General features: G+C 37.1%; 59 protein-coding genes and 1 riboswitch (2 of these 60 only partly in view). Of the genes, 15 read left to right on the top strand and 44 right to left on the bottom strand.

Annotation, left to right across the window (positions count from 1 at the left end; all coding sequences use genetic code 11):
* The 3 genes from C7J88_RS09085 to C7J88_RS09075 form a co-directional block, all read right to left on the bottom strand.
* Positions 1-2216: the 5' portion of a bifunctional glycosyltransferase/CDP-glycerol:glycerophosphate glycerophosphotransferase gene (locus tag C7J88_RS09085; RefSeq protein WP_106904269.1), read on the bottom strand. It extends 541 nt beyond the left edge of the window; the window shows 2216 of its 2757 coding nt (coding positions 1-2216); it begins with the start codon at positions 2214-2216; the stop codon falls past the left edge of the window.
* Positions 2217-2347: 131 nt separating this feature from the next.
* The gene (gene recQ / locus C7J88_RS09080; RefSeq protein WP_095115537.1) at positions 2348-4120 is read right to left on the bottom strand and encodes a DNA helicase RecQ; all 1773 of its coding nucleotides are present in this window, start codon (positions 4118-4120) and stop codon (positions 2348-2350) included.
* A gap of 11 nt (positions 4121-4131) precedes the next feature.
* Positions 4132-6009 (bottom strand): ABC-F family ATP-binding cassette domain-containing protein, encoded by a 1878-nt coding sequence (locus tag C7J88_RS09075; RefSeq protein ID WP_095115535.1) that lies wholly within the window; start codon positions 6007-6009, stop codon positions 4132-4134.
* A gap of 113 nt (positions 6010-6122) precedes the next feature.
* On the opposite strand from C7J88_RS09075, the gene C7J88_RS09070 reads away from it, so the two are divergent.
* On the top strand, positions 6123-6938 hold the full coding sequence (locus C7J88_RS09070) for a ZIP family metal transporter (protein WP_095115533.1): 816 nt from the start codon (positions 6123-6125) through the stop codon (positions 6936-6938).
* Positions 6939-7005: 67 nt separating this feature from the next.
* Here C7J88_RS09070 and ltaS read toward each other — a convergent pair whose 3' ends face one another.
* The 6 genes from ltaS to C7J88_RS09035 form a co-directional block, all read right to left on the bottom strand.
* The gene (ltaS, locus tag C7J88_RS09065) at positions 7006-8940 is read right to left on the bottom strand and encodes a polyglycerol-phosphate lipoteichoic acid synthase LtaS (RefSeq protein ID WP_095115531.1); all 1935 of its coding nucleotides are present in this window, start codon (positions 8938-8940) and stop codon (positions 7006-7008) included.
* 486 nt (positions 8941-9426) lie between these two features.
* Positions 9427-10431: a 5-oxoprolinase subunit C family protein gene (locus tag C7J88_RS09060; protein ID WP_095115529.1), complete on the bottom strand. Its 1005-nt coding sequence runs from the start codon at positions 10429-10431 to the stop codon at positions 9427-9429.
* Positions 10431-11111 carry a 5-oxoprolinase subunit B family protein gene (locus C7J88_RS09055; RefSeq protein ID WP_095115527.1) on the bottom strand — a complete coding sequence of 227 codons (681 nt, stop codon included), beginning with the start codon at positions 11109-11111 and terminating at the stop codon, positions 10431-10433. The genes C7J88_RS09060 and C7J88_RS09055 overlap by 1 nt, the downstream gene beginning before the upstream one ends.
* Before the next feature lie 243 nt (positions 11112-11354).
* On the bottom strand, positions 11355-11957 hold the full coding sequence (locus C7J88_RS09045; protein WP_095115525.1) for an aminotransferase class IV: 603 nt from the start codon (positions 11955-11957) through the stop codon (positions 11355-11357).
* Between the two features lie 2 nt (positions 11958-11959).
* A complete protein-coding gene (gene pabB, locus C7J88_RS09040; protein ID WP_095115523.1) occupies positions 11960-13105 on the bottom strand; it encodes an aminodeoxychorismate synthase component I in 1146 nt (381 codons plus the stop codon).
* Positions 13089-13682, bottom strand: coding sequence for an anthranilate synthase component II (locus C7J88_RS09035; protein ID WP_095115521.1), 594 nt, complete (start codon positions 13680-13682; stop codon positions 13089-13091). The genes pabB and C7J88_RS09035 overlap by 17 nt, the downstream gene beginning before the upstream one ends.
* A gap of 365 nt (positions 13683-14047) precedes the next feature.
* On the opposite strand from C7J88_RS09035, the gene queC reads away from it, so the two are divergent.
* The 6 genes from queC to C7J88_RS09005 all read left to right on the top strand — a co-directional run bounded on the left by queC (position 14048) and on the right by C7J88_RS09005 (position 17705).
* Positions 14048-14716, top strand: a complete 669-nt coding sequence (queC, locus tag C7J88_RS09030) for a 7-cyano-7-deazaguanine synthase QueC (RefSeq protein ID WP_095115519.1) — start codon at positions 14048-14050, stop codon at positions 14714-14716.
* Positions 14716-15144: a 6-carboxytetrahydropterin synthase QueD gene (gene queD / locus C7J88_RS09025; RefSeq protein WP_095115517.1), complete on the top strand. Its 429-nt coding sequence runs from the start codon at positions 14716-14718 to the stop codon at positions 15142-15144. Before queC ends, queD begins: the two co-directional genes overlap by 1 nt.
* Positions 15145-15861, top strand: coding sequence for a 7-carboxy-7-deazaguanine synthase QueE (gene queE, locus C7J88_RS09020; protein ID WP_095115515.1), 717 nt, complete (start codon positions 15145-15147; stop codon positions 15859-15861).
* A gap of 77 nt (positions 15862-15938) precedes the next feature.
* The gene (locus C7J88_RS09015) at positions 15939-16625 is read left to right on the top strand and encodes a hypothetical protein (protein ID WP_095115513.1); all 687 of its coding nucleotides are present in this window, start codon (positions 15939-15941) and stop codon (positions 16623-16625) included.
* A 363-nt stretch (positions 16626-16988) separates the two neighbouring features.
* On the top strand, positions 16989-17375 hold the full coding sequence (locus C7J88_RS09010) for a hypothetical protein (protein WP_249027472.1): 387 nt from the start codon (positions 16989-16991) through the stop codon (positions 17373-17375).
* A gap of 72 nt (positions 17376-17447) precedes the next feature.
* Positions 17448-17705 carry a GlsB/YeaQ/YmgE family stress response membrane protein gene (locus C7J88_RS09005; RefSeq protein WP_095115509.1) on the top strand — a complete coding sequence of 86 codons (258 nt, stop codon included), beginning with the start codon at positions 17448-17450 and terminating at the stop codon, positions 17703-17705.
* Between the two features lie 44 nt (positions 17706-17749).
* On the opposite strand, the gene C7J88_RS09000 is transcribed toward C7J88_RS09005, so the two are convergent.
* The 11 genes from C7J88_RS09000 to norA form a co-directional block, all read right to left on the bottom strand.
* On the bottom strand, positions 17750-18376 hold the full coding sequence (locus tag C7J88_RS09000; RefSeq protein WP_095115507.1) for a TetR/AcrR family transcriptional regulator: 627 nt from the start codon (positions 18374-18376) through the stop codon (positions 17750-17752).
* Positions 18377-18383: 7 nt separating this feature from the next.
* Positions 18384-19490, bottom strand: coding sequence for an ABC transporter permease (locus tag C7J88_RS08995; RefSeq protein ID WP_095115505.1), 1107 nt, complete (start codon positions 19488-19490; stop codon positions 18384-18386).
* Between the two features lies 1 nt (position 19491).
* Positions 19492-20211 (bottom strand): ABC transporter ATP-binding protein, encoded by a 720-nt coding sequence (locus C7J88_RS08990; RefSeq protein WP_095115503.1) that lies wholly within the window; start codon positions 20209-20211, stop codon positions 19492-19494.
* Between the two features lie 140 nt (positions 20212-20351).
* Entirely contained in the window at positions 20352-21362 is a 1011-nt protein-coding gene (locus tag C7J88_RS08985) for a glycosyltransferase family 2 protein (protein WP_095115501.1), read from the bottom strand.
* A gap of 184 nt (positions 21363-21546) precedes the next feature.
* Complete coding sequence (locus C7J88_RS08980; protein ID WP_095115499.1) at positions 21547-22893, bottom strand: hemolysin family protein; 1347 nt, start codon at positions 22891-22893, stop codon at positions 21547-21549.
* Positions 22894-23234: 341 nt separating this feature from the next.
* Positions 23235-25139, bottom strand: coding sequence for a PTS fructose transporter subunit IIABC (locus C7J88_RS08975; protein WP_095115497.1), 1905 nt, complete (start codon positions 25137-25139; stop codon positions 23235-23237).
* Between the two features lies 1 nt (position 25140).
* On the bottom strand, positions 25141-26064 hold the full coding sequence (gene pfkB, locus C7J88_RS08970) for a 1-phosphofructokinase (protein WP_095115495.1): 924 nt from the start codon (positions 26062-26064) through the stop codon (positions 25141-25143).
* 2 nt (positions 26065-26066) lie between these two features.
* The gene (locus C7J88_RS08965) at positions 26067-26816 is read right to left on the bottom strand and encodes a DeoR/GlpR family DNA-binding transcription regulator (RefSeq protein WP_095115493.1); all 750 of its coding nucleotides are present in this window, start codon (positions 26814-26816) and stop codon (positions 26067-26069) included.
* Between the two features lie 398 nt (positions 26817-27214).
* Entirely contained in the window at positions 27215-27697 is a 483-nt protein-coding gene (gene ybaK / locus C7J88_RS08960) for a Cys-tRNA(Pro) deacylase (RefSeq protein WP_095115491.1), read from the bottom strand.
* Positions 27698-27715: 18 nt separating this feature from the next.
* Positions 27716-30025 carry a CDP-glycerol glycerophosphotransferase family protein gene (locus C7J88_RS08955; protein ID WP_095115489.1) on the bottom strand — a complete coding sequence of 770 codons (2310 nt, stop codon included), beginning with the start codon at positions 30023-30025 and terminating at the stop codon, positions 27716-27718.
* 153 nt (positions 30026-30178) lie between these two features.
* The gene (gene norA, locus C7J88_RS08950; RefSeq protein ID WP_095115487.1) at positions 30179-31336 is read right to left on the bottom strand and encodes a multidrug efflux MFS transporter NorA; all 1158 of its coding nucleotides are present in this window, start codon (positions 31334-31336) and stop codon (positions 30179-30181) included.
* A gap of 189 nt (positions 31337-31525) precedes the next feature.
* On the opposite strand from norA, the gene C7J88_RS08945 reads away from it, so the two are divergent.
* The gene (locus C7J88_RS08945; RefSeq protein ID WP_095115485.1) at positions 31526-32236 is read left to right on the top strand and encodes a CPBP family intramembrane glutamic endopeptidase; all 711 of its coding nucleotides are present in this window, start codon (positions 31526-31528) and stop codon (positions 32234-32236) included.
* A gap of 75 nt (positions 32237-32311) precedes the next feature.
* On the opposite strand, the gene mdh is transcribed toward C7J88_RS08945, so the two are convergent.
* From mdh to C7J88_RS08925, 4 genes are all read right to left on the bottom strand, one after another.
* Positions 32312-33250, bottom strand: coding sequence for a malate dehydrogenase (mdh, locus tag C7J88_RS08940; RefSeq protein WP_095115483.1), 939 nt, complete (start codon positions 33248-33250; stop codon positions 32312-32314).
* A gap of 141 nt (positions 33251-33391) precedes the next feature.
* Positions 33392-33676 (bottom strand): hypothetical protein, encoded by a 285-nt coding sequence (locus C7J88_RS08935; RefSeq protein ID WP_095115481.1) that lies wholly within the window; start codon positions 33674-33676, stop codon positions 33392-33394.
* 38 nt (positions 33677-33714) lie between these two features.
* A complete protein-coding gene (locus C7J88_RS08930; protein WP_095115478.1) occupies positions 33715-34623 on the bottom strand; it encodes an aldo/keto reductase in 909 nt (302 codons plus the stop codon).
* Between the two features lie 78 nt (positions 34624-34701).
* Positions 34702-35625, bottom strand: a complete 924-nt coding sequence (locus tag C7J88_RS08925) for a CobW family GTP-binding protein (protein WP_095115476.1) — start codon at positions 35623-35625, stop codon at positions 34702-34704.
* A 223-nt stretch (positions 35626-35848) separates the two neighbouring features.
* Here C7J88_RS08925 and C7J88_RS08920 point away from each other — a divergent pair, with 223 nt between their 5' ends.
* The 5 genes from C7J88_RS08920 to C7J88_RS08900 all read left to right on the top strand — a co-directional run bounded on the left by C7J88_RS08920 (position 35849) and on the right by C7J88_RS08900 (position 39471).
* Positions 35849-36298, top strand: coding sequence for a MarR family winged helix-turn-helix transcriptional regulator (locus C7J88_RS08920; RefSeq protein ID WP_095115474.1), 450 nt, complete (start codon positions 35849-35851; stop codon positions 36296-36298).
* A gap of 189 nt (positions 36299-36487) precedes the next feature.
* Positions 36488-37339: an undecaprenyl-diphosphate phosphatase gene (locus tag C7J88_RS08915; protein WP_095115472.1), complete on the top strand. Its 852-nt coding sequence runs from the start codon at positions 36488-36490 to the stop codon at positions 37337-37339.
* 216 nt (positions 37340-37555) lie between these two features.
* Complete coding sequence (locus C7J88_RS08910) at positions 37556-38353, top strand: hypothetical protein (RefSeq protein WP_188595407.1); 798 nt, start codon at positions 37556-37558, stop codon at positions 38351-38353.
* Positions 38353-38820: a YaiI/YqxD family protein gene (locus C7J88_RS08905; protein ID WP_095115470.1), complete on the top strand. Its 468-nt coding sequence runs from the start codon at positions 38353-38355 to the stop codon at positions 38818-38820. The genes C7J88_RS08910 and C7J88_RS08905 overlap by 1 nt, the downstream gene beginning before the upstream one ends.
* 84 nt (positions 38821-38904) lie before the next feature.
* Positions 38905-39471, top strand: a complete 567-nt coding sequence (locus tag C7J88_RS08900) for an LOG family protein (protein ID WP_095118106.1) — start codon at positions 38905-38907, stop codon at positions 39469-39471.
* Between the two features lie 50 nt (positions 39472-39521).
* On the opposite strand, the gene C7J88_RS08895 is transcribed toward C7J88_RS08900, so the two are convergent.
* The 3 genes from C7J88_RS08895 to C7J88_RS08885 all read right to left on the bottom strand — a co-directional run bounded on the left by C7J88_RS08895 (position 39522) and on the right by C7J88_RS08885 (position 40893).
* Positions 39522-40085, bottom strand: a complete 564-nt coding sequence (locus tag C7J88_RS08895; RefSeq protein ID WP_095115468.1) for a GNAT family N-acetyltransferase — start codon at positions 40083-40085, stop codon at positions 39522-39524.
* 120 nt (positions 40086-40205) lie between these two features.
* Positions 40206-40505, bottom strand: coding sequence for a hypothetical protein (locus C7J88_RS08890; protein ID WP_095115466.1), 300 nt, complete (start codon positions 40503-40505; stop codon positions 40206-40208).
* 91 nt (positions 40506-40596) lie between these two features.
* The gene (locus C7J88_RS08885) at positions 40597-40893 is read right to left on the bottom strand and encodes an SA0632 family lipoprotein (protein ID WP_095115464.1); all 297 of its coding nucleotides are present in this window, start codon (positions 40891-40893) and stop codon (positions 40597-40599) included.
* A 179-nt stretch (positions 40894-41072) separates the two neighbouring features.
* Here C7J88_RS08885 and C7J88_RS08880 point away from each other — a divergent pair, with 179 nt between their 5' ends.
* Positions 41073-41756 (top strand): DUF1129 family protein, encoded by a 684-nt coding sequence (locus C7J88_RS08880; protein ID WP_095115462.1) that lies wholly within the window; start codon positions 41073-41075, stop codon positions 41754-41756.
* A 38-nt stretch (positions 41757-41794) separates the two neighbouring features.
* On the opposite strand, the gene C7J88_RS08875 is transcribed toward C7J88_RS08880, so the two are convergent.
* The 11 genes from C7J88_RS08875 to C7J88_RS08825 form a co-directional block, all read right to left on the bottom strand.
* Positions 41795-42289: a DUF456 domain-containing protein gene (locus C7J88_RS08875; protein WP_095115460.1), complete on the bottom strand. Its 495-nt coding sequence runs from the start codon at positions 42287-42289 to the stop codon at positions 41795-41797.
* Positions 42290-42311: 22 nt separating this feature from the next.
* On the bottom strand, positions 42312-43517 hold the full coding sequence (locus C7J88_RS08870; RefSeq protein WP_095115458.1) for a sugar efflux transporter: 1206 nt from the start codon (positions 43515-43517) through the stop codon (positions 42312-42314).
* A gap of 141 nt (positions 43518-43658) precedes the next feature.
* Positions 43659-44546 carry a LysR family transcriptional regulator gene (locus C7J88_RS08865; protein ID WP_095115456.1) on the bottom strand — a complete coding sequence of 296 codons (888 nt, stop codon included), beginning with the start codon at positions 44544-44546 and terminating at the stop codon, positions 43659-43661.
* 97 nt (positions 44547-44643) lie between these two features.
* Positions 44644-45207 carry a ribonuclease FAU-1 family protein gene (locus tag C7J88_RS08860; protein ID WP_095115455.1) on the bottom strand — a complete coding sequence of 188 codons (564 nt, stop codon included), beginning with the start codon at positions 45205-45207 and terminating at the stop codon, positions 44644-44646.
* A 178-nt stretch (positions 45208-45385) separates the two neighbouring features.
* A complete protein-coding gene (locus C7J88_RS08855; RefSeq protein WP_095115454.1) occupies positions 45386-45865 on the bottom strand; it encodes a cupin domain-containing protein in 480 nt (159 codons plus the stop codon).
* A gap of 17 nt (positions 45866-45882) precedes the next feature.
* A complete protein-coding gene (locus C7J88_RS08850) occupies positions 45883-46596 on the bottom strand; it encodes a YebC/PmpR family DNA-binding transcriptional regulator (RefSeq protein WP_095115452.1) in 714 nt (237 codons plus the stop codon).
* A gap of 76 nt (positions 46597-46672) precedes the next feature.
* Positions 46673-47674: a ThiF family adenylyltransferase gene (locus C7J88_RS08845; RefSeq protein WP_095115451.1), complete on the bottom strand. Its 1002-nt coding sequence runs from the start codon at positions 47672-47674 to the stop codon at positions 46673-46675.
* The gene (locus C7J88_RS08840) at positions 47674-48441 is read right to left on the bottom strand and encodes a thiazole synthase (RefSeq protein WP_095115449.1); all 768 of its coding nucleotides are present in this window, start codon (positions 48439-48441) and stop codon (positions 47674-47676) included. Before C7J88_RS08840 ends, C7J88_RS08845 begins: the two co-directional genes overlap by 1 nt.
* A gap of 1 nt (position 48442) precedes the next feature.
* Entirely contained in the window at positions 48443-48646 is a 204-nt protein-coding gene (gene thiS, locus C7J88_RS08835; protein WP_371866979.1) for a sulfur carrier protein ThiS, read from the bottom strand.
* A 1-nt stretch (position 48647) separates the two neighbouring features.
* Positions 48648-49238, bottom strand: coding sequence for a thiamine phosphate synthase (locus tag C7J88_RS08830; protein ID WP_095115447.1), 591 nt, complete (start codon positions 49236-49238; stop codon positions 48648-48650).
* An 87-nt stretch (positions 49239-49325) separates the two neighbouring features.
* A riboswitch (TPP riboswitch) is annotated at positions 49326-49435 on the bottom strand.
* A gap of 62 nt (positions 49436-49497) precedes the next feature.
* A complete protein-coding gene (locus tag C7J88_RS08825) occupies positions 49498-50130 on the bottom strand; it encodes a Bax inhibitor-1/YccA family protein (RefSeq protein WP_095115446.1) in 633 nt (210 codons plus the stop codon).
* Positions 50131-50356: 226 nt separating this feature from the next.
* Between C7J88_RS08825 and C7J88_RS08820 the strand changes: the two genes are divergently transcribed.
* A complete protein-coding gene (locus tag C7J88_RS08820; protein ID WP_095115445.1) occupies positions 50357-51229 on the top strand; it encodes a CHAP domain-containing protein in 873 nt (290 codons plus the stop codon).
* Between the two features lie 345 nt (positions 51230-51574).
* Here C7J88_RS08820 and C7J88_RS08815 read toward each other — a convergent pair whose 3' ends face one another.
* From C7J88_RS08815 to C7J88_RS08790, 6 genes are all read right to left on the bottom strand, one after another.
* Positions 51575-52576, bottom strand: a complete 1002-nt coding sequence (locus C7J88_RS08815) for an inorganic phosphate transporter (protein WP_095115443.1) — start codon at positions 52574-52576, stop codon at positions 51575-51577.
* Positions 52577-52589: 13 nt separating this feature from the next.
* Complete coding sequence (locus C7J88_RS08810; RefSeq protein ID WP_095115442.1) at positions 52590-53207, bottom strand: DUF47 domain-containing protein; 618 nt, start codon at positions 53205-53207, stop codon at positions 52590-52592.
* Positions 53208-53499: 292 nt separating this feature from the next.
* On the bottom strand, positions 53500-55407 hold the full coding sequence (locus C7J88_RS08805) for an ABC transporter permease (RefSeq protein WP_095115440.1): 1908 nt from the start codon (positions 55405-55407) through the stop codon (positions 53500-53502).
* Positions 55397-56158 (bottom strand): ABC transporter ATP-binding protein, encoded by a 762-nt coding sequence (locus C7J88_RS08800; RefSeq protein ID WP_095115438.1) that lies wholly within the window; start codon positions 56156-56158, stop codon positions 55397-55399. Before C7J88_RS08800 ends, C7J88_RS08805 begins: the two co-directional genes overlap by 11 nt.
* A gap of 105 nt (positions 56159-56263) precedes the next feature.
* A complete protein-coding gene (locus tag C7J88_RS08795) occupies positions 56264-57283 on the bottom strand; it encodes a sensor histidine kinase (protein ID WP_095115436.1) in 1020 nt (339 codons plus the stop codon).
* A protein-coding gene (locus tag C7J88_RS08790) for a response regulator transcription factor (protein WP_095115434.1) crosses the window boundary here: on the bottom strand, positions 57270-57671 show its 3' portion. The gene runs 279 nt beyond the window's last position; the window shows 402 of its 681 coding nt (coding positions 280-681); its start codon lies beyond the right edge, outside the window; its stop codon occupies positions 57270-57272. The genes C7J88_RS08795 and C7J88_RS08790 overlap by 14 nt, the downstream gene beginning before the upstream one ends.

Genomic DNA, 57671 nt, shown 5'->3' with positions numbered 1-57671 from the left:
TTTGCTGCTTTTTTATTGTAAGAACCCGGTGTTAAACCTTTACGCCATGTTGGCATTAGTAAAATAATACGTTCTTTTTCATCACTGAATTGAATCGGTTCATTGGTGCGAATATTTTCTTTTAATTTTTCGTATCGTGAAAAGCCCGATCTAATCAATTGCTGATCATTATAATAAGCACCATGTTTTAATAATTCTTCTTCATCTTTGTTTGTCACAACAATTCCTTCAAAACCAATTCGATAATTTGAAATTGCTTGAACAACATTATTATATGTCACACCATGCTGTAAAAAGACACGGTTATAATTGATTAAATCACCGAATAGTCGATAGAATTCCGGTTTCGAATATGCAGACGGTCTCATATAAGCATCTGGATCATATGAATTTACCAACGTATTAGCTGACAACAAGTATAAATAGTGTCTAATTGAATCTTTTCGCACAACTTTACCAAACTGTGCTGCTTCCGAATATGCTTCTGAACGTCCATCTGCTAAATAATAATAGTGTTTCTTCTTATTAGGCTGTGTATTAACATATTTAAAAAACGCCGCACTATTATCTTGAAATGTATCTGACCGTTCGCCGACTAATACTATATTTTTATGCTTTAATGCCCAGTTTGTAGCATGGCTTAAAATTCGCATCTTACTTCCCACACGTAATTTAGATTTGTCCATAATTCTATTCTTTTCAAGAATCAACTTCTGTTTTAATGATGCATTCGTAATGATTTTAATTGTTCGATTAGGTAACACATCTAAAATTAAATGACGATTTATCTTCCCTTTAAATCGATGCAGGAAGGCATGCGCCTGTGTAATAATTGGCTTTCTTTCTTGTGTTGCTTCTTCAACAATAAACAGACTCACTTCATAAGTATTTTTTACATGCATAATCACCGATTTAGGAATAGAAATCATAATACCACAAGCCGAATCATCTGTTTGTTTAATATATGGTGAGTCCAGTTTATTAAACTTCTCAATAGGCAACTCTATAATATTCCCTTCTTTATCTTTCAGTTCAACAACAAGTGGATTCTTAAGTTGATGATCAATAATCATATTGTTTGAAACTAATTCACCAACAAATAAGATTTCGTCTTCTTGTTCTATAAATCTTTCAATAGAAGCATACAAATGAACTGAATTAATTTCTGGCGTATCAAAATGTTTTTTGGAGATGAGCGTGTTATCACGAATAATAATATTGTCTACGTCTAAAAATGGATTTACAAATAATGCTTTATCATTTGTAACCAGTGCATAGTAAACTGTTTTCATTACACGATGATTGCTGAGTTTTTCAAGATACTTGTAATTTATGTTTTGATAAACTGGCTGTATTTGATCGAAAATCCATGCTTTTTTCTCTTCATCAAATATCACTTGACTATTTAAAAAGATATTGTTCAGATATCCGTGGAATGTCTTTCTAATAAACTCATTTGTTGCAAATACAACTTGATGATTTGTTTGACCCACGATTAATTCATTATATAAAGTTTTAATCAACTCAATATAATCATAATAATTCTTTTCTTTCGTAAAACTTGAGTCCATAATTGATGATCCATCTTCACGTTTTCTGTATAAATATATGTTTTCATCTAAAACACCAATATACTTTTCTTTGAACATCAATGGAATAATCGCAAATGCATCTTCAAAGTGTCGCCCCACAGGGAATAATGCACTTTTATCACGTAAAATATCAGTTCTAAATAATTTATTACATGCTGACGGATTTTTTATCAAATCTTCGCCACTGACTGTTAAATCAATCACATGGTTACCATTGCCATAATACTTTTTCCATCCATAATTCGGTGTTTCTTTTGGAAAAGTCTCTAAATCTCCAACAACGATATTAAGATGATTTTCTTCTGCAAACTCATACAAGTGTTCACATGCTTGTCTTGTATACATATCATCTGAATCTAAAAACATCGAATATTTACTCGATGCAAATCTTAAACCGTAGTTACGCGCGTCTGACAAACCACCATTTTCCTTAAGATGATATGAAATATTCTCATATTCCATTGCATACTTTTTTGCAATATCTGTACTACCATCTTGACTACCATCATCAATTAATAAGATTTCAAGGTCTTGAAAGATTGTTTGATTAATCAATGAGTCAATTGCTTCTGCAATATAATCTTCTACATTGTATATAGGTACTATAATTGATATTTTACTCATAAATTATGTCTCCTAACATCATTTATCATTCTGTTTTTTATCTATTCATACAACTTTATTTTAAATTTGATAGCGTATATTCGCAACCATTTCTATGAGTTCTTTCTATATAGAATCTACTATTATACTACTCATATTTTATACGCTTGTATCGTTTCCAAAAAAACTGGGCAATAGTGCTTCAACTTATAGCTCCCGACCCCTTCTATATGAATCATCTCTTGCTTAGAAGTAGGTTTTCGCTTTGCAAATTCTTCTAAAGTGTAATCTGTAAAAATATTGACAGGTGGTACGTGTAGCTTATCACTTAGTTGCTGACGTACTGCCATTAACTGTTCTAAAAGTTTGCGATCCACACCTTCTACTGTATTAATCTTCACGATTTCTTTTGATTTTCGGCGGAATGGTGACGTATAAACGCGTGTTTCATTTTTTAATATTTTTTTGACACTATCATCGCACATTAAAATATCATCTTGTGCATTCAAAAAACCTTTGAATCGCATTTCATCTATCAAGTGGTGCAACTCACCAGTGGTATAGTCTTTCATAATGCCATACGTCGACAAATCAGCAAACCCTTGATGTTGAATATAATCAGATTGTTCACCACGTAATACTTGAATGACCGTTTGGTGAGTTTCTTGCTGATTTAATCGTGCCACACCACTGATGATCATTTTAGCTTCTTTTGTCATATCATACGTTTTATTTTTGGCAATACAATTGCTACAATGACCACATTCCTCAAGGCGTTCATTCGGCTCAAAATAATGAACGAGCGTTGCTTCCAAGCATTGTTTTGTCTTAGTGTACTGAATCATTTTCGTCAGTTTTTCACCCATCTTATCTTGATAATCTTCATCTGCCTTAGATGATGTAATAAAATACTCATGCAACCCGATATCACGCTCACTGAATAATAAGATACAGTCACTTTCTAAACCATCTCGTCCCGCACGGCCTGCTTCTTGATAATAAGACTCCAAGTCACCTGGCATATTGTAATGAATCACAAAGCGGACATTTGACTTGTCAATCCCCATACCAAAGGCATTTGTCGCCACTACCACTCGTGTGCGGTCGTATAAGAAATCATTTTGTGCCGCTTCTCTCTCTTTCGCTGTGCGTCCTGCATGATAATAAGTTGCAGAAATACCTGCATCTTCTAATGCATGATATAGTGTTTCAACTTGCTTCCGAGTGGCGCAATATACAATACCAGAGTCTTGGACGTGTTGCTTAATGTAGCGAATCACAAACTTTTCTCGCTGATATGTCGGATTCACTTCAAATATAAGATTGCGCCTTTTTATACTCGTCTTCACCACATGATTCGGATGAATGTGTAGGCGTTGCATAATATCTTGCTGTACTTCAGTTGTTGCTGTTGCTGTCAATGCCACAATTGCAAATTGCTGTGGTAATGCAAGAACTGTATGAATCACCGCTTGGTAGCTCGGTCGAAAGTCATGTCCCCATTTGGAAATACAATGTGCTTCATCAAACGCAACAAGTGCGATAGGCAGACGGCGTAATAATGCAACAAAACGTGGTTGTTCCAAACGTTCTGGAGCGACATATAAAAACTTAATCTCTCCAGCACGCAACTGTGCTTCAATCTCTTGTTGCTCCTTCATACTTTGACTACTGTTCAAGTAGGCTGCAGAAACGCCCATTGTTTTAAGTTGATCCACTTGGTCTTTCATCAATGAAATCAACGGGCTAATCACCAATGTCGTACCAGATTGTTTGAGACCCGGTACTTGATAGCAAAGAGATTTACCGCCACCAGTTGGTAAAACACCTAATGTATGTTGCCCATCCAAAACATAAGAAATAATTTCTCGTTGTCCTGGTCTAAACTTCTGGTATCCGAAATAATGCGATAATACCTCTTCCATGTAGATCCCTCTTACTGTTCCATAATTTCTTCTAATTCACTCCAACGTGCAATATCTACTTCATATTGCGTTTCCAATGTTACTTTTTCTTCATTTAATGTATGAATCTTCGCATAATCTGCCTGTGCTGCAATCATCTCATCGTCTATTTCTGACAAACGTGTTTCTGTTTCTTCAATTCTTGACAATAACAGCTCATATTCACGTTTTTCTTTATAAGATAATCCTCGCTTTTTTGACTTTTTAGGCGGTGTTGGTATGGCTGCTTTTTCTTGTGATTCAACCACCGCTTCTTGTTCCTTTTTATACGCTAAGTAATCATCGAATCGGCCTAAAATCATGTCGACTTGCCCATCGTGTACATACCAATAACAATCTACTACTTTATCCAAAAAGTAGCGGTCATGGCTGACAGTAATCACTGTGCCACCAAATGTCTGAATATAATCTTCTAATATCGTTAACGTCTCAGTATCCAAATCATTTGTCGGCTCATCTAATAACAATACATTCGGTTGATGCACGAGCAAGCGCAGTAGATATAGACGTTTTTGTTCACCACCTGATAACTTATAAACCTTCTTGCCATGTGTTTGTGTTGGAAATAAAAACTGCTCTAACAACTGAGTGACAGAAACCGTCGTGCCATCTTTTTGTTTTGCCACTTCTTGTTCTTCACGTAAAAAGTCAATCATCCGAACATCTTGATTTAAACGTTCATCTGTTTGTTTAAAGTAAGCAACCTTTACTGTTTGTCCTACTTTCAACACACCACTGAAGTCTGTGTCCTCACCTGCAAGGATATTGAGAAGTGTTGTTTTACCTGCGCCGTTCTCCCCAACAATACCAATTTGTACACCTTTTTGAATAATCGTCGTCAATCCATCAAAAAGTGTGCGACCTTTGATTGTTTTACCGACTTGTTCCAATTCAAACACTTGTTTCCCTAATCGTGAATGGGCCAAATTCAATGAACCTTTTTCTTGTGTGTGATGTGATTTTACTTGTTCTTCCAGTTCTTTGAAACGATCTTGACGCGCTTGTTGCTTCGTCGTTCGTGCTTTAACACCTGCACGCATCCATGCCAATTCTTGTTTGAATAATGCACGTTGTTTCGTCTGTTGCTTCGCCATGATTGCTTCTTGTTCTGCACGCATCTCAATATAGGTCTCATAATTACCCGGATAAGATGACAACCTACCATGTTGTAACTCAACGATGCGTGTAGATACTTCGTTTAAGAAATATCGATCATGCGTCACAAATACAACTGTTTTTGGATAAGTTTTAACAAAGTTGATGAGCCAATGAATGGATTCAAAGTCCAAATGGTTTGTCGGCTCGTCTAACAACAGTAAGTCTGGCTGTTCAATAAGCGTTCTCGCTAAAACTACACGCTTTTGTTGTCCACCTGATAGTTCCCCGATACGTTTCGTCGTATCATGTATACCTAACTTTGATAAAATGGTCTTGATTTCCGCACTATAATCCCATGCGGCTAACATATCCATATCCGATTGTGCTGACATCATTTCATCTAGCGCTTTGTCCGTTTGTTGTTCAGCATATTGTACAGTTGCTAACTCATATCGCTTGATTGCTTTTAATGTCTCGGTATCAGCACTGTAAACAACATCGTACACAGTCATTTCTTCGTCTAAGTAATGCTGTTGAGATGCGTAGCGAATGCGATATTGTTTCGGATGTGTCACTTCTCCATCAAAGTCTTCATCCAAACCGGCAATCACTTTCAGTAAAGAACTCTTACCCGTCCCATTAATACCTACTAAACCGACACGTTCTTTATCAGAAACTGCGAATTCTAAGTCATCAAATATCACTTTATCAGCAAATGATTTGTTCAAATGTTCTATTTTATACGCTGCCATCCAACATACTTCCTTTTACCTTATAGATTTGCTCCACTATATCTGTTAATCTTAAATCAGTTCTATCTATTATACCTTTTTTTCTATTCAAATGATACAAGGAGACAAACGCTATGTTGAATTACATTGCCGACAGCCCCCCATTTGTTCAAGCACTAGTTGCTGGACTCATCACTTGGTTATTAACTGCACTAGGGGCTGCTACGGTATTTTTATTTAAAACCGTCAATCAGAAAATACTTAGTTCCATGCAAGGATTTGCTGCAGGTATTATGATTGCTGCAAGTTTCTGGTCATTATTACAACCTGCTATCGAAAGCAGTTCGGATAGTACGTATCCGTGGCTCCCTGCCGCAATTGGATTTTTACTCGGTGGCGTTTTTATCCGTTCACTCGATTACGTCATTCCACACATGCATCGCAATGCGCAAGACAGTTCTCAAAAAGTAGAAGGCGTTGAAACCGGGCTTAGTAAAAATACATTGCTTTTTCTCGCGATTACACTACATAACATTCCTGAAGGGCTTGCGATTGGTGTTGCCTTTGGTGGTGTTGCAACAGGCAATGAACATGCAACATTACTCGGTGCACTCGGGCTTGCAATCGGAATTGGGATTCAAAACATTCCTGAAGGCGCTGCACTCTCGCTTCCAATGCATGCAGCGGGGCAATCTAAATGGAAATCATTTAACTATGGACAAGGGTCGGCGCTTGTCGAACCTGTTTTTGCAACATTAGGCGCCGCAGCCGTATTAATTGTCACACCTATTTTACCGTATGCACTCGCATTTGCGGCAGGTGCGATGATATTCGTTGTCGTTGAAGAACTGATTCCCGACTCACAATCAGGTGAAAATACCGACCTTGCAACATTAAGTTTGATGCTCGGCTTTACAATTATGATGATATTAGACGTTGCATTAGGTTAGGTAATATCAAAAAAAGCGACTGACTTTGCACATGATTGATGTGTAAAGTCAGTCGCTTTTTATCGTTCTATTTTTCAGCTTTAGAACCTGCTTCATATTTATATTTCGCTGGATCTACTTTGTCAAAATCAGGATTTTTATAGAATCGGAACAAGTCGCCATTCAAAATCTTGTCCGAAACTTCAAGATCTGTTTGAACTTGTTGTTTTACTTCTTCCAAGTTCGACGGTGGTGTCGTCATCGGTTCGTTATCTTTGTTGTTGTACACTTTACCATTTACATACTTGTAATCTTTCGTGACAAAGTCACCGTTACGGAATGGTACAACTTCTTGATGATCTTTCGATAACATATCAGTTCCTAACATCAAATAGTTTGACGTGTCGATACCAAGTAAGTGAAGTAACGTTGGCATGACATCAATTTGTCCTGCATATGTTTCATCTACTTTTGGTTCAACACCTGGTGCTTTAATCCAAAAGCCTGTTTTATTCAAGTCATTGAATTTTGCTGGTGTAATTGGTTCACCTAACAACTCGCTCATCGCTTTGTTGTGATTTTCTGAAATACCATAGTGGTCACCATAAAGAACAATTACTGAGTCTTCATATAAACCACGTGCTTTCAAATCGTTGATGAATGCTTCAACCGATTCATCTAAATAACGTGCTGTTTGAATGTAACCATCTACCGTATTATTCCCCGTATCACTTTTTTCAATCGTTGCATCCTCTTCGCTCAACGTGAATGGATAATGATTTGTCAATGTTACCAAGTGTGAATAAAAAGGTTCTTTTTCTTTGTCGAGATATTCTGCTGACTCTTTAAAGAATTCCTTATCTTTCAACCCTAAGTTTTCTAAATTCTCGGGTGACATATCATAATATGTCGCATCATAAAACTTATCGATACCAAAGTGACGATACACTTGATCACGGTTCCAGAAAGTTTTGTAGTCACCGTGCATCACATTCGTTGTATAATCTTGTTGCTGATGCAAGATAGCTGGTAGTGACTGGAATGTGTTATCACCTTTTAATGAAAAGGCTGATCCTTGTGGAAGACCGTATAAACTGTTATCCATCGTAAACTCAGCGTCTGAAGTCTTCCCTTGACCTGTTTGGTGATAGAAGTTCGGATAATATCTAAAGTCATCTTGACCTGAAGATAACTTATTCAAAAACGGTGTCACTTCTTCGCCATTCACTTTTTTATTAATTAAAAATGTTTGGAAACTCTCTAAATGAATTTTAATGACATTCTTACCCTTTGCCTTACCGTAATATACTGGGTTCGGCTCAGTATTTTTTTGTTTAGAGTAATTCAATACTTCTGTCAGATCATCTTCAGAAGCAAGTGCTTTTTGTTGATTATTTTCAATCGTTTTTACACCATCATATACCGTGAAGTTATAAGGTCCTAAATATTTCACTAAATATTTATGGTCAAATGTACGCGTTAATAACTCAGGACGGTCTGCTTCTGCAAATGCCAAATTCAAGAAGAACAAGGCAATCGCAGTACCCATAACAACTGGCACAAACTTTTTATGGAAAACTTGTTTGTCCAACCACTTCTGCTTGAACGTCAATATAAATAAATACACAAAAGTATCTAAGAAATAGACAAAATCATACCATTGGAATGATGCACTTAGCGCCCCACCCATAGAATCAACATTGCTTACTTGGTTCAAAGTACTAAACGTAATAAAGTCTGAGAAAAAGCGGAAATAAACAACATTGGCATATAAGACGAATGTAATAAGGAAACCACCGATGAACATAAACCAAAATGCTTTTCTACCTTTGAATAGTAGAAACACACTCAATATCAACGCAACCAAGCTGTATGGATTCATTAGAAGTATTAAGTTTTGTACGAGCCCTTTAACACCGAGTGACAAGTCTACATAATAGGCAAAATATGTTTTCAGTGAGATGGTTAAAACCATCAATAAGAAAAACATAAAAATCCCTATTTTTTTATTTCCTTTTTCCATGTATGTTCCCCCGTTAATGATACATCTCTTCTCTTTATTTATCGTGACATCCATGACAAGTCGTCTGTTCGATATGAAAATACGGCATGTCCTATGGATTTAAAACTTTAAATTAATCTATTTGTAATCATTTTGTAATATTCAATATAAGTTCAGTATAACAATATATACGAATAAGTGACAAATTTCAAGTGAAAACAAACAAACACTTGAAATACTTACATAAAGTTGCTCATACATACCATTATATAAAATCATCTTATTTTTGTATTCAGACTCCAGTTGTAGAGAACAACACATTCATTAAGCATAAAATTTTGATGCTGCTCAACTCCAAAGCGCTTCTCTCACAACCTCGTGATGTCAGTGTTCAAGAAGCAGAATTCTCGACAGAATTTTGCGATTCGATAAAATCAAAAAGCGATTTTATTCATCGCTCGAATTCTGCTCAAATTCTAAACGCTTCTCTCACAACCTCGTTTAATACTAGCTATGCATTTCTTCTTTCATCCGATATGCGATTCCAGCAAAGAGATGACGGCACCATTTATGATACTTCACCAAGTTTTGTTCCGCTTGTGCGATATCAATCAATTGAAACTTTACTTTTGAACCCTGGCGTTTTTGTGCGATTTTTGACAAGTGATATGTCGCAATCGTACCCACTTGCGGATAACTACCGAGTGTATAATGATCATTCAACAATATCACTGGTGCTCCTTCTTTTTTCACCTGTATCGTCCCTCTTTTTACTGAACGATGCGGTGGCATCCCATCGTAATGAGCTTTAATAGGTATACCATCTAATACGATTCCCATACGATTTGCTTTACTAGTTACAGAATACTCATGTTGCGTAAATGCTCGTAGACTTTCAACATCAAAATCTTCTGTCCCTTTGTTCGGCAACACGTGGATCACGTCAGACAAATAGTTGAATGATAGCGTATAACCGTCTACTCCCCATGAAGTAGTGCCTGTTTCTTTGAGTCGTTCGAATAGTTTTCGGTGTCCTTGATGATAGCTACGCTTCAAGCTTACTTTGTCACCAGCCTTCAAAGCACGACCTTGATAGCCACCCATTGTAGAAATCACATCAGTAGAGACAGAACCTAACCACGATTCGAGTTCATAACCACCTGCAACAGCTAAGTAGACACGAGCACCTCTATGCAATGCATCAAAACGCAATACGTCCCCTTTGTTCATTAAATAAAGTTTATTCATTTTTATCTGTCTATCATCGGTATGCGCAATCGCAATTGCCCCTGACATTGCAATTAATGTCGGTTCTATAAAACGGATACGAGCCATACGATTGGTCATCTCTAACGTCGCTTCTTCCGGATCGTTACCAACAAGTCGATTGGCAATTTCATGTGCAACAATATCGAGTACGCCACTACGAATCACCCCTAAATGTTCATGACCTTGTCGTCCAAAATCTTGGAAACTTGAAAAGAGTCCGCTGTCTTCAATCATTAATGTCATCACACATCACGCCCTTCTTGTAGCACATCGAATTTCACGTGGTCTCCCAATGAAATAAGCGCAAAATCTTTCTTTGTCGGATCAAATAATTGTAATGGTGTCCAACCTATCACAAGCCAATCTTCATATGTATCTGTTGTCGTAATCCCACATTTATTATTTTCTAAAATCACAGACCCAGCGGGAATAAATCGCTTTTCCGGTGCTGTGTGATTAACGATAATGCGTTGATCTACACCTGATAAATAAGGAAAGCCCGGTGAATAGCCCATCATAGATACGAAATAGTCACTCGATGTATGATGCTGAATAAACGTCTCTTCCGTTATCCCTAACTCCGCCAAAATATGATTCAAATGCGGCCCATATTCACCACCATAATACATCGGCACTTTGACACAACGACGTTGCTTTTTCCATTTTTCTTCTGAGAGATCAATTTGTGCAATCAAGTTTTTCATATATAAAAATGGCGATGCGATAGCCATCTGTTCCATCATCATATGCGCATCATAAGAGATCAACATATCGGTTTCTGTCGGTACAATCTCTGTGATGAATGGTTCATTCTGTTCGATTAAATAATGTCTTAATACGAGCAAACGCTGTGTCGCAGTTGGTGTCACTTGATCGCGTAAAGACACCACAATCGCTTGGTCTCCTTGACTATAAACTTTCATTCGTTCCACCTCGTTTACGTTTCATTATAAAACAATTTTAATAACGTCGTCATTTGATCTATGATTGTACCTACAAAATAGTAAATCACAACTGCCTGCATTAGAATAACAAGTGTCATACATAAAAATGCATACCCTTTGCGTTGATGTCGTACACAGCGTATACAGACCTTTTGCCCTAACCACATCAAAAAAAGAAATACGATTAAATATCCTATTATTATCATTATTGTTCCCTCAACCTTATCGAAATTGTACGGGCATCCATTCTCTTAAGCTATTAATCATCCAAATATCATCCTGTGCTAGAATAGCTGCTTTTAACGATTCAACAGTCAAATCTGCTTCAATAATCTCACCGTGATCTAATAACGCTTGTCTCATACAACCACGTAAAAAATCATGCTCATAGCGTGGTGTCTGTTTCTCAGCTTGATAAGATATAACTAAATTGCCAATATCAAACTCCAATAGTTTTCCTTCTGCATTATGGAACAAAACAATATCCGTCTGATGATGATGATGCAAATGTGAACGTTCAGACGTTTTGTTCGTTCGTTGCCAACGTGGTGTTTGTTCATCTATTTCCATCAAACGTGCGGTTAAAAATGGTTTATCTGTAAGAGGCGCTATTTCAGTTGTAAGTATTCCTTCGGCTGACAATATGACCTTCAAACGATATGTATTTTCAGTGTAGGTATCTTTTACACCTTTAAGTCGTTGAACCCAATTATATTGAGAGAATGGCAAACCTAACTGCTCTGCTGAACGGGTCATACGTTGAAGGTGATATGTTTCACGTGGAATCTTTCCTGCCTCTAATCGCATTGTCTCAAATAATTGCATCGCTATATCCCCTTTAAAATTCTTGTCTTATCTTGAAATTCTTTGTACTCCTGTTCAGGGTTTGAATCAATTGTGATACCTGCACCGACACCATATACGAAACGGTCACCGAGTTGTTGCACCGTTCGAATCGGAACATTGAACACGGCGTTCCCTTCAGGACGTAGTAGACCAATCGTACCGCAATAACAATGTCGTGGCGTTGGCTCTAATCGATGAATGATTGACATCGTATTCACTTTCGGCGCACCTGTAATTGATCCACATGGGAAAAGTGCTGCTAACAACTGATTTAATGACATATCGTTAGTGATTGTCCCCATTACCATCGTTGTCATTTGATAAACAGTTGGGTATGTTTCAATCGCACATAATGGCCCAACACGAACCGTTCCTTGTTGTGCAATTCGTGCAATGTCGTTACGCAACAAATCAACAATCATAATATTCTCCGCTCGATCTTTCATCGACTGTATTAGCACTTCATAATTCTCTTCATCTTCTTGTGGTGTTTTCCCCCGTGGCATTGTCCCCTTCATCGGTTTACTCATCACCGTTCGTTCTGATTGACCGAATGGCCCTACCTGAAAGAACAACTCAGGAGATATCGATGCAATTTTCAAATCATCTGTATCAATCAATGCCGTATAATTACCGTTTGCCTGTTGCGTCAGCTGTGTATAAAGGCTTTGAATAGATGTCGTCGCTGCTGCTTCAAGACGTGTCGTATAATTCACTTGATACGTCCAACCATCGACAATTTCCTGTTGTATCGCTTGAATGTTCTCGGTAATGCTCTGTTCTGTTTCTGTAAAACGAAATGGTAATCTTTTCATTTGTTCAGAAATGATAGGCTGACTCTCCATCTCCACTGCAACTGGTGATTCAAATGCATAACACACCGCATAGATACCATCTTCTGGCGTATAAGTCCCAAAATCAACGTTATAATATGCCGCTGCTTCATAAGGTAAATACAATGCAACATAATAACCTGCTTGTTGTAAACGTTCCGCTTCCGCAACGACCTGTCCGACCTCTGACAGGTGGTGTGCAAGGAATGAAACGACCGGCGTATGAAACGTATAATGATATGTCTCCGTATTTTGTTCATCTGTGTAATACGTATAATTAAACTTCACAACCATTTGTAGACCCTACCTTATCAAGAAAGTTTCGTATTTGGGCATGTCCATGCTCTGACAAAATCGACTCCGGATGATATTGAACAGCGTAAATTGGCAAGTCTTCATGTGCTACTGCCATAATCATTTGCTCTTTATTCATTGCTGTCACGGTGAGTGGCGTTTGTATCGTTGCCGGATCCGCCATTAAAGAATGATAACGCATCACATTAAAAGCAGATGGTAGCCCTCTGAATAATTGCGAACCATCATGTGTAATTCGGGTCGTATGTCCGTGAACAGGATACGGAGCATGAACAATCTTGCCACCATAATATGTGACAATCAATTGAAATCCTAAACACACACCGAGTATTGGAACACGCTTTTCAAAATAACATAAAATATCTTGTAATATCGGGTAATCAACGGGTGCTCCGGGACCCGGTGAAATCACAATGGCTGTTGGACGGCATGATGCAATCTTTTCAACAGATACATCATCTACATCAATCACTTCAATATGACTATTACTTTCTGTCTTTAAATAATCCACAATATTATATGTAAATGAATCTTTGTTATCAATCATTATTATCATCAGTTTTGCCTCATTTAAATTGAATTAACTCTATTATCACAAATGTCTCTATAATTGACAAAAATGAATGCCTTTATAGAAGAATAATTGAATAAATATTGCATGTTTCTTCAATCGGTTGATTTCTCTTATTATATAGGTTACATTTATCAACGTAAAATATTCATACAGAGGTTCCTAGCGTATACTCAACCCTCTATAAAAAACTAGACTTCTTTTCCGTCTATTTTTATGGAGACGGACTTTTTTTATGCTTTTCGCACCAAAACTGTCCATCGTCCAACTCAATTTTTTTAGATACTTACTTTAAAACACCCTTTTTAAATCGCTCGGAATGCTCTCAAACAAAAAGGAGCGACATCAACATGTCAAATGCACTGAACCAAGAAAAAGCCCTCGTTGTTTTCAGCGGTGGCCAAGACAGTACGACTTGTCTTTTTTATGCTAAAAAACATTTCAAAGAAGTAGAACTTGTCACATTCGAATATGGACAACGTCATGCAAAAGAGATAGAAGTTGCCAAAACAATTGCCAAAGATCAAGGATTGAAAAATCATATTTTAGATATGTCACTATTGGCACAGCTTTCACCCAATGCCCTGACATCATCAAATATCGACATTGATACTTCTGACGACATACCAAACACCTTCGTCCCAGCACGTAATTTACTCTTTTTGTCATTTGCCGGTGCATTGGCTTATCAAATCAATGCTAAACATATTATTACTGGTGTGTGTGAGACGGATTTCTCTGGTTATCCAGATTGTAGAGACCAATTTATTAAATCGATGAACGTCACGATGAGCTTAGCAATGGATCGAGACTTCGTCATTCATACGCCACTGATGTGGTTAGACAAAAAAGAAACTTGGGCACTTAGTGATGAACTGGGCGTATTAGACTACGTACGCAATCAGACTCTCACATGCTATAACGGTATCATAGCTGATGGATGTGGCACATGTCCTGCTTGCCTACTTCGTCAACGAGGTTTGGAACAATATCTTAATGAAAAAGGAGTACGTCAATAATGATGCAACAAATTTATCCGAGTATCGATCACCCCTACACATTTGAATTAAACAAAGACTTTAACTTTTCTGCAGCACATTATATCCCTGCGCCAGAAGCTGGTAAATGTATGCGCACGCACGGCCATACGTATTTCGTCAACCTTACAATTGGTGGCGATGCACTTGATGACACAGGATTTTTAATCAATTTCAGTCATCTCAAAGCACTCATACATGATCAGTTCGATCATTATTTGTTGAATGATTTACCCTTGTTCGAAGGTAAAAGTCCTTCTACTGAAGTTGTCGCACAAACGATTTATGAAATTGTCGAAAATCATCTTGCCGAACTGCCACACAATCCTAAGTGTCTACAAGTCTTTCTGCGTGAGACACCTTCAAGCTATGTTGTCTATCGTCCAAAACGTGTAAAGGAGCACAAGTAAATGACTGCGATAATACCTGTACTTGAAATTTTCGGTCCTACCATTCAAGGAGAAGGCCAAGTTATCGGTCGTAAAACGATGTTTGTTCGCACGGCAGGTTGTGACTTTCGATGTAGCTGGTGTGACTCTAAATTCACATGGGATGGTTCCATGAAAGATGAGATTCAAATGATGACAGCCGAAGAAATTTGGGAACGTTTGACAGAAATAGGCGGCGAATGTTTTGATCATGTCACAATTTCAGGTGGAAATCCTGCACTTATCAAAAATTTACAAGCTTTCGTCGATTTATGTGAAACAAAACATATCCAACTTGCTTTGGAAACACAAGGAACTAAATTTCAACCATGGATGCGCCAAATACACGATTTAACAATCTCTCCAAAACCACCTAGCTCTGGAATGAATCAAGATTTATCACAGTTGGATACTGTTATTACCCAATGTGTACCGACATCGTTAAGTCTGAAAGTGGTTGTATTTGATGAAGCAGACTTAACTTTTGCACAAACAATTCACAAACGTTATCCTAAGACACCATTTTACCTTCAAGTTGGTAACCCTTATCTTGAAGACACCGTTGAACATCATACAGAAAGACTTTTAAATCGCTATGAATGGTTGATTAACAAAGTTATGTCAAATCCGACGTTGAATCGCGTTCACGTACTACCTCAATTGCATACATTGTTGTGGAGTAACCTTAAAGGAGTGTAAAATAAGTAGTACGAAGTTGTGGTAAGAACAGTTCGTCTATATTAACATGTGATTTCAACATATATAGGAGTGATACTATGCGACGTACAGAACGTTCCGATATTTATCCAAGAGTCGAAAAAGTTTTAGACGATGGTACGATTATTGCTTATGACAAACGCAATCAACTGAATACTGATCTCAACATACACACGTTAACTGATCAGCAACAATACGATGTTTTTGGTGGCATTCTGATTAAAAATACTGCGCAACAGCAACCTACTCAAGATTATGAATATTTGCGCCAAAAAGACATAGAGCTTCAAAAAACAAATCGCAAAAATAAGTGGTTGCTCGTTGTCTTTGTCATTTCGCTCTTCGTTATCGCACTATTTTTATTTGAGTCATGTACAAATGATACAAATCCTGAGTTGAACTCAGAAGAACAAAATCAAGCTACGAATGAAGAACTGTTACAACAAAAAGATAATGAATTACAACAGCAAATTAAAGAAACTCAAGATAGCATTGCCTCTAATGATGCAGAATCTCAAAGTAAAATTGATCAATTGAAACAACAAATTCAAGAACTACGAAATGACATCGATAGCAAAAAAGCAGACCAAGTTGCCAATCAATATGACGATACGGTTGATAACTTACAACATGCTGAAGATGAACGACAAAGTGGTAATCTAGACAAGATGCAAGAGCAACTCGATCGCGTTAACACAAAACTCGATGAAATCACTAAAAAAATTAGTGACTGGTTTAATAATTAGTATAAAAGATGAAGTTTCCAGTTCGAGAAACTTCATCTTTTTTTGTACACTATTTCATCTTTATATCGAAAAATGTTACAAGTTATTTCTACTTTTTACATGCCAACTTATATTTACATTGTTATAATGTAGAAATGAAATGCAATGAGTTAGGAGAATAACATGGCCGCTTTTGTCACTATAAATAGTATTGTTGTAATTGCTATACTCGTTTTTGACTTATATCGACATCAATTTCAGTCATTACACTTTAGTAGTGTATTGCTCGCTATTACAATAAACGGTTTTATTAATTTAATCTTATTGGGGAAACTTAACTTTATATCTATATTTACTGTGCTAATGTATTGTATCTGGACAGTTTTGCAATATTATCTAAACCATTACTATCATCCTTTCGCTCTGACACAACAAAAGTTTTTAACAGGGATTCTGACGATTATGATAAGCATCTCACTTGTTGTCGTAGATCAAACAGCTGATCAGTCATTCTATATGTCTGTCCCATACCTTGCACCTGCCATTTTTACTTTTGGTGCGATTCTATTATTTTCTAGCACCTTCAATTCAGGATGGTTCCAACAATTGTATCGCCGTCTCAAAATAAAACAACCACTTTTGATAGGGACACTACTTATTCTAATTGCAATGATTGTGATCGTTGCGCTGACACCTTTTTGGTATATATTCATCTTGCTATACGGTGGGCTTGCCTTCATCTTATGCGTAGAAAAATTATTTATTTTATAATTTAATGATTAAATCTTTGCTCACCGGGTATATCAGTATTATCATAAAGATTAAAATACAAAGGAGGCTATTATAATGGGCTTTATTGTCATGTTAATAGTTGGTGGTCTCATTGGTTGGGCTGCCGGAGCAATTTTAGGAAAAGACATCCCAGGTGGGATTTTAGGTAATATTATCGCTGGTTTACTCGGTTCTTGGGTAGGCGGTATGTTCTTAGGCGCATGGGGACCATCATTCGGTGGTATCTATGTATTCCCAGCATTGATCGGTTCAATTATCTTTATCGCAGTTGTATCACTTATTTTAGGTGCACTTCGCGGTAAAAAATAAGCGATGATATAACAAAAACGGTTTGCGTCTGCAAACCGTTTTTGTTATTGACGTAAACTTTTAATAATTTGAGCTTCTACCATTTGTAGTTCTGCTTCCGTATCCCCTGTTTTAATCGAAAAGATTTGTGTTTGTAATACATATGTGAACAGTGGCGCAATAATTGTTCGTACACGATCGGCTTGAGTAAGGTTTTGATTCATTTTTTCATCAGCATCTAAAATTTTATTGATATGATAAAATAAATCTGGCATTAACTTTTGAAAATTCATTGCCATTGCATTCCTCAAGTTCGGTGAAATCAACACTTCCTGCAAAATAATTTTAAGGAAATCCACATTTGATGATACAAATGCGTAACGATCTCTGACAATAAAACGAATTAAACTTTCTAAATCTTCTTGTTGAGATAAACTTTCTATAAACGGCTTCCCTACAATCTCTTTTAAAGGTTCAAGTAACCCCATTAACAATGCTTCTTTTGTACTAAAATATTTAAAGATGGTTGCTTGACTAATCCCTGCTTCTTTCGCAATTTGTGCTGTGGATGTTGCATGGTAGCCTTGCTCCGAAAAAAGTTTAATCGCTGCTAACATCGCTTTCCTTTGTCCAGGTGGCATAGAAGTACTTTCTAATTGTTCTTTAAATGTTGGAAATTGGTTTGTATTCATGTTCTCATTATACCTTACGATAACGTTTTAGAACAATGATATTCAGTACAGTTAAAACAACTAAGAAGAGCATTAAAATACCTAAGTCTCCTATCATTTTATCCCATCCATTCCCCCAAAGAATAATTTGTGATAACGCATGACCTGAATATGATAATGGCAAAATTTTACCAATGATTTGAACCCAATTTGCCATATTTTCTAAAGGAATAAGTCCTGAGAAAAAGAGCTGTGGCATAACAACTAAAGGAATAAATTGCATCATTTGGAATTCTGACTTAGCAAGTGTTGACATCAAAATACCAAATGCTAAGGCAACCAATGCTAAAACAAAGTTTACGAATACAACATAAGCAATATTTCCGACCACTTCAATTTTCAATAAAGTAATTGTTGCAAAAACAATGACTAACGTTTGAATAATCGCTAAAAATCCATAACTGAGCATGTAGCCAAATACGATATCTGAACGACGTACAGGTGTAGCTAATAGACGATCTAACGTACCAGATGTTCGTTCTTTAAGTAATGCCATACCAGAAATTAAAAATACAAAGAAGAAAACCATAAAGCCCATCAATACTGGAATCATTTTAATAAAGAATCCTGAATCTTCATCACCATAATCATAGTGTTCATCTATCGAAACAGAAGGCTTTTGTAATTGATTTGCTGCGTTCGGATTTGGACTTGCTTTTACCATATCTTGTACTTTTTCAGTCATCTCTTTTACTTGTGTTGCTGTTAGTGATTGTTTAAAGACTTGTTTACTCATTGCAGTCTTGGAAGCATCTCGGTTTGCATAAATAACACTAAAATTTTCATTATCATCTGTTTCAACAATCGCATCCACTTTTTCTTTCGTAAGTGCTTTTTCAGCTGTTTCTGTACTATTATATTTTTTAGCCGTTACATGATTCACATCGTTCATCGTTGATACGATATTTTGGTCGACACCTACTACTGCCATATTCACTTCTGTTGTATTGTTTGCTGTAAACATCACATTCATCAGCCACATGATAAATATCGGAGCAACAAACATTAATGCAAGTGTACGCTTATCTCTAATCAATTCTTTAAATACTTTTTTCGCAATCGCAAATGCTCTCATGTTAATGTCCTCCTTCTGCTTTCAAAAATGCTTCTTCGACAGTGTTTACTTGATATAAATCTTTTAGACGTGCAGGTGTATCAAATGCAATAACATCACCATGTAATAGTAATGCTACTTTATCTGTAAGTTCCGCTTCATCCATAACATGTGTCGTAATCAAAATACCACAGCCTTCTCGACGTAAAGCATCCAGTTCTTTCCATATCTTTCTTCTTAAAGATGGATCAATTCCAACTGTCGGTTCATCTAAAATCAATAATCTCGGCTTTCCTAAGAGTGCTATCGCTAAAGATAAACGACGCTTCATACCACCTGAATAACTCCCTACCCTTTTATTCAGGTGATCTGTTAATTCTACTACTTCCGACACATGCTGGATTTGTTGCTTTAATTCTTCTTTTTTAATCCCCTTCATTTGACCAAAAAACACTAAATTTTCTTTCGCTGATAGCGCCTCATATAAAGCATCAGATTGTGCCATATAACCAATATCTGCAAGGATTTTTCGATTCGGCATAGAAATGTCTAATACAAATGCTTCACCGTCATCTGCCTTTTCCATACCGAGCACTGTTTTAATTAATGTTGACTTCCCCGATCCTGACGGGCCAATCAATCCGATGATTTCACCACCTATTACATCAAGTGACACGCCATTCAATACAACTTGTGAATCAAATGCTTTCTTCAATTTATTAACTTTAATCATCTTTTCCATTATTTACACCTCTTCCTACTAAAGTGAGTAATCACTCACTAACTAATTACAGTATAGTGAGTGAACACTCACCTGTCAACTATTATTACATAAATAAAAAGCCTTACGAAAAGACATCATCTTTTCATAAGACTTCAATATTATTTAGACACGCTGTATTGTTTCTCTTCCATATGACTCGTATATGAGACTTTATATAAATCTTCAGATGGTCGGTCAACATTCGCGGCACGTACGATATAGTTTGGGCGTTGTTTCACCTCATAATAAATACGCCCGATATATTCGCCGATTACTCCGATAGAAATCAATTGAATACCACCCATAAATAAGATTGCAGCAATCATCGTGACGTATCCAGGAACAGAGACGCCGTGTAAAAGTGTATCAATCAACAAATAAATAATATAAAGTAGACTTAAACCAAAAACCGATACGCCTAAGTAAATCATCATGCGAAGCGGTTTATTGTTAAAAGAGATAAGGCCATCAATGGCATAGTTGAGTAAGCTTCTAAACGACCATTTTGATTCGCCCGCTTCTCGCATCACGTTGTCATAACTGATGATTTTTGTACTATAACCAATCCATGCAAAAAGTCCTTTTGAAAAACGATTATACTCACGCATACTAACAAGAGCACATACTGCACGCTGACTTAACAAACGAAAGTCTCCAATACCGTCTACCAATTCAATATCTTCAACCCAATGATTAATCATCTTATAATACAAGCGTGTCATCCACTTGCGACTCGCTGTTTCACCATCACGATTGCGCTTTGCAACTACTTGATCATAACCTTCTCCATATGCCTTAACCATATCGGGAATCATTTCTGGGGGGTGTTGTAAATCGGCATCAATCATCACAACCGCATCGCAATCCACACTATGTTCAAAACCTGCAATCATCGCAGCTTCTTTGCCAAAGTTACGGCTAAAAGAAATAAACTTCACAACGGGGGATTGTGTTGCTGCTTGTTGCAAAATATCGATGGTAGTATCTTTACTACCATCATCTACAAATAATAAATCATATGTGTATCCTTGTTTTATCGCATCCGCATCTAAAATCTCTTGTAACTTATCTATCGTGCGTTGTAAAACGGCTGTTTCATTATAACAAGGTACAATTACTCTTACTTTCACTTTCAGTACACCTACTTTATTATTCTAATATCTATCATCATTCATTTCTATTTCAATTTTTACTCTACCCAATTCACTCATCATTATAACTTGTATTTAAAGATTTACACAGAAAAAACCTATTAAACAAAAAAACACCACTTTTGATTCTCATTACAAAAGTGATGTTCTTTGTTTCTATCTATTAATGTTCATCTTGATCATCTTCATCCATATTTTTAGGGCGTTCTGCATTATACTCATAACGCAGTAAAACATGAATAATTTGGTGATTTTCAATCTCTGAGATGACCCAACGATCAAATACAGTATCTACAAAGTCATCTTGTTCTAAGTTTGTATTTTGTGCTTGCAACCAGCCACCAATTGTGTCGATATCTTCTGAGTCTTCAAATTCAATATCGTACTGTTCTTCAAGGTCGCTTAATAAGACACGTCCATTGATTTGATATGTCTTTTCATCTAATTGTACAATGTCATTGACTTCATCATCATCAAACTCATCTCGAATTTCGCCAACGATTTCTTCTAAAATATCTTCCATCGTTAAAATTCCAGCTGTTCCACCATATTCATCGATAATCAAACTGATATGCACATGTTCTCGTTGCATGCGAACGAGTGCATCACTAATACGCGTTGTTTCAGAGATCATCGGTAATTCATGAATATAATCACTCGTTTTAATTGGAACACCTGAAGCATATTCTGTTAAAAATTCTTTTACATTGATAAACCCTTTAATATGGTCTTTGTCTCCATCTTCAGTAATTGGATAGCGTGTAAACTGATGTTCTTTCACCGTTTCCAACAAGTCATCCACATTAAATGGTTCGTTTAATGTCACCATTTGCGTTCGTGGCACCATGATATCTTTGGCATGTCGCTCATCGAATGAAAAGATATTTTGCATATATGCGAGTTCTGTTTGGTTAATTTCTCCACCGTGATAGCTATTATTCATAATGATTTTTAGCTCTTCTTCTGACATCGCTTCATTCGAATCGTTTGGATCAACACCAAACATGCGAATAATCAAGCGAGCTGAACCGTTCATCAACCAGATGAGTGGCTTCATCACGAATCCAAAATAATAAAGTGGGCGTGCATAAAGTAATGCAATGCGCTCAGTATATTGAATTGCCAATGTTTTAGGGGCTAACTCACCGACAACGACATGGATATACGTCACAATTGTAAACGCTGTGATGATTGATATTGTCGTAACAAGTGCATCCGGGATATTAATCAATTCAATGATTGGATGTAGAAGACGTTCAAACAATGGTTCCCCTAACCAACCAAGTCCTAATGATGTGACTGTAATCCCCAACTGACAAGCTGAAAGATAATAATCTAAGTTGGAAATCATCTTTTTCACAACCCGGGCATTTCCGTTCCCTTCACCGATCAATTGTTCAATTCTCGTCGCACGCACTTTCACTAAGGCGAACTCCGAACCTACAAAGACGGTTGTCAATGCAATTAATATAAAAAATATGATTAAATAAATTATGGTCGTACTGTCCAATTAGTTCCCTAATAACTAGGGATTCACCTCCGTTAAATTAACACCACTCAATAGAAAGTGATGTCGTCATGTTTTTGTCTGTGACAGATATTTTCTGATACATAAAACGTACTAAATCCTTCCCATTGAGCTACCTCCAGACATAAAAATATTAATTTTATCATACCACAACTTATTATGAATTTATACAGAAGAATATGGGATGTAATTAAAAGTCATACATAAGTTGTTGCTGACCGTTAAGTATACCCGTAGATAACAAGTTAAAAACGAGAAATCTAGAGTGATATCAGGAAACAAAAAAGAGACTGGTCCATGACTCAGCCTCTTTTGATATAACCTTAAATTGTTGGTGTATCTGTTGGTTTTTTCTTCAATAAACCGTACATAACTGCACCGACTAAAGAACCGATTAAGATTGCAATAATTGTAAACAATGAATGGCTCCAGTCTGTACCGAAGATTACTACAAGTCCACCGTGTGGCGCTTGGATTTGAGAACCAAATAATAATGCTAATCCACCTGCGATACCTGATCCAACCATCATTGATGGAATCACACGTAATGGATCTGCTGCTGCGAAAGGAATGGCACCTTCTGTAATGAAGCTTGCCCCCATTACAAAGTTAGGAACGATAGAACCTTTTTGCGCTTTTGTAAACTTGCTACCGAACATTAACATTGCAAGTGCAAGTGCGATTGGTGGTACCATACCGCCGACCATTGCTGCTGTAATTGGTTCTGGATTACCTGCTGTTAATGCTGCTGTACTAAATACATATGCAGCTTTGTTGAATGGTCCACCCATATCGATGGCCATCATCGCACCAAGTACGACACCAAGAATAACTACGTTTGTACCTGATAAACTATCTAAACCTGAAATTAATGCATTGTTCAACCATGCTGCTGGTGTATTAAAGATATAAATCATTGCTAGACCAGTCACCGTTACTGAAATTAACGGATAGATTAATGTTGGTTTTAAACCTTCGAGCATTTGTGGGAAGTTCTTTGTTGCTGCTTTAATACCTTCTGTTAAGTAACCTGCTAAGAAACCTGCAATAATACCACCGATGAAACCTGATCCACCTGATACGGCTAACATACCACCGACAAGACCAGCTGCGAAACCTGGTTTATCAGCGATACTACGTGCGATGTAACCAGATAAGATAGGAATGATTAATGCAAAGGCACTCTTACTACCAATTTCCCATAATGACGCTGCAAATGCATTATAATGTGCACTTTCTGGATCAAAGGCATTTGGATGGAACATGAATACGATCGCCATTAAGATACCACCCGCGATAACAAGCGGTAACATATTTGATACACCATTCATTAAATGTTTGTAAATGGTTTTACCGATACCTAATTTTTCATCATTATCTTTTGAAGTGCTCGCACCTTTTTCAGCTACGAATGGTTTTCTACTTTTATCTAATGCTGTGTTGATTAATTCTTCTGGACGTTTGATACCGTCTGCCACTGGTACTTGTATGACATTTTTACCGTCAAAACGATTTGTCTCTACATGTACATCTGCTGCAACGATGATGCCATCTGCTTTTTCAATATCTTCAGATGTTAAATGGTTTTTAATGCCACCTGCACCGTTAGTTTCAACTTTAATTTGTACACCCATTTCTTCTGCTTGTTTTTTCAAAGCATCACGTGCCATAAATGTGTGTGCAATACCTGTTGGACAAGCTGTCACAGCAAGTACATATGGTTCACTTGCATCTACGTCAGATGGTGCCACTACTTCGTCTTCATCTGCTACTTCGTCATCGGCTTTATTAATAATCGCTAACACTTCTTCTGGAGACTCAGCATGTAATAAAGCTTCACGCACTTTGTCATCCATTAAAATCCCTGATAGTTTTGCAAGCGCATCTAAGTGTGTTTGTGCGCCTGATGCTGGTGCAGCAATCATAAAGAATAAGTGTGCAGGCTGCATATCAAGACTTTGATAATCAATTCCCGCTTTAGATTTACCGAAAGCAATTGCAGGTGTGTCTACCGCTGCTACTTTTGCATGTGGAATAGCAATCCCTTCACCAATTCCTGTTGAACTTTGTGCTTCACGTGCGTGGATTGCTTCTTCAAAATCCGCTAAGTTGTTCAATTTTCCTGCTTTATTCAATTGTTGTGCTAACTCTGAAATTGCTGCATCTTTTGAAGTTGCTGCAAGATCCATTGCAACAGTATCTTTTGTCAATAATTCTGTAATTCTCATATTACCCCTCCTCATTCAACTGTGTAATGCTAATATTTTCCAATAATGTATCAATCATCGAACGCTCCGCTAAGTCATCGTTAAATGCTGTCGCTGAACCTGATGCAATTGCTAATGCTAATGTTTCTTGTTGAGATAATGCTTGTGTAAAACCAGCCACCATACCAGCAACTGTACTATCGCCTGCACCAACCGTATTGATGACTTTCCCTTTTGGCGCCGAAACCTTATATGCTTGTGATGCATCAATGTAGACTGCACCGTCTCCACCAAGAGAAACCAGTACTGCTTGTGCACCTTTATTTAATAACTTACGTCCGTATTTCAACACATCTGCATCAGACGTAATTGTCGTATCAAACATTTCTTCCAACTCAACCTTATTAGGCTTAATCAATCGTGGTGCATACGGTAAAATACCTTCTACTAAAGACTTCTCCGCATCTACAACAAACTGTGCGCCCGTTTCTTGTACAATTTTTGCCATATCTGCATAAATTGTTTTCGGTACACTACTTGGTACACTTCCTGCAATGACAACAATATCTTCTGATGTCGTTTGTCGAAGCTGTTCTAATAAAGCCTTGATATTGTCTTCTGTAATCGTTGGTCCTGTCGCATTGATTTCTGTTTCTGAACCACTTTTCAACTTCACATTGATTCGTGTATCTTCATCCACTTGTGTAAAAGCTGTTTGAATACCTGCAGAAGTTAATGTATCTTCTACAAACCTTCCTGGGAAGCCACCTACAAAACCAAGTGCTGTTGATGGCACATCTAATGTCTGTAACACACGTGATACGTTAATTCCTTTACCACCTGCAAACTTTGCTGTTGCAGTTGTGCGATTTAACGCCCCCGCTTCAAAATCATCTACAAACATCACATAGTCAATCGATGGATTTAGCGTCACTGTATAAATCATAGTCATCCTCCTAGAAGTTCTATATTTGCTGTTTTTAATATTTCTTTGCCACGCTGACGACCAAGTTCCGATGTAATCACAATAGGTGGTTCTACTGCCTTTACCGTCGCAAAATGCGTTTGATAAAACTTCGATGCATCCGCTAGCACATACGTTTGTTGACTTTGTTGTATCGCTACTTCTTTCATTAATGCTTCTCGCTCATCCGGTGTCGTTAATCCCGTTGCAACATCAATCCCATTAATACCAAGAAACACCTTGTTGAAACAGTAGTTTCTTAGAAAGTTCACAGCACGGGTCCCAACAACCGCCATCGTTGTCGATTTCATTTCACCGCCGACAATGTAAGTACGAATTCCTTGTTTCAACAGTGATTCAACATGTGTTAAACCATTCGTCACTACTGTGATATCTGTTGCACTAATATAAGGAATCATTTCTAGTGTTGTTGAACCGGCGTCCAAATACACACAATCATTATCATTGATCAGGCTAGCTGCTTGTTTAGCAATCTCAATCTTTTCTTCAATATGCTGAGTGCGTTTGATTGATAATTCCGGCTCGACTCCTGAATCTATCAACTTTGCACCACCATGCACACGTGTCAGTAAGCCTTCCGATTGAAGCTTCGTCAAATCACGACGAATCGTTGATGCACTTGATCCCGTATAATCCATCAACTGCTGCAAACTTAAAAAGTTATGTTGCCCTAAAACATCAATAATCAAAGCATGTCGCTTATCTGTTAGCATCTAACCACCTCAATTCTCTTACAGTATAATGTATTCGTTTTCAAAATTCAATCACAAACAATCATTTTCATTCATATTCAACCATTCAAAGTCACAAAAATGACATAGACCGTTCAATTTCGATCATATAATCTTATGTATTTACAAAAAATCTGTGATAAGGATGTAAAGGAGTTATTACACAATGACAATACAATCAATAATTTTTAAAAATGCTGGCGAATACTCAGAAACCGAATATGATTGCGATCATTCAGTTGGTGCTGATATAAGTAAAACAATTCAACATTATTACTGTGAATCTCAATCTATCAAAAGGTAAAGAAAAAAATGAACTGCCCCTCAAAAGTTAGATTTTAAGTCTAACTTTTGAGGGGCAGTTCAAACGTCTCTTGTTATTATTCTGTTACTGCAACTGCCGCCACTTGTGCTTCTGCTGCATGAATTAAATCATCCGGTGCAACACCCATTTGCACGCCACGTTGACCAGCACTGACAAAAACTTGATCAATGTGCTTAATCGATGCGTCGATAACGGTTGGGAACTTGGTTTTCATGCCAATTGGTGAACATCCACCTCGAATGTATCCCGTTACTTTTTTCAAATCATCAAGCGGCATTAAGTTTAGTTTCTTCTCATGGACACTTGCTGCCGCTGCCTTCATATCAAGATGCCCCGAAACTGGAATGACAAACACAAAATAATCTCGCTTACCGTTTGTGAGTACGAGCGTTTTAAATACTTGTGCTTCCTTGGCACCGATGCGTTCTGCCACTTCCGAACCTTCAATATGTTCTGCATCCACTTCGAATGTCCGCATTTCATAATCTATTTTTGCACGATCTAATCGTCGCATTGCATTTGTTTTTTTCACTTTCATCTTTCTTACACCTCTTACTCAAAGTTGCCAAATTGCTTTTGCTACGACGTCATCCGATGTCTCAGTATCATAAGTCATAAATTGTTCAATCAATGTATGATGATCTACCGTTTCTATTTGTTGAATTATGTCTGTCACTTTTTCCACATCTGGTTTCACATGGTGTATAGACGTCAATTGAGTGACATCAAAATAAAATCCTACTTCTTGTCCATATGAGACTGTATCTTCATCTAAAACTAAGATTGGACGTTGTAAATGTGCGTAATCAAACATCGCAGAAGAATAGTCCGTCATCAGAATATCTGCTAACAAATATAACTCTTGAATATCTACTAAAGCATTGTCAAAACAATGAATACGTTCATGCATCGCTCGATATGTTTGATAGAGATCTCCTTCATTTGGATGCAGTTTGACAATTATTTCATAATGAGATGGTAATCTCTCTAACAATGACACCAAATCTAACTCGGATACACTACTCCGTGTTTCTTTACGCCATGTTGGGCAAAATAGAATGTATCGCTTCTTATCGTCTTTGTTAAATAAATATTTCTCTTGCACCGCTTCACGCTCTTTATCATCTTGTCGATGACGAATCAAATAACTATTGCGTGGTGCTCCGTATGGGAAAACACGCAATGATGGATGTACATTCAAATCAAATGCTGACGTAACATAACGCTCATATAGACGAGACACAGTCAACAAAATATCCCACTTCAACATATTCGGTTTAAATCTTTCAGCTTGACGCTGTCGTTCTTCTGGGTTCATTAAATCATTGACCATTCGTTTTAATGGAAAACCATGCCATGTTTGAATCACTTGTTGATCTTTTTGTTTCGTTAATTTATCCCACAAGTTTCCGTTAATAATCACATACCTACACTGATTAAATGCTCGAATATACGCTCTAGAACCAAAACGAATAGGCACCATACCGTATGAACGTATTTCCATTTCTACAAGTTCATTCTGTGCGCTCACAAAAATCGTAACGTTAGGATATTGTCGTTGCAATGCTAAAGCAATATACTTAGGGTCTCCCGAAAAGTTTTTTCCATGAAATGACTCAATAAATATAGCATCTTGTCGTACTATTTGTTGTCGATAATTTTTTAACCGATTTTCAGCCAATAGAGCTACTCTCACTGTTCTTTGTGTCCAAACATTATTACGTATTTTCTGTGGCAGCGATACTTTACGCTTAAGCTTGCTCAGAAATCCCCGACATTGTCTCAACCAAAATTGTTGTTTTGACGTTATTTTGGGTTTGGCGATATCTGATACATCAATCGTATGCAATTTCGCGAGTTGCATCACTTGTTGGACGAGCTGTTCACCGTAACCTTCATTTGAAAATTGTGATGCATATCTTTGCTGATCTTCTTGTTGGTGCAATGACGAATATCCTTGACTAAAGGCAGTCATCATCACATCAAAATCAGTTGATAAATCTTTTTCAATAAAGTCAATCGCATGATAATCTGCATATATATCATGCAACACGTTATCTTTTCCAGGATAAATCAATGCTCTATGACCTGTGGCTACTGATTCTAGAATAGAATAACCGAGAGTTTCATATGGTGATGCAGACAAATAAATATAATGCGCGGGTTCTTTTTCATTGATATGGACGTGCTCATGTAGTTCATAATAGTCAATGAGCTTTTCATATAAAGAATGCGAAGGGCCATATCCATGCAAATAGAGATGTAACGCTTTTTCACCTCGTGTATGAACAGCATAACGCATCAATTTCAACGCATATGATACCCCTTTAACCTCATCTTCAAAGCGCACTTTCATAAATAAATTTTTGTTCGCAACATAAGGTTCCACTTTCCATGAAATATGCGATGTATTCACATACATTGGAAAAACATAAGGATAATCATATCGTTGCTTAAATTCTTCAGCGATTTGTTGCGTACTGACACGGATCACATCGATTGCTTCTAATGCAAGATCCGTTTGATTGGATATATAAGCAAGCGGGCCATGCACTTCTCCGAGAATTCGAATACGTGCATCACAATGCTTCACTTCACGTGCCATATTGAAAAAGCTTTCCCTCGTGAAAATTAGCAAATCAGTATCAAGCAATGATTGGATACCACGGAAGGCAGTAACTTTTACCCCTGCCAAGGCATTACCGTCCGATGCTTTTAGGCTTTGTAAATGGTGTTGCTGAAAACTGATATAGTTCACATAAGTCACTTCATAACCTTCCGCTACTAATGCTTGCACAAGGTTTAAATTGCTTCGTGACGTTCCACCTTTTTGAAAGATATTGTACCCTAGTATTTTGATGCGCATCGTTCAATCGCTCCTCTTATCTCAATATTTGCACTCATTATACCACGAACTATTTTTATGGTGGTTGCTAACCTACTCCACATAAAAAACGAGACAGAAAGCAATCGATTTCATTGCCTTCTCATCTCGTTTTAACATATCCTAGATACTTACTTATGAAATATAGCGTTTTCTAATAACTTTCTCAATCATAATGACAATGCATCCCATTAACATAAACAATATCGACATGAGTAAAGGATATTCAATATTTACATCATATAAACTCCCTGCAATCAGTGGCCCTATAAAGTTCCCCATACTCGTAAACGTTGAGTTTAAACCACCTGCAAACCCTTGTCGATTTCCTGCGATATTGGAAAAGTAATTCGTCAATGCTGGTCGAATCAAGTCGAAACCGATAAATACAATGAAACAAATGAGCATAACATGCCAATATGAATGTGCAAAAATTAATAAACCTAAAATGAATGCAGAATAAATGAGAGAATAAACGATGAGCGTGAGTTCATTTAAATAACGAATCATCTTATCGAATAAAAACACTTGGAAAATTGCACCGAAAATACCGCCACCTGTTATCGCAATTGAGATATCTGCTGGTTGAAAATCTATCTTATCTGCTGTGTAAAGTGGAAATAATGTCTCAAATGCGGACAAACCAAATGCAAGGATTAACGTTAAAATAGCCGGCGTAATGAATTGTTTAACCTGTATTTTTTCAAGTTCTGGTTTTTCAAAAGATGCAAATCCTTGAGTTGTTTCATGTTTTGGTGACTGAACAAAGATAACCGTCCCGAAAAAGGCCAAGACGCCAAGTGCCCCTGCAAAATAGAATGGCATACGATGTGAAATCTCTGCTAGAAAACCACCAGCTCCCGGTCCAAGAATGAAGCCCGCAGAAATGATTGCTGACATATAGCCGAAGTTTCTTGCCTTATCTTGCATCGGTGATAAATCAGCAATCAGTCCAGTTACACCAGGCATAATCATGCCCGCACTGAAACCACCAAGTACGCGAGAAACAAGTAGTAAAGAAAATGTATGACTTACCGCAAATAAAAATTCTGAAATACTGAATAAAATGAGCCCGATACAAATAATCAGTTTCTTGCCAAGCTTATCTGCCATTGCACCGCCAAACGGGGAAATAACCATCTGTGCAAGTGCAAATGCAGCAACCATCACACCAAGATCTGCCCCTGTTAAACCTAAATCTTTTAAATAGACGGGCAGTACAGGGATGACAAGACCAATCCCAAGAAACACTAAGAAAATATTCATGTATAAAATAATAAATTGTTTCTTCATATAAACCTCTCTCGTTATCAAAATTGTGCATTGAAACATTATATACTAACAAGAATATGTTATAAAGATGTTTGTTTGCTATTTTCAACTATAATATAATGCTTAATATAAGTAATAAATTTTAGAAATATATTTTCTGGGATTGTGATTGTAATGTCTTAATCCTAGCTAAACACTGGAGGTTGAGACATGTTTCATACATCATCAAAAGTCGCCTGGCGTGATCTAAGCGCATTTGTGATTTACATTTTAGGTCAAATCACTCTGCCTTTCATGATATTAACTGTATTTACACAATTAAATATTAGTATTCCTGAACCCATTATGTTAATGTTTGGTATCATATTGACTTCACTTATGGTCATTCTGTTTTTAATCGTATCACATCGTCAGCAATTTCGTTCCAAGCTTGCAATTCAGCTCAAAAATTTACGTCAGCATTTCAAATTAATTGTATTTACCTATGTTGGATATCTACTGTCTAATGCTATTTTTATGACCATCATGACACAATTCCCCACTCAATGGCAGTTTAAAGATACAGGCAATCAAAATAGCTTGATGATCTTTTTCGAACAACCTATATGGCTACCTTTTGTGTTTCTCGGTATCGTCATACTTACTCCGATGACAGAAGAACTGTTATTTCGACACGTTTTAATTGGAGAACTCGGCAAGAAGTTCGGTGTCGGCTTTATGAGTATTCTATCCGTTGTATCTTTTGCGCTATTACATATGCAAACTGCACATTCTCCACTCGAAATCATTCCTTACCTTTTACTCGGCGCAATGTTCACCATCACTTATGTGAAAAGTAACGGAAACATCGTTGTTGCAATGGTAACCCATATGATGAATAATGGTATTGCATTCATTGCCATTTTACAACAGATGACTTAAATAAAACATATGAAGAAGGCTAGCAGTAAATACTCACTTACTGCTAGCCTTCTTCGTTATCCACGACTCATATTGTTACTTTTGACGTAATGTCCTTTTTACCTTTTCAACAGATGCTGCAGATTGTGCGAGTTCTGCACGTTCTTCTTCATTCAATGATAGTTCAACAATACGTTCTACACCATTTGCTCCTAGAATCGTTGGTACACCAATGTACAAGTCATCCAACTCAAACTGACCTGTACAATAGGCAATAGCTGGAATTAAGCGCTTCTTATCAAATAATATTGCTTCAATCATCTCGTAAATAGCTGCTGATGGTGCGTAGTATGCTGAACCATCACCGAGAAGTTTTACAATTTCTGCACCACCATTACGCGTACGCTCAACAATCGCATCAATATCTTCTTGTGGCATCAACTCTGTCAACGGGACACCATTCACTTGACTATGACGCACAAGCGGAACCATCGTGTCACCATGTCCACCGAGTACGAGACCTGTAACGTCTTTGACTGCAACATCTAACGCTTCAGCAATGAACGTACTGAATCGTGCTGTATCTAAAACACCTGATTGTCCGATAACACGTTCACTAGGGAAGCCTGACGCTTTATATACTGTATACGTCATCGCATCAACTGGATTTGTTAAAACAATAATCGTACAGTTAGGCGAATAACGGACAATTTTCTCTGTCACTTCTACCATAATTTCTTCATTCGTTTGAACAAGATCATCTCGACTCATCCCTGGACGTCGTGGTACACCGGCTGTAATCACAACAATATCCGAATCTTTTGTATCGGCATAATCAACAGTGGATGAGACTTTCGTGTCAAATCCAAGAATCGGTCCACTCTGTAAAATATCCAGCGCCTTCCCCTTCATTGGTTGCTCGTTCTTCTCACGGTCAACAATTAGCACATCAGCAATTCCCTGTGTTGCAATAATAAATGCCAAAGTTGCTCCTGTATGGCCAGAGCCGATAATCGATACTTTTTTACGTTTCATATGATGATTCCCCCTTACTTATCATTCAAATTTATTATAACATTGTCATCTATGATATTTAACTTAAATTTGTAAGCGCTTACTCTAAAATCAAAAAAATGCACATAGGTGATAAACGCATCACCTACATGCATGTATATCTTAGCTCAAACCTTTAAATAGCGTATTTATAAAGAAACCAAAAGCACCCGCTATGCAAATCGTTAAAAATAACAAATAGAGTGTTTCTTTGCCATATTTAAATAAAAATGCTGCGAATGTCGCCATTACGTTATAAACCATGAACACTCCGAATACTGTTACCAGCCAAATCGGTCTAGGATCAAACGTAAGAATAAGTGCAACAATCGAACCGAACAATACGTACGGTAATGCAACAACATACAGTCTAAACTGATTACGCTGTTTGTATTCTTTTTCAGTCATAGTCACTGCCCCATTTCATTCCCTTAATCTGTCGTCTCTTATGGTATATCATATCCTTGAGCTGCTGTATAGATGTCAAACCATTCTTGATCATGGAGTGTTACATCTAATCCTGCAATCGCTGCATCCACACGATCTAAACGATGTGTACCTAATATCGGCATAATCGTTGCAGGATGTCTTGTTAACCATGCTACAACAATTGCTTCTACTGATGTATCATGTGCTTTCGCAATACGTTGCAATACAGGTAACACTCGCTGTGCCGTCTCATCGTCTTTATCAAACAAACGCCCTCCAGCAAATGGGCCCCACGCCATAATTTTGACTTTATCTTTATACATATCATCTAATGTCCCATCATGGAATGATTGCAACATATACGGAGATACTTCCACTTGATTGACCGCAATATGGAAACGATCGTCTTTAAGACAGTCATTCAACAACTCATATTGCGAACGTCTAAAGTTAGAAACACCAAACGCACGTATTTTCCCTTCATCCACTAATGATTTAAGTGCATCTGTAATTTGACATGGTTTCATCAACGGAGATGGGCGATGAATCAGTAGCGTATCTATATAATCCACTTGTAATTGTTGCAATGATCTCTCTACCGAACGCTTAATATGTGTCTCGCTCAAGTCATAGCGATGTGCCGTTTGATCTGGATAAATATCATTCGGCTGTACAATTCCACATTTCGTTACTAACTGAATTTGATCACGCAGTTCAGGTGATAAAGCCAACGCCTCACCAAACATCTTTTCAACCGTATACTTTCCATAAATATCTGCATGATCCATTGTCGTGATACCACGTTCAACAAGTTCATGTAGAAAACGGTTCATCTCTTGTGTGGACATCTGCCATTTATCTGCACGATAAAAGCCTTGTATTAAGTTAGAATATGAAACATGTTGATTAATTTTAATTTTTTTCATTTGTTTCACCTCAAGAATAATGATTGTTTAATTAAATTGTAACGAATGTCTGCTTATAATGCATGCGCTGGCTAGACGTTAACCAAATTGTAACAGTTCTAACTTATTTTTCAGCGCAGGCTTATCTAGTTTTTCACCGATGATAACAACGGTAGTCGGCAAGCGAACTTCCCCGACACTCTCTAAAGACGGCAAGCCACTTGAATATTGTAATAGAAACGTTTCATTCGGTACATCACGAAATTGGATATATCCCTTCATTCTCAAAATGGTATCAGGTATGTTTAAAATAAACTGAATCAACTGTTCTCGTGAAACAGGGTGAGTGAAGCGATAACTTATTACTTCATAATGTGCGTGTGGATGTGTCGATGATTCATGTTGTACTGGTGATGAAAGTGTCCGCTCTTTGACAGTTTCTTGAACCGTACCATTGAGTGCAATATCAATTTGACTATGTGGCGCAATTTGAGCTACTTGTTCTATCACTTGTGCACGCTGTGCATCCAATTCCAGTAGGTCTACCTTACTCAATACTAAGCGTTGACTAGCTCGAATCTGATCGTGCATCAGTGTCTCTGTCGCTTCCGTTGTGTGTTGATGATTCAACAAACGTACACTATCTACTACTGTAATAACTGTTGGTGGTTCATATAAATGTGCAATCATTGGATCTTGACATGCAGATAACATCTCTATTGGATTGGCTATACCTGTTGCTTCTATCACTACATGTGAGGCACCTTGTTTAGAAAGTTGATGTAACTGCGCAACAAGATCATCTTGTAAATCACAACAAATACACCCTTGTAGCATTGAAACTGATAGTGCTGTTTTATCTAGAATATGGCTATCGACGTCAAAATTGCCAAATTCGTTTACGATGAGTGCTACTCGATTATTTTCTTCTAATATTTTATTCATATACTGATTTAAGAAAGTAGTCTTCCCGCTACCAAGAAAACCACTGACAATCGTAATATTTGAATTTTTATTGTCCACAAATATCCCTCGCTTAAAAATTTTTATAAATCTGTTATAATATGTATGTTGTTTTAGAGTTTTAACTTGCAAATAGTTGCACTATCTTCTAAAATGACCGGATACTATCATCTTACAATAGTATCAAACTTAGCACTACTGTTTCATGAAAACTCACTAATACGGGCAAAACACAATTTAACAAATGAGAGAAAACGGATAAATTATCTGGAGGAGAATACTGATGTCTAACTATCTCAACTTGAAAGGTCAAGTGTGCTTTAACCTTTATAATGCACAACGACAAGTAAATCGATATTACTCGAATATGATTTTTAAAGAACACGGTATCACATACCCACAATATTTAGTACTTGAAATATTATGGCAAGAATCACCTGTAAACGTAAAGAAGATCGTGACAGACCTTGCCCTTGATACTGGTACAGTGTCCCCATTGCTTAAACGCATGGAAAACATGGATTTAATTAAACGTGAGCGTTCTGAAGTAGATCAACGAGAAGTTTTCGTTCATCTCACAGATAAGAGTAGTGCGATGGAATCACAACTCTGTGATGCTGCTACATTTGTAGCGAAAGCATCTTCATTAACACTTGATGAAATCCAAGAATTAAACATTTTGCTCGAAAAAGTGATTAATGGCTTTAGTGAAGCAAACAAAAACGAACACTAACGCCATCTAGCAAAAAAATTAGGCATCACCTAGCTTTATATATATTATATGATGCGCCCATTTAAACAAAAGGTTTAAATGGGCGCATATTTCATACTTTGGTCTGAATGATTTAGGCTCAACAGATACGTCACATTATGGTATGCTATGATGTGCAAAGAAATTAAATAGAATGAAGAGGAATTTTTTATGCTATTTTTTGAACTGATTAAAGCACTAATACTTGGAATTGTAGAAGGACTCACAGAGTTTGCCCCTGTTTCTTCAACAGGTCATATGATTTTAGTAGACGATATGTGGTTAAAATCAACCGAATTTTTAGGGTCTGAATCAGCCTTTACATTCAAAATCGTCATCCAACTCGGTTCTGTTTTTGCGGCAGCTTGGATCTTCCGCCATAAATACTTGGAAATGTTTCACATTGGGAAATACGCACCGACACACCAAGCAGGTCTTCGTTCAAAGCCAAAACGCTTAAAATTAACACACATTCTTGTCGGGATGATTCCTGCCGGCGTTCTTGGTTTGTTATTTGATGACTTAATCGAAAAGTATCTATTCAGTTTACCAACAGTACTTATTGGACTGTTTTTAGGTGCTGTTTATATGATTATTGCAGATAGATACAGTCGCAATGTGCGCAACACGGTATCTGTTGATGAGATTTCATACTTTCAAGCATTTGTAATTGGTCTCTCACAAGCCGTTGCAATGTGGCCAGGTTTTTCACGCTCTGGTTCTACAATCTCGACAGGGGTACTCATGAAATTAGATCATAAATCTGCATCTGATTTCACATTTATTATGGCCGTACCTGTTATGTTAGCAGCAAGCACATTATCAATTGTGAAACATTATGATTATATTGACTTATCACATATTCCATTCTATATCATCGGCTTTTTAGCAGCATTTGTCGTTGGTTTTATTTCAATCAAGCTCTTCTTGAAATTAATTCAAAATGTGAAGTTAATACCATTTGCCATTTACCGTATCGTACTTGTTGTAGTCATCGCAGTCGTTTACTACGTAATCTTATAATGAGTGAAATAATATTTTGACATCGGCGTCATTCATAGACGTCGGTGTTTTTTTATTGCTAGTATTCCACAAAATCAAAAAGCAATTTTATTCATTATTCAAATTCTGCTCGAATGCTAAACGCTTCTTCCATATCTTCTTAATGGGTATGTGTGTTTATTTTATGGTACATTGGGTATAAAGTATTTATCAATTAATCAAATGGAGGCAACGAATATGAATAAAACTATCAAAATGATCATCACTGTACTTCCTGTCTTCTTAGTACCACTCATATTAGAACGTAAAAAATTCAAAGAACATCCAGACGTTCAAAAATTAGCAGAGTCATCAAAAACGGCAGCAGTTAAAACAGGACATGCTGCAGTACACGTAAAAGAGGGTGTTGTTGATCGTACACACAAAGTAAAATCTCATGTCAAAGCCAAAAAAGCAAAACATGATTATAAAAAAGCTGTGAAACAAGCTGAAGCGGCTGAACGTGCGATGCGCCCCGAAAATGTTCATGCACGTGGTGAAGAACTTGCCAAAGAAAATAGCAAGGACATTCAAAAACTAGATAAAAAACTTCAAAAAGTGATGGATAAGCGTCATAAAGCTGAAGAAAAAGCACAAGCGCACCGTCAAAAACAAATGAAGAAAGACTTACAACGTATGCAAAAATACTCGAAGCAAGTGGGCTTTGAACCAACCACAGTTGAGCCAGAAGTAGAAGCGCATGGTGACAAAATTGCCAAGAAAAATAAGAAAAAGGTTGGAAAGTTAGATAAAAAGCTTCAAAAAAACATTCAAAAACGTCACCAAGCTGAAGAGAAAGTACGTGAAAAACGCCAAAAGGCATTAAAAAAACAATTAAAACAAACACAAAAAGAAGATAAGAAGAAGCAACAAACACAATCAAACTTGCATTCAACACAACAACCACAACGCATTAAGACTTTGTCAGAACGTCATCAAGCAAATGAAACAACTTATAGAAGTGATCATGTACACAATCAAACACCTGATTTATAATGCAAATCACACGTATACTCGTTGATGGAGATGCCTGCCCTGTGATTGACACAATTGTTCAATTATCAGAACGTGCAGGTGTCTCTGTTTTCATATTTCGCAGTTACGATCACTTTTCATATCAAGTGTATCCACCACACGTCCAAGTGAAATATATGGATGGTGGACGTGATGCTGTTGACTTTGCACTTTTACGTGAAGTTAGCTCAACTGACATTGTTGTGACACAAGATTATGGTTTAGCAAGTTTAGCTCTAAATAAAGCAGCTTATCTTTTACATCATACAGGCTATCAATATACTGCTGAACACATGGATGAACTTCTAGCACAGCGCTATCATCATCAACAGCTACGACAACAAACAAAGCGTCATCATAAGGGACCAAAACCTTTTACTCAAGCACAACATCAAGCATTTAAACAAAATTTAATGCATATTCTCCGACAATCACATTCATTTAAATAAATGAAGCTTTTCCAATACGGATTGTTCAACCAAAGGAAAAGACGTATACTACAATTAACAACTAAAGGAGATGTTAGGATGACAATTAAAAGAATTGCCGTATATTGTGGGGCGAGTAAAGGAAATCAACCTGAATATGTTGAATCCGCTTATGAACTTGGCAAATATTTTGCAGAACACGATATCGAACTCGTATTTGGTGCGGGTTCTATTGGCATTATGGGGGCCATCCAAGATGGTGTTTTAGATCATGGCGGCACAGCGATTGGTGTAATGCCGAAAATGCTGGATGAACGAGAGATTACGAGCCAACGATTATCTAAACTCATACTCGTTGATTCTATGCACGAACGCAAACAAAAAATGGCGGAATTAGCAGATGCTTTTGTGATGGCTCCGGGTGGTGCAGGATCTCTTGAAGAGTTTTTCGAAGTATACTGTTGGGCGCAAATTGGGCTTCATCAAAAACCTATTGGTGTTTACAATATTAAACAGTTTTACAATCCACTACATCAATTAATTACACATATGATTCAAGAAGGTTTTATCGATGCTAAATACGAAAATCTTGCACGATTATATGAGACGCCTGAAGCACTATTAACTGGATTAAATGAAGCAAAACCTATTTCAACACGTACTTATAACTAACTCAATATACACGAAAAGACCGGGTACCCTGAACGTGGGTGCTCGGTCTTTTAAGTGGACGCGTCGTTCTTACGTGTTAAGTCAATATGATAGCGTACTTGCCGTTTGAGTGGATGATCTAAGCCAAATTGTCGAAATTCAAACTTGTCATAACGATACATGCCTATTTTTTCCATTACACGGATAGAGGCATGGTTTTGTTCTGCTGCAATGGCATATAGTTCTTGTATCCCTTGATCTTTTGCATAGTTTAACACCGCTCTCGCTGCTTCTGTCGCAATGCCATTATTCCATACGTCAGGCACAAGTCGCCAACCAATTTCATAAAAAGGTAAATTACGAAATGGATAATTCTGCTTATCAGATAAGTAGTTCAGCCCTACCATACCAATCCATTCTTTAGTCGCTTTTAATTCTACGGCAAACAGACCAATATGATGTGTATCTAAAAACGTACGAATCACATCAAATAATTGCTCCGTTCTTTGATAGCTTAAGATACTCGGGAAAAACTGACGAGCTTGACGATGTGCATTCAATTGTTGTAACGGTACTAAATCTGAGGATTCCCAACTACGCAATCGTAACCTTGCTGTTTCTATATAGACTGTCATCCTCAGTCCCCCCTTTCTCTATGATTAAAACTAACGTATTTCCAATAAAACTTAACACCAAATCAAAATAAATAAAACGTTCTAGAGCATAGCTTTAGAACGCCTTTAATCACATGTATTTTATGCTCTTGAAATATAACTCAATAATTGAATCTTAACTGGAACTTCTTTTATACGTTCTTTATTGTAATCTTTTACGATTGTAAATACAGCATCAATGAAGTCATTGCGATGTTTCAATCGATAAGTTGCTCTGTACGTTTCCCAATCATGAGAAAAGTTGGGCTTTAATGCGATGATACGATCTAATTCCCCTGTCGAATCATACAGTTCATAACCCGTAATGTTTTCAAGTTCTCTCCCCAATGTTACAAGTGACATTTCACGTCCTTCTAAAAGTGCAAACTCTTTTTCATACATTGTCGCTTTCCTCTTTTCTTTACATTCGTTTTATATGTATTTTTTCAATACCCTACTGATAAAGCACTTAAACGCTCTACATCTCTCATTATTATGAGTCTTCTTTATTTGAGTCACCTGTCGATGTATCTTTTTCATTTTCAGTCTCATCTGCTTTGTCATCTTTTGTTTTGCGATCACTCATTGACTGATTGATTTTCTCTTCTGCTTCTTTTATCTTATCATCTAACTTTTCACTTTGATTTTTAAGCTTTTTATTTTCTTCTTTTAATATTTTTTGTTCTTTTTCTAATGACTGGATTTCATCTTGTAACTTTGCTTTTTCACTGTTACCACATCCTGTCAAAATGAATGTTACTGCAAGTATGATGACGCCTAATTTTTTCATTCTCGTCTCTCTCCAATTTTGAATCGCTACGTTTCTATTTTAGCATGTATCAGTGTTCTACGCATGTATTACACAATATTTCACAACTGTTAAAATATCGAACGTTAATTGATTTATAATCGTAAAGTCGTCATAATAGAGCATAGTAAAATACACAATGACTATCGAGGAGGTGCGACATGAAAACAACGAATGAACTGATGAAAGAAAATAACGTAAAGGCATTGCGCTTGAATAATACAGATCGTCAAATCTTTGAAAGCTATATGACTTATGTCCGTGCTGATATGCGAGTCAATGCTTATGACTCTGAAAAAGTGTTACAACAAATTCTAGCGCACCTACTCAAAGCTGAAAATAAAGGTATGCATGCGATGGATTTCTTCAATCATGATCCTAAACACCATGCAAATGAAACCATCAAAGCATTACCCAATCATACATTTATAAATATTTGTCACTATATCTATCAACATATTGTCTTTTTACTCGGCTTATTTTGTTTCTTGAAAGGATTTCTCGGTTTCTTCATTAATGATCCACGTATCTTTATCTATACATTTCCATTAACACTCATCAGTGGCTTATTTGTTAGCTTTTTGTTCATTTGGTCTTGTTTTAAAATGATACAACTTCAAGCCTTTCATTATTCAAGACTCGCATGGCTTATAGGCTATCTCGTACTGATTGGTCTATTTATATTAATGTTTGAAATCTTCTTCTTCCCACAACAGCTCTTACAATTTGGACCTTATATTCACGTTAGCAATTGGGCATTTGTTTTGATTTCTTTTGTTATTTTGCCTATCGGTCTATATCTCAATGGCAAACAACAGACCAATCATCGTGCATCGTGGCGTTAAAAAGGGATAGCTGACCCCAGCTATCCCTTTCGTATATTTTATATAACTAATGCATCCATAAAGAACCACCCGATCATGACTATCATAATGAATGCTTGTACAACAGAACTTGTAAAAATAGCAGCAATCGTTCCGATACTTGCACGCATAGCCGTTTGTACATGAACACCTTGTAATAATTCCACCACTAAGACAGCAATAAATGGAACGATAAGAATGCCAAATGGCGGAAAGACAAAAGCACCGATGATGACTGAAATGATTGCTGTACGCTCTGCAGTTTTTGAACCACCGAAGCGATTCACAAAATAGCGACTGAGTAGCAAATCTGAGATGAAGATGAACAACGTCCAAACAATCGCTGATCCCCAAAACCACCATGATAAGCTATCACTATTGATTCCCCAATGATAGATGAAAAAACCAACCCACAGTAAGAGTACGCCTGGAATAATGGGTTTAATCAAGCTGATAAATCCGAGTGCAAAAGCGGATAAAATCAATAACCATAACGCAACTTGTAATGTATCCATTTGTCTCTCTCCTTTCAGTCATCTACGCAGTTGTACGTGATGTTACTTCTTTTTTCGTAAACAAGATTAATATAAATCCACATGCAAGAGAGAAGGCTGAAACATAAAAGACATTGCCTAAACCAACCCAATTACTCATTGCGCCACCGAGTAAATTACCGAGCAGCTGACCAATGACCATTGCATTCGCAAAGAGTGTTGAAGCATAACCCGGGAAATGTGGCAAAATATCTTGGAAGTAACTAATTCCAATACCTAATAGTACCGCTAAAAATGCTGCTAATAATACTTGTCCAACGAGCATCATGTATACACTTTCAAAGATACCGACACTAGCGAAGAATGCACTCCCACAAACTGCTGCAACCGCAAGCAATGTTCTCGTTGATACACGGCTTGCAACAATTCCTAAAATAATCATAAATGGTACTTCTAATCCTGCACATAAACTCGCCAAATGCCCAACATACTTTTCATCTTCATGTAAATAGTTTGTTACATATAATGGCATGTTCAACGTATACATCCATTGACCAATATGTAATAAAATAAATGCCAAGAACGGCACAATCAAATAAGTATGCGTTAACATAGAAGGCGCATTTTGTTCTGTATGCACTTGATTACTCACTGGTTTGGCTGCTTTAATATCCTTAAAGAAGAAGAGTTGCAAGACTAATGTTGTTAAGATAATTGCAACTGTCCCACCAAATAAACCATTATATCCCATTGATTGATTCAAAATATTCCCTACTAATGGACCAAATAAGAAACCAAATGAGAACATAGAACGTAATACAGAGTTGGCAAAGATAGCACGACTACTTGATGTCGACTGATTAATAGACTCACGTGCTGAAGCATACAACTGAGGCATTGCAGGTGCAAAGAGACCTTGAAAAATGGCGTACAAAACAATGAACAAAATAATATTGTCCACAAAAAATGGGAGTGAAAAGCTGATGGCTCCCATTAAAAGGGCGACAACAATAATGGCTTTTCGATTAATCGCACGGGTATCTGAAAAACGAGCAACAATCGTATTCATTGTAAATTGACTGATTGCTGCTAGCGCAAGTAAAAGACCGAATTGATTCGTTGTCATACCCAGTTGGTTCGTCGCAAATAATACAAAAAATGGAACAGTGACCGCAATCCCCATACCAATCAACATCATATTTACAACAAATAATTTATAATTCTTTATCGTTAATAGTTCACGAAACATAATTTTCTCCTTTTCTAATACATCTGACGCAATAAAATAAGTGCGTTTAGGCATTTCTCAAAATTCACATGAACAATCTGGACTGCTCATCATATGTGTTTGCCTTAACACGCACCTATTATCATACTGGATGTCATATGTTTATACATCAACTGTATGAGATAATACATTTGCTTCTTTAATATATGTCTTCAATACACTGATAAATGCACTGACTTGAGGGAGTTGCATCATACTCATGTCATAACTCAAATAAGTTGCTCGTACAAGAGGACGCTCCTCAATATCGACTTTAATCTTCGTGAATTGTGCATCATCCAAATCTTTTGTCATAATTTCCGGTAAGATTGTCACACCGACACCACTTAATAATAGTGCTTTACACGTTGCCACTTGATCAACTTTGATTCGTGCATGATAATCTTGTGACATATGTTGATAATACCAAGACTTAATCTGGTTAATGTATACTGGGTCTGCTTGAAACTCTATAAATGGTAATTTATGTAATTCTGTCGTTTTGCTCGTTGGATATATAAAGTAATGTTGATCGTCCATCAAATGATCATTATGTTTATTTAACAATTGATTCCCACGAACAATCATAATGTGGTAATCATTATACTGCTGTTTGATTTCATCACTTGATCCCACATGAAGCTTCACTTCGACATTCGGATATTCTGATGTATATTGACTTAATACTTCTGGCAACAACGTTTGTCCGACAAGCGACGAACAACCGATAGACAAATTCCCGTTAATTGCACCGATATGTGCCTTAATCTTATCTTTGAATAGATGTTCTTGATTGAGCATTTCTTTGGCATGTGCAATCACCATTGCACCTTCAGTTGTCGTAATGAGTTGTTTTTTTGTGCGAATAAAAATTTCAACACCAAAATAACGCTCAATTGATTTTAAGCGTTGTGTCACAGCAGGTTGTGAGATATAGAGTTGCTCAGCTGCCTTACGCAACGTTCTTGTTTCATCCAATGTGATGAGCAAACGATAATCATCCATCTTCATCACGGTTCCTCCTCTACAAGTTCGCATTGTGTGATGATTTAATTCAATGAAGGAACACAGTTCGTCCCTTCTGATCGTACATCTTATTTACTAACAGTCAATATCTGCCTGAGCGTTCATGTTTCAGGTGTTTATGACGGATTTTATTGAAACAGTACATTGCTTTTTCGTGTATACTATCAAAATCTTCATCAATTTGAATCATGAGCTGGTGTGCAATAATATATGCTTCATGATATTGTTTACGTGTAATCTTCTTCGCACGTAATGCACGCTCTAAGTCATCTTGGTCGACCAGTTCATATCGACCATCGGGGAGCACGAGAACATCTAAATACAGATCAACTGTGCGCACCTTGCCTTTTTGCGTAATATTTTTCAAATTTATGTCAAAATAATATTGTAACGGTTGCCCTTCTTCATTGAACATTACCGTCAAACTGTAACGTTTTTTATCCGGCACAATTTGTAGCCATTGGTATTGTTCATCGGCGACAACCATCTTCTTACCTACAACTGTTACTTCTAATGGCTCTCTCACTTTGTTAATCGTAATTAAACCAATAATCCCCTTAAATTTGTTATTATTCACTTTCACTTCTATATAATCACGGTCTAAGAGGCGACGCCAGTGACGTTTATCGATATATTTTACTTTCACAGCAACCCTCCTCCTTTCGTTTATTATATAAAATTAATAGTTCTCTGTCACTCGTTCGAGCATACACACATTTGTAGATAAAGCACGGCCGAACTTGTAAACAGTTAAAAAACGGCTCAAAGAGACACCCTATTCCTACCGATCAATACAATAGGAAAGGGTGTGCTTACATCATCTATTATTCAATTGATTGTTTCGCATATCGACGAATCACCGCTTCATGTTCAGGGTATTTTTGTAACAATTCTTGTTGTGTATATAACTTGAACGTATCGAATTGAAAGGCTGGTTGAACCATACAACCTACCACCGCAAAAGCATGTGGCGTTTCAATCGACGAAGCGAATATTGTATTTTTCGGTACAACATATTGCAACACATCGCCTTGATCTACACTCGGTCCGACTCTTACTGTTTCGTACGTATGGTCAGAATGAATCATATGTAGCGTCAAAGTTGCGCCTGCATGATAGTACCAAATTTCATCTGCATCTATTTGATGGAAATGAGAGATGTTCGTATCTTCTAATAAAAAGTATATACTCGAATAATTAGGGCGACCATCCATAGCATCTGAACTGAGTATTGTTTGGCGGTAATAACCACCTTCAGGATGTGGCGTTAATGCTAAATGCTGAATCCAATCTTTGGCATGCATACACTGTCCTCCACACATTATAATGACACGTTATGGAAAACGTGTTGTACATCTTCAAGATCTTCCAACACATCGATAAGCTTTTCAAAAGTTACCAAATCATCACCTGACAATTCAACTTCTGATTGTGGTAGCATTTCTAATTCTGCCACTTCAAAATCTTGAACACCTAAGTCACGCAATGCTTGTTGTACAGATGCGAATTGATCCGGCTCTGCATAGACAATTGTGAGCCCACCTTCTTCAATCACATCACGCACATCGATATCTTGCTCCATCAACTGTTCTAATACAGTATCTGCATCGTAACCTTCGAATGCAAACGTTGCAGTGTGATCGAACATATATGCAACTGAGCCAGAAACACCCATGTTGCCTCCGTTTTTACCAAATGCTGCACGCACATCTGATGCTGTACGGTTTACGTTATTTGTTAAGGCATCAACAATTAACATTGAGCCACTTGGGCCAAAGCCTTCATAACGCAATGAATCAAAGTTTTCATCACCGCCACCTTTGGCTTTGTCAATCGCTCTATCAATGATATGGTTCGGTACAGAATATGTTTTTGCACGCTCTAAAACAAGCTTCAACGCTTGGTTAGATTCCGGATCTGGTTCACCAGACTTCGCCGCTACATAGATTTCCTTACCGAATTTCGCATAGATACGGCTCGTGTTTTTATCCTTTTGTGCTTTTTTCTCCTTAATGTTATTCCATTTACGTCCCATTCTTCCATCTCGCTTTCAATTGCTTTTTAGATTACCCTTTATTATACATGGTATTTTTATCTGAAAGCAACATGTGTCAATCATCATGCGCAATGAACAATTGCTTGCGCACATTTTCAGCTTCTTCCACACTGCTTGCACCGTAGATTAACAACCGTCCATCTTGATATAACGTCATATCGTAGTTATCTTTCATCAATCGTTTAACATATTGATTAGCAATACCAACTGTGATGTTTGGACAAATTGTTGCATCAAAAACTTCACATGGCAATCGTAACTGAAACACACCACCACATAGTTCACGTACGTGATCAACTGCATCATGTGATAAGCGTCGATATTGCCCTTGTCCACAAACGAAACACTCAGATTCTTTCAATGCAGTAACATCAACAGTTCTCATATTTAGTGTGTGTATATCTATCGTTGTCATCTTGCTTGTAAAATGACCGTGCATCAGATAACGAAACACTTCTGCAACAATCAGGCTACACGCCATATGAACAGCAGGTGGTAACACACCGTTGATTTCACAGCGTTCCATCGTTTCCGGCACTTCCGGTAAAATACAATGCAAACAAGGACCATCACCGTGAATTGGTAAAACACTGAGTTGACTTCCTACGACTGCACCGTAAATATACGGAATCTGTAACTTCTGTGTTGCTTCATTCAACAAGTAACGCATTTCAAATGTATCCATACCATCTAAAACAACATCTGGTTTGAACTGTTCAAGAATGTTTATAATATTTCTCGCTGTCACTTCTTCATTATGTGTCATTATTTCTACATCGGGATTAATGGCAATGAGATGACGTTGTAAAGCAACCACTTTAGGTAACATGGACTCAGCATCAGTTGTCACATAACAACTTTGACGATGTAGATTAGACATTGTCACAATATCTTTGTCAACAAGTGTGATATGTCCCACACCACTTCGTACGAGTTGTTCTGCAACACCACTTCCTAATGCGCCAACACCCATGACAATTACGCGAAGATTCCGCAGTTTTTGTTGCCCTTGTTGACCAAAATGTGCATATTTTATCTGTCTATCATAGCGTTGCATTACAAAAAGCCTAGTCCTTCTGATGGACTGGATTGCACGGCATTATATTTGATTGGAATACGTCCCGCTTCATAACTTAAACGCCCTGCTTCAATCCCCTTCTTCATCGCTTCAGCCATTTTGACAGGATCTTTTGCACGTGAAACAGCAGAGTTCAGCAAAATTGCATCTGCTCCGAGTTCCATTGCTTCGGCACAATCTTTCGCTGATCCGATACCTGCATCAACAATCACTGGCACCTTACTTTTTTCTATAATATAACGTAAATTAAGTGGGTTACTGATGCCTCTACCTGTGCCAATAGGTGATGCAAGCGGCATAATCGCATGAACACCGAGTGCTTCTAAACGCTGTGCTAAAACGACATCATCTGAAATATAAGGACAGACTATATATCCTTTTTCCAATAAAATTTCACATGCTTTGTACGTGTCGAAAGGATCTGGCAACAACGTATCATCATCGCCGATCACCTCTACTTTAATCATATCGCACACACCTGCTTCATTTGCCAATTCAGCAATACGGACCGCTTCTTCTGCCGTTTTAGCACCTGCTGTATTTGGAAAAGTGATAAACTGCTCTAAATCGACATTCGCAAGTGGATTAGGTAAGTCACGATCGTATAAATGCATACGTCGTACAGCAAACGTTAATACTTCTGTTTCAGATGCTGCAATCGCCTCACTTTGAACTTGCTCATTATCAAACTTTCCTGTTCCTAAAAATAATCTTGAGTGAAATGTTAAATCTCCAATATTAAACATATTATCCGCCTCCAACAAATTCTAATAATTCTAATCGATCATCAGGGCGTACATAGGTAGATGCCCATTCTGAACGCTTCACAACTGTTTCATTATGTTCAACTGCCATTCGTTTTGCTTCAATGCCAAAATGATCTAAAACATCTTGAATCGTTGTACCTGACTGGAATTGCTGTCGTTCACCGTTTACTTGTATCTCAATCATGTCATCTCTCCTTATTCATTTTCCATTTCTGTACCATCTCATCAAACACCTGTATAGGTATGTTAAACGCACTGCGAATACATGCCATACCAATGAATTTAGGATTAACCTGCGTGACAGTATGCTGATCAATACCTCCAATCGCAATAAGGGGGAATTGCTCTGATAACGCTGCACACACTTCCGCATTTGTACGCGGTGGTTTCCCTTGTTTTGACGCTGATGGAAAGACATGTCCAAACAGACCGAAATCTAATTGATGTTCACGTGCTTTGATAATTGATTCAACATGATGAACAGACATGCTCACACTATATGAAGGGTGCGTCTCTTTTAAGTGAAATGCCTGTTTATCACCTTCTTTGAAATGCAAACGTTGAATCCCCATACGCTTTGCCAATGTAATGTCTGTATGTATGATGACCTTTGACTTAGGAAACTCATCTTGCAACAGCGCATGGAGCCATTCAATTAGAGACAATTGTGTCATCGGCGTTCGCAAGAGTACACCATCAATTTGTGGCTCTATCATATTCAGACGTTGAATATGTTGATCAGTTAGCAATTCATAAGGTGTCACTGCAATAATCATGTAATGCCTCCCTTTTCAAACACCACTTAAGATAAAAATAAAAAGCTACTCTTCTACATACAGCAGAAAAGTAGCTTCACATTTTATACGTAAGCAAAACCACTTTCCTACGCCAGTACTAACTGGATCAGGTTCAGGAATTTTGAAATACGTTTCAATCTCAGCCAACGATTTTTATGGCACTTCCAGTGGATGTTTCATTATTTATTTTTTCTCTAATATCATCATATTAAAAATGACTCGTTGAATCAAATCTTTATTATCTTTTTACCTTTTGGGCTAAGTTTAATGCGTGACGAATGATGCGGAATAAGTTTAGAAATAGGTTAAACCCCATCTCTCTTGGCGAAAAGGCACCACGCTTCAATCGATTAAAGTCATATAACGTGTAAAGTAGAAACAGACCAAGACCAACAACTGAAATGACTGTATAAAGCATAGGAATATGAACAAACCATCCGACAATACTCATACAAATAAGTGCGATAAGTGTCACAAATAAATACTTCCCCATACTTGATGCATCACGAATCACAAAAAAACCGACAACGCCAAAAACGACAAAACCGATGATTGCTAATAAGACAATCATTAAAAAGGTTTGTGCACCTAAACTTGCAAATGAATACATAAATGTTGCATAAGATAATAAACCTGCAACAATCGTATAAACATGTGAAATAATTGGGCCACTAAAACGTGCACGTTGAATGACCATTGTAATAAGAACGAGTACCGCTAACCCCATTGACATCGGTTGACGCCATTCAGCTGGTAAATATTGACCAAAATATACTGAAATACCAAATATTAACCAATAATACATAAAGAATAACCATACTTGTCCATATCGTTTATAGTCCGATGACTGTTGTTCTGTATTTGAACTCATAAAAATCTCCTTTATATTTCATCTTTCTCAATGATTGTAACATTTACTTTAACATACGTATGTCACATCTCACAGTACTTTACCCCATATCACATTGAGTACAACATGTTAAATTCATTACAGATTCGTAACATTCCACAAATTTAAAATAATCTTTGATATTATGTAAAAGATAACATTTCGAATCAATCAACGATAACGTTTTGATACATAAGGAGGCAACACTTTGAAAAAATTCGCATTCGCACTGACAGTGACTTCTGGCGCTGCCGCAGTGCTTACTCATCAAGATGCACAAGCATCAACACAACACGCCGTACAATCAGGTGACTCTTTATGGACAGTTGCCGCACAATATGGCACAACAGTAGATGCCATTAAACAAGCAAATGGTCTTTCTAACAACATGATTTTCCCTGGTCAAACTTTGACAATTGGTGGTAGCACGACCAATGAAACAGCACAATCTAATGCTCAGACACAAAATACAACATCATACAATGTAACAACTGCTCAAACTTCAGGTAACGGTCACAAAGTAGTTGCGGGTGAATCATTAGATATTATCGCAGCACAATATGGTGTTACTGTTCAAGACTTAATGAACGCCAATGGGATGAGCGGTTATCTTATCCATCCAAATCAAACTTTACAAATTCCAAGTCAATCTGGTGCAGCATCAACATCAAATGTTAATACAGCTGCTGCTGGTGGTAATGGGGTTCAAACAGTACAAACAAGTACACAGGCACAAACACCATCTGTGAACCAAAGTAATCTTTATACTTGGGGACAATGTACATGGCATGTATTTAATCGTCGTTCTGAAACAGGTCAACCGATTAGTACATACTGGTGGAACGCTAGCAATTGGGCAGGTGCCGCTTCTGCTGACGGATACACTGTCAACAACGCACCACAAGCAGGCGCTATTATGCAATCAACAGAAGGTCCTATGGGTCATGTTGCATATGTTGAACGTGTTAATCCAGACGGTAGTATTTTAGTATCAGAGATGAACTACAACACATCACCGGGACAAGTAGGCTATCGTACAATTCCAGGTTCATTGACAAGTAACTACAATTTTATTCATTAATAACATCGGTGAGTGGGACTAGAAGTGAAAAAAGTTTTTAAATACACAGTTTCACTTCAGACACCTACTGCCAATATGCTGATTTCTATATTCAAAAGGAACGGGCTGAGCACTATGTCTCAGCCCGTTTTTTATTGGATGTTTTAAAACGTATCAGCCTGTTTCTAATTAGGAGAAAGACTATGCAAATCAAAGAGAATCGTCTTGCTAAACCTTTACCGAAGCACATAGTGTATTAGAAACGCTATTAACTCGTGTTAAAGTCATATTTGACAAAGGTAATAAAATTTACATCCAAAACAAAAAGGATTGAGTACACACTTTATGTGTCTCAACCCTTTAGTTTTAGAAGAATAGATTTAAAATAATATAAATTAACGCTGCAAGTAGAGCAGATATCGGTAATGTAATAAACCATGTCACAATCATACGTTTTGCAGTATTCCAATGTACACCTTTAATACGGTTAGCAGAACCTACCCCAAGGATAGATGATGATACCACGTGTGTTGTAGAAAGTGGAAAATGCAATGACGATGCAACAAATATCGTTAAAGCAGATGATAAGTCAGCTGCTGCACCATTTGCTGGACGAATTTTCATAATATTACCACCGACTGTTTTGATGATCTTCCAACCACCGACTGCTGTACCAAGACCCATTGCTGCTGCACAGGATACTTTTACCCATAATGCAGGTTCAACACTTGTTTGCATGCCTGCAACGATTAACGCCATCGTAATGATACCCATTGATTTCTGCGCATCATTTGTTCCGTGTGAGAATGATTGCAATGCTGCTGTAAAAATTTGGAAAATACGGAAGTTACGATTCGTACGTGCAAGATTGGCATTTTTAAAGATAATTTTTACGATTGAGTACATCGTAAAACCGACAGCAAACGCAATTAAAGGTGACAAGATTAATACAAGGACAATTTTAGTAAAACCTTGTAAATGCAAGACACTAATTGAGCCAGCCGATGCAATAGCCGCACCTGCAATCGCACCAATTAAAGCATGTGATGATGAACTCGGAATACCGTAGTACCAAGTGACTAAGTTCCATATAATCGCTGCTAAAATAGCTGCAAGTACAACAACCAATCCATTATCAAGATGGAATGGATTGACGATTTCTTTCGTAATTGTTGATGCAACACCTGTGAAAGTCAACGCACCGATAAAGTTCATAATCGCCGCTAAAAAGATAGCGTGTCGTGGTGACAAGGCACGTGTTGAAACAGCAGTGGCAACCGCATTCGCTGTGTCATGAAATCCATTGATAAAGTCAAAAACCAACGAGAATATAACGATAGCTATCGTTACAAATATCAAATACTCCATAAGTGAGGACTCCTTAGCTATTTTTCATGATAATTGTTTCAAAGTTGTTTGCGACTGTTTGACAACGGTCAGCAATATTCTCTAAGCTCTCATAGATATCTTTGATTTTGATCAAAGTAATCGGATCCGTCTCACTATTGAAGATATGTTTAATTGATTGACGTAAAATACCATCACAGTTTGTTTCATATTCTTTAATATTTATCGAGTGCACTCGCATGTGTGATAATTTCTTTTCAGTTAATAATCCAATGGCTAACTTCATCTCACCAATGGCTTTTTGAATATTTTCTACAAATTCTAACATGTATTCATCTGAATATTCGATAGAGTACATTTCAAACATGGCAGACGTTTCTTCCATCGCATCTAACACATCATCAATCGCATTACATAATGCCATGATATCCTCACGTTCGATTGGTGTAATAAATGTTTGGTTCAAGTCTGTAATTACTTGGTGCATCAAATCATCACCGTGCGATTCATACGTCTTAATATTTTCAGCATAAGTTCTTAAGTCAAGATGCGTCTTAAAGTCCATCTTTCCGAACTCTACCGCCGCTCGATCTAAGTTGAAGATCATATCTTCTAATCGCTCCATGAACTTATCCTTTTTTTTCTTAATCATGTTAAATCCTCCGTTCAGCGATTGGTGCAATCACTTTTAAGAGAGTTAATTCAACTTTAATAATACAATTCTTAAAAATGATATTAACGCTTAAGACATGATTGTCGCCAAATTGCCGTTTATTTATTCAAATGACGAAATGTCATTTGTATTCATTCAGATTTTTTACCTATATTTGAAAATATCACATATTAAAGCGAGCGACAATCGAATTTACAAAACCTTAACATTTTATTTACTTATATAACATGTCATAAGGCCAGGATAGCACATCATATCCCAGCCTTATTATTTAAATTGTAAATTTAATCGTTCTTTTAGCATGAATAAATGCGATAATCGCAAATACCGCATAGATTGCAGAATAAATAACCATCATAATAAATGCAGGTACCAAATTCGGACTGTCCGCCAAAACATTAAAAGCTTTAGTAGCAAAATATGCATGACATAAACCGATAATCAGTGGTAGACCAAAGTTAAAAAGTATTTTTAGTGCTAGACCTTTCGTCATATCTTGATGTGTATAGCCGATTTTACGCAATATTTGATAATTGTGCATTTCATCATCCGTCTCATCCATTTGCTTGATATAAATGATACAGCCTGCTGCTATAAGGAAAACAATACCAAGGAAACTACTCACAAAAATAAACATACCTGTAAATGCTAATGACTCTTTCTCAATAGCAGAGCGTGGTGTTGGATTTGTCTTATTGAACTGTCCATTCAATTCATTCGCCAAATGCTTATCCTTATCTTGTTTTAATTCAAAGCCTATTTGCATACGTTTTGGCATTTTTTTGTTATTTGCATTAGCAGGCTCAAGTTGTTTAAATGTCTCTTCATTCACTACAGCAACAGCTGAACCAAATAACAACTCATTAGCAATATAGTTTTGACTCGTCATCTTACTTACTTTTAACGTCTGTTGATGGTCTCCTTTACCTAAGACGACTTGATTCCCTTCTTCAACTTTTACAGCCTTTTGTGTAATTGAAAACATATTAACAAATTGTACTTCTCCTGGCGCAACATCAATTTCTTCTAATTCTGAATCACGCATAAGAGGTGTCACATCAAAGTATTCACCTAATTTATGTCCTTTCCCTTTAATAGGCATTTCAATAAGGTGTTGTGTATATTTCTTGTATGGAATGTTTTTCTCTTTCAAAGCATCTTCAAATTTCTCCGCTGAATTTGTATCAAAATATGTGTATTCATAAGGTGAAGTTAGATTTACATTTTTTTGCACACTCGATTGACCTAATGCCGCAAAAGATAAAACAGTAATCGTAATTGCTGAAATAATCCCAATAAGTGTTAACGAAAATGCATTTTTCTTCATACGATGCATAATAGATGATGTGAACACGACATCTGTCACTGTCACATTTCCTTTTTTGAGTTTCTTCAATGTTTTAAAGACAAGTGACACGAAACTTCTAAAGAAAAAGTAAGCCCCTATCACCGTTAAGAATAAAATACCCAGTGCCACAAAAAAGATCGCACCAATTAAGTATTCCGTTTCAAACATCACTGTTGATAAATAATAACCGTATCCAATCATCCCAATGCCAAGCATACCGAAAATGACTTCCCACAATGTGATGCGGAGTGTCGTCGCTTCTGATTTTTGTACATCACTCATTAACTGTACGATAGAACGACGTCTAATAAAGGTGAAGCTTTGAACCATAATTAACATCCATGCACTTATCACAAGCACTAATGTTACAACAACCGCTTCTGATTGAATCCCCATTTTAATATTGATGGGTATGTGCATAAATTTTTTAACAACAAGTTGTAGTAAACGAGAACCGAAAATACCGATGATGATACTGACAAAGGTTGTTGAGACAAAAATAGCGAGTTGCTCAATACCTAACATACGCATGAGGTCTTTACGAGAAAGGCCAATCAATTGGAATAGGGCAAAACTTTTTGCACGCTTTTTAATAAAAAGACGATTGGCGTACATTAAAAAGAAAAGAATAATGATAAATAGGAACTTTTCACCAATACTTGCCGCTTTCGCTAACATCGCTGTCCCATCTGATGCCGTCACTTCATCTGTATATTTCAACGTTACAAAACTAAAATACATACTAATACTTATGATTAAAGAGAGAAGGTATATGGCATAATGTCTAAGATTTTGTGCTAAATTTTTAAAAATGATTTGATTAAAGCTCATAAGTGACACCACCTAATACACTTTGATTGTGAATAATTTCTTGATAAAAGTGTGCGGTTGTCTTATCTCCTTGAAAGAGTTCCGTGTGGATTCGACCGTCCTTTAACATAATGACACGATCTGAATAACTTGCTGCAACAGGATCATGCGTGACCATCACAATCGTTGTTCCCATATCATGATTGATTTGTTCAAGACGAACTAACAAGTCTTGTGCACTCTTTGAATCAAGTGCTCCCGTCGGCTCATCAGCAAAGATAATTGCTGGTTTTCCGATAAGTGCACGGGCAGCAGCCGTTCTTTGTTTTTGTCCACCTGAGATTTCATTCGGATATTTATCGCTAATCTCTTGAATACCTAATGCTGCTGTTACTTCTTCATAACGTTGTTCTTTTTCTGCATGACTCAGTTTCATGATCGAGAGTGGTAACATAATATTCTCTCGGACTGTCAGTGTATGTAAGACATTATAATCTTGAAAAATAAATCCTACTTCTTGTTTCCGAAAGTTTGATAATTGTTTATTCGACATACGTGTAATATCTTGATTGTTCACTTCAATTTGGCCATTTGTCACATAATCAATAGAACTCAAAACATTCAGCAATGTCGTTTTACCCGAACCTGATGGCCCCATAATCGATACAAAACCGCCACGTTTCACTTCAAAATTAATATCTTTCAATACTTCAAATTTTTGATGATGATTTCCATATACTTTCGTCACATGTTTGGCATTTAGGATAGACATGTGGCATCACTTCCCTTTCGTGTTTGATACATTTATCATACCGGTTTCTATCGCTTATTACGTTTGAATCATATAACAAAACGCACGGCTCATGTGACAATATTGTCACTTCGACATGCGTTGTGTATGTTGATTCTGTTTCGAAAAGAATAATGTCATCGTTGTCCCCTGTCCAACTTCTGATTGCACATCAATTGTCAGTCCCAATGCCTCCTTGACACTATCTACAAGATATAGTCCCATTCCCGATGCATTTTCTGAGTCAGGTACATCCCCTGTAAATCCACGTGAGAAGATTCGTGGTAAGTCATGAGATGGAATGCCACAGCCTTGGTCTGCTATTGCCAATGACACATGTGCACCATGGTGGTATCCCGTAATAACTATATCTCCCATCTCTGTGTATTTCACCGCATTGGAGATAATTTGGCGCAATACCATTTTGAGCCATCTTTTATCAGAGTACACTTCGATCTCAGGTGCTACATTTATTTCAAACCCAATTCCTTTACGCATACTTATATGTCGTGTTTCTCGCACTTCATCAATAACTAATTGTCGCAATGACGCGACTTCAAAAAACATGTCATGTGCTTGATGATTAAGTCGTGATAAAAACAGTTGCTGATCTAACATATATGCAATGCGAGACCATTCATACATTAATTGTTGACGCCTTTTGAAGTCCGTCTCCTGTTCTATGAGTAACTTCAATGCAGTCACAGGCATTTTAATATCATGCACAAACTCCGTCATTGATTGCTCATTCATATTCAACCAATGACGTTGTTCTTCTAGAATATGTTGCTGTGTTTTCAAATTATTGTCTAAATAATCCATAACTACTTTTTCAAATGGGCTTTCCGCATAATCACGATGTCGTACTTCACGAATACTCATCCCTTCATGCAACTTTTCATAGAACTTTATCTCTTTAATATATGTAAAAATCAAATAAAAATTGCCCACAATCACATGTAAACCGAGGACAAACCATGCACTTTCTACCGGCATACGTTCGTCTAAATAGCTGACACCGATTAATACCATATCTAATATAATGAGTAGCCATATCCACGCATGACGTTCGCGTAACCATATCGTTATCCATTTAAAGTGTTTCATGTGCCATGTAGCCCTTTCCTACTTTTGTTTCAATGGCTTGTTGCATGTTAAATATACGCAATTTTTTACGCAAACGATTGATATTTACAGTCAGCGTATTGTCACTCACAAAAGACTCATCTTCCCATAATGCTGTCATCAGCTCATCACGTGATACAATTTGATTCTTTTTAGACAACAAGACATCCAAAATTAACATTTCTGTTTTAGACAATGTGATACATTGATTCTCATATTCAATACAATCTCTCGCTAAGTCAACAACACACCCTTGCCACATCACTGTTCGTTTCGCTTCTTGATTGTATTGGTATACACGTCGATAGATTGCTTGTAACTTCGCAACGAGTACAGGCATATGGAATGGCTTTTGCATATAATCATCTGC

It is taken from the genome of Staphylococcus muscae (assembly GCF_003019275.1).
Taxonomy (GTDB): Bacteria; Bacillota; Bacilli; order Staphylococcales; family Staphylococcaceae; genus Staphylococcus; species Staphylococcus muscae.
The sequence above is the reverse complement of the archived record's forward strand: the minus strand, read 5'-3'. Positions and strand labels throughout refer to the sequence as shown.

Excerpts from the sequence above, each read along its gene's own strand:
- C7J88_RS08840 (WP_095115449.1), bottom strand. The coding sequence starts at position 48,441 with ATGTTTAATATTGGAGATTTAACATTTCACTCAAGATTATTTTTAGGA.
- norA (WP_095115487.1), bottom strand. The coding sequence starts at position 31,336 with ATGAAGAAACAATTTATTATTTTATACATGAATATTTTCTTAGTGTTT.
- C7J88_RS08965 (WP_095115493.1), bottom strand. The coding sequence starts at position 26,816 with ATGCTAACAGATAAGCGACATGCTTTGATTATTGATGTTTTAGGGCAA.
- C7J88_RS08845 (WP_095115451.1), bottom strand. The coding sequence starts at position 47,674 with ATGCAACGCTATGATAGACAGATAAAATATGCACATTTTGGTCAACAA.
- ltaS (WP_095115531.1), bottom strand. The coding sequence starts at position 8,940 with ATGGAAAAAGGAAATAAAAAAATAGGGATTTTTATGTTTTTCTTATTG.
- C7J88_RS08945 (WP_095115485.1), top strand. The coding sequence starts at position 31,526 with ATGTTTCATACATCATCAAAAGTCGCCTGGCGTGATCTAAGCGCATTT.
- C7J88_RS08800 (WP_095115438.1), bottom strand. The coding sequence starts at position 56,158 with ATGTCTATCCTAAATGCCAAACATGTGACGAAAGTATATGGAAATCAT.
- C7J88_RS09000 (WP_095115507.1), bottom strand. The coding sequence starts at position 18,376 with ATGAATACAAACCAATTTCCAACATTTAAAGAACAATTAGAAAGTACT.
- C7J88_RS08880 (WP_095115462.1), top strand. The coding sequence starts at position 41,073 with ATGAAAACAACGAATGAACTGATGAAAGAAAATAACGTAAAGGCATTG.
- C7J88_RS08870 (WP_095115458.1), bottom strand. The coding sequence starts at position 43,517 with ATGTTTCGTGAACTATTAACGATAAAGAATTATAAATTATTTGTTGTA.
- C7J88_RS08850 (WP_095115452.1), bottom strand. The coding sequence starts at position 46,596 with ATGGGACGTAAATGGAATAACATTAAGGAGAAAAAAGCACAAAAGGAT.
- C7J88_RS09015 (WP_095115513.1), top strand. The coding sequence starts at position 15,939 with ATGCGACGTACAGAACGTTCCGATATTTATCCAAGAGTCGAAAAAGTT.
- queE (WP_095115515.1), top strand. The coding sequence starts at position 15,145 with ATGACTGCGATAATACCTGTACTTGAAATTTTCGGTCCTACCATTCAA.
- pabB (WP_095115523.1), bottom strand. The coding sequence starts at position 13,105 with ATGGTTGTGAAGTTTAATTATACGTATTACACAGATGAACAAAATACG.
- C7J88_RS09070 (WP_095115533.1), top strand. The coding sequence starts at position 6,123 with ATGTTGAATTACATTGCCGACAGCCCCCCATTTGTTCAAGCACTAGTT.
- C7J88_RS08890 (WP_095115466.1), bottom strand. The coding sequence starts at position 40,505 with ATGTATGAAAAAGAGTTTGCACTTTTAGAAGGACGTGAAATGTCACTT.
- C7J88_RS08990 (WP_095115503.1), bottom strand. The coding sequence starts at position 20,211 with ATGGAAAAGATGATTAAAGTTAATAAATTGAAGAAAGCATTTGATTCA.
- thiS (WP_371866979.1), bottom strand. The coding sequence starts at position 48,646 with ATGATTGAGATACAAGTAAACGGTGAACGACAGCAATTCCAGTCAGGT.
- C7J88_RS08895 (WP_095115468.1), bottom strand. The coding sequence starts at position 40,085 with ATGACAGTCTATATAGAAACAGCAAGGTTACGATTGCGTAGTTGGGAA.
- C7J88_RS08805 (WP_095115440.1), bottom strand. The coding sequence starts at position 55,407 with ATGAGCTTTAATCAAATCATTTTTAAAAATTTAGCACAAAATCTTAGA.
- C7J88_RS08795 (WP_095115436.1), bottom strand. The coding sequence starts at position 57,283 with ATGAAACACTTTAAATGGATAACGATATGGTTACGCGAACGTCATGCG.
- C7J88_RS08810 (WP_095115442.1), bottom strand. The coding sequence starts at position 53,207 with ATGATTAAGAAAAAAAAGGATAAGTTCATGGAGCGATTAGAAGATATG.
- mdh (WP_095115483.1), bottom strand. The coding sequence starts at position 33,250 with ATGAAACGTAAAAAAGTATCGATTATCGGCTCTGGCCATACAGGAGCA.
- C7J88_RS09055 (WP_095115527.1), bottom strand. The coding sequence starts at position 11,111 with ATGAAAGTTTATAGTCAAGGAGACCAAGCGATTGTGGTGTCTTTACGC.
- queD (WP_095115517.1), top strand. The coding sequence starts at position 14,716 with ATGATGCAACAAATTTATCCGAGTATCGATCACCCCTACACATTTGAA.
- ybaK (WP_095115491.1), bottom strand. The coding sequence starts at position 27,697 with ATGAAAGTGAAAAAAACAAATGCAATGCGACGATTAGATCGTGCAAAA.
- C7J88_RS08885 (WP_095115464.1), bottom strand. The coding sequence starts at position 40,893 with ATGAAAAAATTAGGCGTCATCATACTTGCAGTAACATTCATTTTGACA.
- C7J88_RS08915 (WP_095115472.1), top strand. The coding sequence starts at position 36,488 with ATGCTATTTTTTGAACTGATTAAAGCACTAATACTTGGAATTGTAGAA.
- C7J88_RS08905 (WP_095115470.1), top strand. The coding sequence starts at position 38,353 with ATGCAAATCACACGTATACTCGTTGATGGAGATGCCTGCCCTGTGATT.
- C7J88_RS08935 (WP_095115481.1), bottom strand. The coding sequence starts at position 33,676 with ATGACTGAAAAAGAATACAAACAGCGTAATCAGTTTAGACTGTATGTT.
- queC (WP_095115519.1), top strand. The coding sequence starts at position 14,048 with ATGTCAAATGCACTGAACCAAGAAAAAGCCCTCGTTGTTTTCAGCGGT.
- C7J88_RS08955 (WP_095115489.1), bottom strand. The coding sequence starts at position 30,025 with ATGCGCATCAAAATACTAGGGTACAATATCTTTCAAAAAGGTGGAACG.
- C7J88_RS08910 (WP_188595407.1), top strand. The coding sequence starts at position 37,556 with ATGAATAAAACTATCAAAATGATCATCACTGTACTTCCTGTCTTCTTA.
- C7J88_RS08855 (WP_095115454.1), bottom strand. The coding sequence starts at position 45,865 with ATGCATGCCAAAGATTGGATTCAGCATTTAGCATTAACGCCACATCCT.
- C7J88_RS08830 (WP_095115447.1), bottom strand. The coding sequence starts at position 49,238 with ATGATTATTGCAGTGACACCTTATGAATTGCTAACTGATCAACATATT.
- C7J88_RS09045 (WP_095115525.1), bottom strand. The coding sequence starts at position 11,957 with ATGCAATTATTTGAGACAATGCGATTAGAGGCAGGAAAGATTCCACGT.
- recQ (WP_095115537.1), bottom strand. The coding sequence starts at position 4,120 with ATGGAAGAGGTATTATCGCATTATTTCGGATACCAGAAGTTTAGACCA.
- pfkB (WP_095115495.1), bottom strand. The coding sequence starts at position 26,064 with ATGATTTATACAGTGACGCTAAATCCATCGATTGACTATGTGATGTTT.
- C7J88_RS09075 (WP_095115535.1), bottom strand. The coding sequence starts at position 6,009 with ATGGCAGCGTATAAAATAGAACATTTGAACAAATCATTTGCTGATAAA.
- C7J88_RS08865 (WP_095115456.1), bottom strand. The coding sequence starts at position 44,546 with ATGAAGATGGATGATTATCGTTTGCTCATCACATTGGATGAAACAAGA.
- C7J88_RS09060 (WP_095115529.1), bottom strand. The coding sequence starts at position 10,431 with ATGACATTAATGATTGAAGACAGCGGACTCTTTTCAAGTTTCCAAGAT.
- C7J88_RS08815 (WP_095115443.1), bottom strand. The coding sequence starts at position 52,576 with ATGGAGTATTTGATATTTGTAACGATAGCTATCGTTATATTCTCGTTG.
- C7J88_RS08920 (WP_095115474.1), top strand. The coding sequence starts at position 35,849 with ATGTCTAACTATCTCAACTTGAAAGGTCAAGTGTGCTTTAACCTTTAT.
- C7J88_RS08930 (WP_095115478.1), bottom strand. The coding sequence starts at position 34,623 with ATGAAAAAAATTAAAATTAATCAACATGTTTCATATTCTAACTTAATA.
- C7J88_RS08875 (WP_095115460.1), bottom strand. The coding sequence starts at position 42,289 with ATGGATACATTACAAGTTGCGTTATGGTTATTGATTTTATCCGCTTTT.
- C7J88_RS08995 (WP_095115505.1), bottom strand. The coding sequence starts at position 19,490 with ATGAGAGCATTTGCGATTGCGAAAAAAGTATTTAAAGAATTGATTAGA.
- C7J88_RS08825 (WP_095115446.1), bottom strand. The coding sequence starts at position 50,130 with ATGAGTTCAAATACAGAACAACAGTCATCGGACTATAAACGATATGGA.
- C7J88_RS08975 (WP_095115497.1), bottom strand. The coding sequence starts at position 25,139 with ATGAGAATTACAGAATTATTGACAAAAGATACTGTTGCAATGGATCTT.
- C7J88_RS09035 (WP_095115521.1), bottom strand. The coding sequence starts at position 13,682 with ATGATAATAATGATTGATAACAAAGATTCATTTACATATAATATTGTG.